Source organism: Micromonospora sp. NPDC049836 (assembly GCF_044465125.1).
Lineage (GTDB): Bacteria > Actinomycetota > Actinomycetes > Mycobacteriales > Micromonosporaceae > Micromonospora.
Window position 1 is genome coordinate 1 of sequence record NZ_JBITLH010000006.1, and the last position, 57,671, is coordinate 57,671.

Consider the following 57,671-nt stretch of genomic DNA (forward strand, 5'->3'; position numbering starts at 1 on the left):
GTGTTCACCAAAGGCACCACCAACGACATCTACGTAGGCCTGTCCACCGGCACCACCTTCACCGCCGGCACCAAATGGCACGACTACTTCGGCCTACCCGGCGAAACCACCCTCTGACCCCTCACGAGCCATGTCCCCGGCCGGCGCGGCGGCGACGGACCGCCGTCCGCCGGCCGGGACCGAGTCCAGGGCGCCTGCCGGTCAGGCGCCCTGACCGGGCGTCACGAACCGGGTCGCCGGCTGGGGGGACGCGCCGCTCACCTGCTTGATGATCTCCGTGGCGACGTCGCGCAGCTTGCGGTTGCGGTGCTGGGACGCCTGCCGGAGCAGGCCGAACGCCTCCGCGGCGGTGCAGCGCTGCTGGCCCATGAGCACCCCGAGCGCCTGGTCGATCACGCTCCGGGAGGCCATCGCGTCGGTGAGCTGCTGGTGCAGCAGGGCCTGATCGGCCTGGCGCAGGATGACGGCCAGCGCCGCGGTGGCCTGATCGGTGAAGGCCACCGCGTGCCGGCGGGCCGGCTCGTCGAAGGCGGCACGGTCGGTGGCGTAGAGGTTCAACGCCCCCACCGTCTCGCCGTCGATCGTCATCGGCAGCGAGAGCGAGCTGAGGATGCCGAGCCGGAGCGCGTGCTCCCGATAACCGCGCCAGCGTTCGTCCTCGCGCAGGTCGACGACCTCGACGACGGTGCCACTGCGCAGGGCGTGCAGGCAGGGGCCCTCGTCCGCGCCGTACTGGATCTCGTCCGCCTGGGCCGCGAGGTCGCCGCTGGCGGAGACCGTGCCGGCGCCACCGTCGCGGCTTACCGTCAGGCCGCAGGCCGCGGCGGGGGCGACGACCTCCACCGCGACGCGGACGACCTGGTCGAGGAAGACGTCGACGTGGGGCGAGTCGGCGAGCAGGGTCAGCAACTGGCCGTACGCCGAGGCCAGGTGTGCCGCGGGAGTGTCGGACACCACCGTTACCTCCTGAAGATCGAGTGTCCGTTCGTGCCAATCACGTCGTTCTGACCGGGCCGGGCGGTCCTCAACGGAGGTCCGGCCGGTGCGTCGAGGGGCCGTCGCCGGGCCCGGACAACCGGGCCCGGACCGGCAGGGGGTGCGGATCGGGCGCAACGGCGCTAGGGTCGGGGTGGGTTCGGACATGAGCCCAGGACCTGTGCGGCCCACCGATGGTGGGGGCGGCACACCCCGGTCCGGTCCTCCTCGGCGAGGAGTTGTCTCATGTCGGTTCATCCGGTGCCGTATCCGGCGCCGCCGGAAACCTCCGGCCCGCCCGTGCTGTCCCTCGTGGTCACTGCCGAGGGCCCGGCGCTGGTGGTGGCGGTGCGCGGGCCGCTCGACCTCGACACGGTGGACGTGCTGTCCAGCGCCGTCGACCGGGCGATGGCGGGTCAGCCGCCCCCGGTGCTGGTCCTCGACCTGAGCGGGGTGAGCTTCTTCGGCGCCGCCGGGGTCACCGTGCTGCTGCGGGTGCGTCGGCGGGTGGTCGCGGCGGGCCGCACGCTGGTGCTGCGTGAGCCGTCCCGCATCTGCGGCGCCGTGCTGAACATGGTCGGCCTCAGGGACGAGTTCATCACTGAATGACCTGCCTTCCACTCCGGGTCCGTGCTCGTGCTCCGGAGTCGTACCGACCGGTCACCGGGCGCGCTCCGACCCGCGCGGTCGCCCGTCACCCGCGACGCCGGCTGACGGCGTCGCGGCGTCGGCGCGGGCGACAACGCTCGGAGGCGACCCGGCTGCCAGTCGAACCGCCTGCCGGTAGGACACAGATACCCCGCCGTTTGATCACTCCAAACGTGTCGTGGCCCCCGCCCGGGATACGGCGGCCGGCGGCGGTCGCTCCCCGGAGCCGCGAGCCAGCAGGCTGGTCGGGATGACCACGTGCCGGGCCGGCCCGCGCTCGCCGTCGATCCGGTCGAGCAGCAGTTGGGCGGCCCATCGCCCCATGTCCCGCGGGTCGTGCGCGACCACGCTCACCCCCAGCACGTCGCCGAGATCCACGTCGTCGAAGCCGATCAGGGCGGGCGGCGCGGGGTGCCCGCGCAGTGCCCGCAGGGCGCCGAGGGTGATCCGGTTGTTCATGGTGAACAGGGCGGTCGGCGCGGGGGTCCGGCTCAACAACTCGCGTACGGCCTGCTCGGCGGCGGCCACGTCGTGCGCGTTCTCGACCAGGTAGTCGGCCCAGTTGGACACCCCGACCGCGTGCATGGCCGCCGCGAACCCGTCGAGACGCTCCCGGTGGGTGCTGAGCCGGGAGAAGTCGCCCACCACGCCGATCCGCCGGTGGCCGAGCGCGGTCAGGTGGGCCCCGGCCCGCCGGGCGCCGGTGTGGTTGTCCAGCAGGACGGTGTCGGCGGCCAGCTCGACCGGGGGCCGGTCCACGAACACGAACGGGATCCCGTGGCGGCCCTCGGCGGCGAGGTGCGCGTGCTCGGTCGCCGTCGAGGCGATCACCAGGCCGCGGACCCGCCGCTCCAGCAACGCGTCGGCGAGCCGGCGTTCCCAGTCCGGATCCTCGTCCGTGCTGGCGGTGATCAGTTGCAGGCCGCGCATCCGCAGCTCGCGTTCCAGACCCCCGGCCAGCCGGGAGTAGAACGGGTTGGCCAGGTCGCCGATGAGCAGACCGACCAGGGTGGAGGTGTCGGCACCGCGGCGCAGCTCGCGCGCCACCCCGTTGAGCCGGTAGCCGAGCTGGTCGGCGGCGTCGCGTACCCGGGACCGGGTGTCCGCCGCCACCCGGGGCTCACCGCCCAGCGCCCGGGAGGCCGTCTTGACCGACACCCCGGACAGCGCCGCGACCTGCGCCAGGCTGGGCCGAGCGACCTTCGGGTCAGTGGTCATGTCCGCGATTATGCCCGCCGCACCCGGTCGCGCCGCCGACCGGCGGTCCGCCGGCGGCGCGCCCCGGCACCCGCCGGCCGCCAAGCCCGCCGGCGGGCGCGGAGCGGGCCGGTCAGGGCACAGCCCGGGACGGCAGACCGGGGCTGTGCTGGACCGGGGGAGGCGGAGAGCGGACCGGTCAGGGCGCGGCCCGGGACGACAGACCGGGGGCTTCGCTGGGCCGGGGGAGGCGCGGAGCGGGCCGGCCGGAAGATCGGTATACGATGTGTCAACGATGTCATAAGTTGATCTTCGGCGCCCGGCGCGGGCGGCGGCGGGTCTTCCGGCGGGCGGCTGGTGAGGCGGTTCCCGGGCCCGGCGCCCCGCTCCGTCGGGGGCCGCCGGCTCGGTAACGGAGGCGACCCGTTTCGTGGCCGCACATCCCCTTCGGGCGCATTCCCCCGGGGGGTGTCGGGAAAGTCACTCGTGACAGATGGGGATATTACCGATTTGTTACACAATTCATGACTTGACCACTTGCGGAACGGCCCCCGGCGAGGTTGGGTTGCCCGGCAGCACCAAACGTGAGCGAAGGTCATGAACCATCGCGGAGGCAACGATGACGTTGGCAAGGTGGCGGGACGATGAGTGAATTGCCTGTCCTGCTGGAGATGCGCTCCATCACCAAGGAGTTTCCTGGCGTCAAGGCCCTTGCCGACGTCAACCTGGTGGTGCGGGCCGGCGAGATCCACGCGATCTGCGGCGAGAACGGTGCGGGCAAGTCCACGCTGATGAAGGTGCTCAGCGGGGTCTACCCGTACGGCAGTTACGACGGCCAGATCATCTATCAGGGCGCGGAGACCCGGTTCTCCGACATCCGGGCCAGCGAGCAGGCCGGCATCGTGATCATCCACCAGGAGCTCGCGCTCATCCCGCACATGTCGATCACCGAGAACATCTTCCTCGGCAACGAGCCGCGGAAGCACGGTGCGATCGACTGGAAGGCCGCGAACCGGCTGGCCCTCGACCTGATGGCCCGGGTCGGCCTGCGGGAGGACCCGGACACCCTGGTCAAGGACATCGGTGTCGGCAAGCAGCAGCTGGTGGAGATCGCCAAGGCGTTCGCCAAGGACGTCAAGCTGCTCATCCTGGACGAGCCCACCGCGGCGCTCAACGAGGCCGACTCCCGGCACCTGCTCGACCTGCTGCGCGGCTTCCGGTCGCGCGGCATCACCTCGATCATGATCTCGCACAAGCTGAACGAGATCGAGGCGATCGCCGACCAGATCACCATCCTCCGGGACGGCCGGACCGTCGAGACGCTGGACGTCAAGGCCGACGGCGTCGACGAGGACCGGATCGTGCGGGGCATGGTGGGGCGGGAGCTGCACAGCCGGTTCCCAGACCACACCCCGAAGATCGGCGAGGTCTTCTTCGAGGTCCGCGACTGGAACGTCCGGCACCCGATCTCCGCCGACCGGCAGGTCTGCAAGAACGAGAGCTTCGTCGTCCGGCGCGGCGAGATCGTCGGCTTCGCCGGCCTGATGGGCGCCGGCCGCACCGAGCTGGCGATGAGCGTCTTCGGCCGCTCCTACGGGGTGTACGAGTCCGGCACGATCATCAAGGACGGCAAGGAGATCGTCCTGAAGACCGTCGCCGACGCGATCGCCCACGGGCTCGCGTACGTCAGCGAGGACCGCAAGGCGATCGGCCTGAACCTGCTCGACGACATCAAGGCGTCCACGGTGTCGGCGAAGCTGTCGAAGATCTCGCGGCACGGCGTGCTCGACGAGGTCGCGGAGTACCAGGCGGCCGAGTCCTACCGGCGCGAGCTGCGCACCAAGGCGCCGTCGGTCGACGAGAGCGTCTCCAAGCTCTCCGGCGGCAACCAGCAGAAGGTCGTCCTGGCGAAGTGGATGTTCACCGACCCGGACCTGCTGATCCTCGACGAGCCGACCCGCGGCATCGACGTGGGCGCCAAGTACGAGATCTACGGCATCATCCAGCGGCTCGCCGACCAGGGGAAGGGCGTCGTCGTCATCTCCTCGGAGCTCCCGGAGCTGATCGGGCTCTGCGACCGCATCTACACCGTGTTCGAAGGCGCCATCACCGGCGAGATCGCCCGGCGGGACGCGGACCCGGAAACCCTCATGAAGCAGATGACCTCGACGAAGAAGATGCAGACACGATGAGCCGAATCAAGGACCTGCAGAAGAACCTCTTCGGAGGGACCACGTCCAACGCCCGCCAGTTCGGGATGATCTTCACCCTGGTGGCGATCGTCGTCCTGTTCCAGATCCTCACGGACGGCCTGACGCTGCGATCGGACAACCTGATCGCACTGTTCAACCAGAACTCGTACATCCTCATCCTGGCCATCGGCATGCTGATGGTGATCGTCGCCGGGCACATCGACCTCTCGGTCGGCTCGATCGCCGCCTTCACCGGCATCCTGGTGGCCAAGTCGATGGCCGAGTGGTCGCTGCCCTGGCCGGTGGCCATCCTGTTCGGCCTGGCCATCGGCGCGATCATCGGTGCCTGGCAGGGCTTCTGGGTGGCCTACGTCGGGGTGCCGGCGTTCATCGTCACCCTGGCCGGCATGCTGCTCTTCCGGGGCGGCAACCAGTTCATCGGCAACGCGAACACGATCGCCGTGCCGGAGGGCTTCCGGGTGATCGGCTCCGGCTTCCTGCCCGAGGTCGGTCCGAACACCGGCTACAACAACCTGACGCTGCTGCTCGGCCTCGCCGCGTGTGTGGCCGTGGTGTGGCGGGAGTTCCAGGCCCGCAAGACCCGCCGGGACATGGACGCCGAGCCGGCCCCGATGTGGATCTCGGTGCTCCGGATGGCCGTCATGGTCGGCGTGATCGTCTTCGCGTCGCTCCGCTTCGCCAGCGGCCGCGTCGGCACCAGCTTCCCGGTCTCCGGCATCATCCTGCTGGCGCTGGTGCTGGCCTACTCCTTCTACACCCGCAACACCGCCGGCGGCCGGCACATCTACGCCGTCGGTGGCAACTCCCGCGCCGCCGAGCTCTCCGGAGTGAAGCTCAAGCGGGTCAACTTCTTCGTCATGATGAACATGGCCGTCCTGGCCGCCCTGGCCGGCATGATCTTCGTGGCCCGTTCGGCGGCCTCCGGCCCGCAGGACGGGAACGGCTGGGAACTCGACGCCATCGCGGCCGTCTTCATCGGCGGCGCGGCCGTCTCCGGCGGCATCGGCACCATCAGCGGCTCCATCGTCGGCGGTCTGGTCATGGCCGTGCTGAACAACGGCCTGCAACTGCTCGGCGTCGGCACCGACCGGGTCCAGATCATCAAGGGCCTGGTGCTGCTGCTGGCCGTCGCGCTCGATGTCTACAACAAGAAGCAGGGCAAGTTCTCCGTGATCGGCAGCCTCACCCGCTCGTTCCACCGCGAGACTCCCGCCCCGCCCACGGCACCACCGGACGCGGACCGGGAAACCGCCCGCACGGCCGTGCCGAGCTGACGTTCCACCCCGCCTCACACCCCGTATCACCTCTCCAGAAGGGCACCATCCAGCCATGCGTAATCTGATCGGCAAATCGGTGGCCATCGGCGCCATCGCCGCGCTGGCCCTGACCGCCACCGCCTGCGGCTCCGGCCGCGACGGCGACACCGGCGGCTCGGCCGGCGACACCAAGGGCTTCGCGGCCGACTCCCTGATCGGCGTCGCCCTGCCGTCCAAGACCTCGGAGAACTGGGTCCTCGCCGGCGACCTGTTCACCAACGGCCTCAAGGAGGCCGGCTTCAAGAGCGACGTGCAGTACGCCGGCGCGTCGACCACCGTCGCGGACCAGCAGGCCCAGATCACCGCCATGGTGACCAAGGGCGCCAAGGTCATCGTCATCGGCGCGACCGACGCCGCGCAGCTGTCGACCCAGGTCGCCGCGGCCCACGCCGCCGGCGCGAAGGTCATCGCCTACGACCGGCTGATCACCAACACGCCGGACCTCGACTACTACGTCGCGTTCGACAACTTCAAGGTCGGCCAGCTCCAGGGCCAGGCCCTGCTGGACGGCATGAAGGCCAAGAAGCCGAACGGCCCGTACAACATCGAGCTCTTCTCCGGCTCGCCGGACGACAACAACGCCGGTGTCTTCTTCGACGGCGCGATGAGCGTGCTCAAGCCGGAGATCGACAAGGGCAACGTGGTCGTCGCCTCGAAGCAGGCCGACGTCAAGCAGACCGCCATCCAGGGCTGGAAGGCCGAGGGCGCGCAGGCCCGGATGGACCAGCTGCTCACCTCGACCTACGGCAGCAAGACGCTGGACGGCGTGCTCTCCCCGAACGACACCCTGGCCCGCGCCATCATCACCTCGATCAAGGGTGCTGGTAAGCCGATCCCGGTCGTGACCGGCCAGGACTCCGAGGTCGAGTCGGTCAAGTCGATCATGGCTGGCGAGCAGTACATGACCATCAACAAGGACACCCGGAACCTGGTGAAGCAGACCATCGCCATGGTGAAGGCCCTGCAGGAGGGCAACGCGCCCGAGGTCAACGACACCAAGTCGTACAACAACGGCTCCAAGGTCGTCGACACCTACCTGCTGCCGCCGGTGGCGGTCACCAAGGCCAACGCGGCCGAGGCGTACGCCAACGACCCGAAGCTCGCGCCGCTCACCAAGTGAGCATCGTCGAGTAGGTAGTCGCCAGGAGGGGCCCGGGACATGTTCCGGGCCCCTCCGCCGTGCCTGGGTGCGCGAGAGCGGAGTGCCCGTCGCTCGCCGTGGCGACTCGCCGTGACAAAAGGTCAAGCTCCTGTCACTGTCAGCAACCATGCCCAGCCAGTGACTTCCCGTGCCCGCCCCAACACACTGCGAAGCGACCGGTCACTCAAGTTCCCCCGACCCAGGAGGTCACGACCGATGATCGATTCGCAGCACACCCGCCGGCGCACGCTGTTGCGCGGCGCCCTGGCCCTGACCGGAGCAGCCGTACTGGCCGTCTCCTCGCTGGCCGGCGTCGCGTCCGCCAGCGAGCAGACCAAACCCGCGGCGCCCGGCGCCGGCCCAGCCGGCCCGGTGCCCGCCGGGTTCGCCAGCTGGACGGAACTCATCTCCGTCCAGGAGAGACTCAACCAGGCCGCCACCCGCGTCGCGGCGGTCAAGGGCGCCGGCTTCGCGGGCATCGTCGCCGCGCCCGAGAACCGCGAGCTGCGGGTCTACTGGAAGGGCGACGCCGGCGCCCGGGTGCGCGCGCTGGTCCGCGACCTGAACCGCACCGTGCCGGTCCGGCTGGTGCCGGCCCGCTACTCCGAGGCCGACCTGGCCGCGACCGCCCGGAAGCTGGCCACCGTGCCGGACGTCGCCTCGGTGGTGCCCCGGGTGGACGGCAGCGGCGTGCAGGTCGTCGCCCGGGCCCCCAAGCTGGCCAAGGTCCGGGCCACCCGGGCGGTCCGCGACTCCGCGGCCGTGGTGTCGGTGGTGGCCGGCGACGCGCCGGTGGCCACCTACACCCGGCAGGCCGACATCCCGAACTACTACGGCGGCGGCCGGTTCTGGTCGCCGACCGGCGGGTGCAGCACCGGCTTCGCCATCAACACCGGCGGAACCGTACGGATGCTCACCGCGGGGCACTGCGGGGAGAACGGGCAGTCCGTCACCACCGGCGCCGGGGCGGCCATGGGCACGATCTCCAACAAGATCACCTGCACCGACCTCGAGATCATCAACACCGGCTCGTGGGGCCGGGTCTTCACCGGCGGCCCGTACTCCGGCACCAGCGTCGCGATCGGCGGCACGGCGAGCAGCTTCGTCGGCAATTACATCGTGACCACCGGCGCCACCAGCGGGGAGCACAGCAACATCCAGGTCACCGCGGTCAACCTGTACCTCGGCATCAACGGCATCCCGTGCGGCACGGTCGGCCCGCTGGTGCAGGCCCGCCAGCTCAACGGCACCTGCGCCGTCGCCCCCGGGGACAGCGGCGGCCCGGTGATCGCCTACCGCACCGACGGCAGGGCGAACGCCCTCGGCACCATGACCGCCGGCGCCGCGGCCGTGGCCAACAACCTCTGCCCCGGCACGATCTACACGCCCGGCTACAACTACGTCTACTACATCCCGATCGGCACGTCCCTCGCCGCGTACGGCGCCAGCATCGTGACCAGCTGACCCGCACCGCCCGACGCGGGCGTCCCGGCTTCCCGGCCGGGGCGCCCGTCCCGGCCGAGGAACCGGCGGCGGGTCAGCCGACGGCGGTGGGGGAGGGCGGGGCGCTGCCGCCCTGCGGCGCCTCGGCGGTCATCAGCCGGATGATCTCGGACTGGTCGGCGGCGGACGGCAGCCCCCAGCCGGGGCGGTACCCGTACACCTGGGCCAGCGGCGTGGAGGCGGTACGGCCGTCGAGGATCTCGATCGCGTCGGTGTCGATCAGCGCGGGGTGCTCGACGCCGCACGCCTCGGCCACCTTGACCAGGTCGCGCCGGAGGGTACGGAGGTAGTTGGCGGCCCGCACCGACTTGCGCCCGGGGTCGACGCCGCGCGCCAGCCACGGGTTCTGCGTCGCGACCCCGGTGGGGCAGGTGTCGGTGTGGCACTTCTGGGCCTGGATGCAACCGATCGCCAGCATCGCCTCCCGCCCGACGTTGACCAGGTCGGCGCCGAGGGCGAACGCGACCACCGCGTTGTCCGGCAGACCGAGCTTGCCGGCGCCGACGAACACCACCTGCTCGTGCAGGTCCCGCTCGGCGAAGATCCGGTAGACCCGCGAGAAGGCCTGCTGGAACGGCAGCGACACCGAGTCGGTGAAGATCAGCGGCGCGGCGCCCGTGCCGCCCTCGCCGCCGTCGACGGTCACGAAGTCCACCCCGCGACCGGTGTCGCGCATCAGGGTGGCCAGTTCGGTCCAGAAGCCCAGGTCGCCGACGGCGGACTTGATGCCCACCGGCAGGCCGGTCTCGGCGGCGAGCAGCTCCACCCAGTCCAGCAGGCTGTCACAGTCGGAGAACTCGGCGTGCCGGGACGGGCTGACGCAGTCCTCGCCGCGCCGGATGCCCCGGGCGGCGGCGATCTCCGCGGAGACCTTCGCCGCCGGCAGCAGGCCGCCGAGGCTCGGCTTCGCACCCTGACTGAGCTTGATCTCCAAGGCCCGCACCGGCGCGGACGCCACCAGGTCCTTGAGCCGGTCGAGGCTGAACCGGCCGCGCTCGTCGCGGCAGCCGAAGTAGGCGGTGCCGATCTGGAAGACCAGCTCGCCGCCCCTGCGGTGGTACGGCGACAGCCCACCCTCCCCGGTGTTCTGCAGGCAGCCGGCGAGGGCGGCGCCGCGGTTGAGGGCCTCGACCGCGTTGCCGGAGAGCGAGCCGAAACTCATCCCGGAGATGTTGACCACCGACTCCGGGCGGAAGGCCCGGGCCCGCCCCCGGGCCGCGCCGAGCACCTTGGCGCACGGCAGCGTCACGTCGTGCCCGGCGGTGGGGGAGGACGGCGGCACCGCCCGGCCGAACGTGCGGTGCTTGATGATCGGGTAGCCCGGGGTGGACTCGATGTCGTTGTCGGTGCCGAACCCGAAGTAGTTGTTCTCCTGCTTCGCCGACGCGTACACCCACCGCCGCTGGTCCCGGGTGAAGGGCCGCTCCTCGTTGTTGCCCGCCACGATGTACTGGCGTAGCTCCGGCCCGATCGACTCGAGCAGGTAGCGGGCGCGACCCAGCAGAGGGAAGGTGCGCAGCAGTGCGTGGTCGCGTTGTAGCAGGTCGCGCGCGGCGAGCGCCGCGACGGCGGCGACGGCGGCGGGTGCGGCTCGACGGGCCCAGCTCATGCCCGCCACTCTTTCCGGGATCGCCGTCCGCCAAACGAGGACCGGCGGGTCGCGATGGCCGGACCGGCCACCCGGGCAACCGCGGGACGGTACGCCGGCTACCCGGGCGACCGCGGGACGGTACGCCGGCTACCCGGTGCGCGAGCGGTCGGGCGCGGAACCGCCCACCGTCTCCGCGGCCACCCGCTCGCCGGTCCGGTCCGCGTCGCTCGCGGCGGCCGGCCGGTTGTCGTCGGGCGGCTGCGGCGGGGAGACCCAGGTGACCAGCACCACCGAGATGATCATGAGAAGGAACCAGGAGGCGAGTTTCGCCGGCGACACCGGCTGCCAGCCGCCCAGCTGGCTCGGGTAGAGCCAGGCGTGCGACCAGGTGGCGATGTTCTCGGCCAGCCAGATGAAGGCGGCGACGAGCAGGAAGGCCAGCAGCAGCGGCATCCGCCACCGGAGCCGGAACACCCGGAAGTGCATCACGCAGCGCCCGAACACCAGCGCGACGGCGGCGATGAGCAGCCATCGCAGGTCCTGGACGTAGTGGTTGGCGAAGAAGTTGGCGTAGATGGCGACGGCCAGCACGGCGGTCACCCAGCGCCGCGGGTAGCGGGTGAAGCGCAGGTCGAACAGCCGGTTGACCCGGACCAGGTAGGAACCGACCGCGGCGTACATGAAGCCGCTGAACAGCGGCACCCCACCCAGCCGCAGGACACCGTCGGGCTGGTAGGACCACGAGCCGATGTGGGTCTTGAACAGCTCCATGACCGTGCCGACGACGTGGAAGAGGACCACCACCCGCAGCTCGCGCAGGGATTCCAGGCGGCCGGCCACCATCGCGATCTGGATGGCGACCGCGGCGACGGTCAGGAAGTCGTTGCGGGCGAAGCCGGCGTCCGCCGGGTACCAGAGCCGCGCCGCGAAGATGACCGCCAGCATCGCCCCGCCGAACACGCACGCCCAGGCCTGCTTGAGCCCGAAGACCGCGAACTCGGTGAGCCAGCCGGCGGCGCCGCGCCGGGGCAGCCGGGCCAGCAGCGCGCGGAACCGGGCATCGATCGCGCGCTCGGCGGTGGTCAGGGCGGCCGGATCGGCAGGGGTACGCACCGCCCCGACGCTATCGTGCCGCGCCGGCGGCCAGGCAGGTCGGGCCGGGCAGGCCGGCCAGGCCGGGCAGGGCAGGCCGGGCAGGGCAGGCCGGGCAGGGGAGGCCGGGCCGGCAGGTCGGGCAGGCCGGGCAGGGCAGGCCGGGCCGGCAGGTCGGGCAGGTCGGGCAGGTCCGGCCGGGCAGGTCAGGCCGGCGGGGCCAGCCGGCCGGCCGCCGCCAGCCGCCGGACCACCGCCTCCCCGGGTACGGCGTGCCGGGTGCGGCCCGCCACGCCGGTGGTGGTCGTGGCGGTGAACAGCGAGTTGAGTAACGCCTCCTCGACGGAGTCCAGGACGGCCGCGAAGACCGGATCGAGGTCCGCGTCGGGCAGCGGCGCCTGGTCCGGCCGGGCGGTGCTGAACGCGATCGCGTAGTCGCCGCTGCCGTTCTGGTACGCCGCGCCGACCCGGGCCATCGCGAAGATCGCCCGCCGGGCCAGCCGGCCGAGCTGCCGGGCGTCCAGGGGCGCGTCGGTGGCCACCACGATCATGCAGGAGTTGCCGGGTGGCTCGGCCCGGTCGGCCGCCGGGACCAGTTCCTCGACGGGCAGCGGGACCCCCAGCACGGTCAGCACCCCGCCGAAGTTGGACTGGGTGAGGGCGCCCACCGTCACCGCGCCGGCGACCGTTCGCACCGTGCGGGACGAGGTGCCGATGCCGCCCTTGTAGCCGAGCGCGCTGGTGCCGGTGCCGGCACCTACGCAGCCCTCGGCCGGCGGCCCACCGGCGGCTCGCCGGATCGCGTCCAGCACGTGCTCCTCGGTGACCGGGCGGCGGCGGATGTCGGACAGGTGGCCGTCGTTGGTCTCGCCCACCAGCGGATTGAACGACAGGCCGTCGGGCCGGGCCGCCATCAGGTACGTCAGCAGCGCGTCCGCCGCCCGGAACACCGACAGCGTGGCGGTGAGCACGATCGGTGACTCCAGCACGCCGAGCTCGTCCACCTGGGTCGAGCCGACGAGCTTGCCGTAGCCGTTGCCGGTGTGCACGGCGGCCGGCAGGCTCCACCGTCCCGGGCCGAGCTGGCTCGGTACCACCGCGGTGACCCCGGTGTGCAGGTCGCGGCCGTCGTCGACGGTGGTGTGCCCGACCAGCACCCCGGGCACGTCGGTGATCGCGTTGTGCCGCCCGGTGGGCAGTGGCCCGACGACGATGCCGAGGTCGCGGGCCCGGCGGGCCGGCCGCTGCTGACTCTGCTCCACACCGCACCTCCGGGTCACACCGATGAGCCGGCCTGACTCCACCCGCTCCCGGCGACCGCTGTCAAGCGTGCGCCCGCCGGCCCGGGGACCGGCCACGGGCGGGGTTGCCCGGCGGGTGGCGACGCGGCCGGATACGGTGGCAGGCGTGACCGAGGCGGTGCGGGTGTCGACATGGTCGAGCTGACCTGGTACGGGCACAGCACCGTGTGGCTCGAGGACGCGGGAACCCGGCTGCTGACCGATCCGCTGCTGCGCGACCGGCTGGCCCACCTGCGCCGCCGCCGTGGGCCGACCCCACGGCTGCCGGGCGCCCCGGACGCCGTACTCGTGTCGCACCTGCACGCCGACCACCTGGACTTCGCGTCGCTGCGGCGACTGCCCGCGGACACCGCGCTGGTGGTGCCCGCGGGCGCCGCGCGGCTGGTCCGGCAGGCGCTCGGCGCGGCGGCCGCCGGCCGGTGCACCGAGGTCGCGGCCGGCGACCGGCTCACCATCGGCGGGCTCGACGTCACCGCCGTGCCCGCCGCCCACCACGCCGGCCGGGGCGCCTGGTCCCGGCACCGCGCGCCCGCCCTCGGCTACCTCGTCGAAGGCCGGGCGCGGACCTGGTTCGCCGGCGACACCGGGCTCTTCGACGAGATGGCCGGCCTCGGGCCGCTCGACCTGGCGCTGATCCCGGTCGGCGGCTGGGGACCGACGCTCGGCCCCGGCCACCTCGACCCGGCGGGAGCCGCCGAAGCGGTCCGCCGGGCGGCCGCGGCCTGGGCGGTGCCGATCCACTACGGCACCTTCTGGCCGGTCGGGCTCGACCGGGTCCGGCCGGACCGCTTCCACGGACCCGGCGACGACTTCGCCCAGCACGCTGCGCAGGTCTGCCCGGACACCCGGGTACGGGTGCTGCGGCCGGGCGAGTCGTTCGCGGTGTGCCGGCCGTGACGGCCACCCTCGGCGTGCTGGGCTCGCTGCTGCTGGTGGTGCTCTTCGGTTCCGTGGTCCCCGTGGTGCCGACCGGCGCGGCGGTCAGCGGCGCCGCCGCGCTCGCCGCCCACCAGCATCCGGTCACCGTGGTCCTGGTGGTGCTCGCCGGGGCGGTCGGCGCGTACGTCGGCGACCTCGCCACCTTCGTCCTGCTCGGCTGGGGTGGCGAACGGGCGGTCCGGCGGGTGCCCGGGCTGCGTTCCGGCCAGCGGGTCGAGCGGATGCCGGCCCGGGTGCGGGAGGGGCACGTCTCGACGCTGCTGGTCTCCCGGCTGATCCCCGGCGGGCGGGTCCCGGTGCTGCTGGCCGCGGCCGTGGCCGGGCTGGCCTGGCGCCGCTTCGCGGTGGCCAACGCGCCGGCCAGCCTGCTCTGGTCGGTGCTGTACGCCGCGATCGGGGTCCTCGGCCGGGCGGTCTTCCCCGAGCCGTGGGAGAGCGTCGTCGCGGCGGTCGTGCTCGTCGTGCTGATCAGCCAGGTCGTGGGCTGGCTGAACCGGCGCCGGCAGGTGCCGGAGGATCCGCTGCCCACGCGGTAGCCGGCGGACTACCCGGCCGGCTCCGGGCGCCGGTGGCTACCCGACCGGCTCCGGGTGCCGGTGGCTACCCGGCCGGCTCCGGGCGCCGGTGGCTACCCGGCTGGTTCCGGGCGTCCGTCGTGCGCCGGCTCGGCGATCTGCTCGTCGGGCCGACGCAGCCCGAGCCGGCGCAGCCAGCCGAGCAGTTGGCGGTGCACGTCGTCCGGGCCGATCAGCTCGCCGTGCTGCGGCCAGCCCGCGGGATGGACGAGCAGCGCCTGCGTCTGCCAGCCGCCGAGACCGCCGTGGCAGCCGACCAGTTCCTCGAAGGCCGCCACCTCCTCCAGGTCCGGGTCCACCGCGCTGATCACCACGAGGTCGCCCACGTGCTCCATCGCCTGGTGGCGCAGCAGGTCGTGGCGGGCTTGCGGCCCGTACGGGGCCAGCGGGTCCTCGCCGTCGACCCGCCCGTCGCGCAGCCGGTGGCAGCCCCGCGCGCCGATCGCCAGCGGTCCGGCGGCCGAGTCGACCACGACCAGCCCGACGCCGGGGTGCCCGGCCAGACCGTCGATCAGCCCCGGCGCGACCGCGTCGACGCGCTCCCGGGACAGCCGCCCCGGATGGCGGGCCAGGTAGATCATCGCCAGGTTGCCCGAGGCCACCACCACGGTGCCGGCATCGGTGTGGACGGCGGCGTCCTCCCGGTCGGCCGGTCCCAGGCTGACCTCGCCGCCGTCGGCGTGCGAGCGCAACGCCAGCCGGGTCGCCGTGCCGGTCGCCCCGCCGGCCGCGGCGGCCTCGGTGAGCAGGGTGTTCAGCCGTCCCCACTCCTCGACCGGGCCGGCGGCCTCGGCGGCCGGCACCTCCGCGGCCGGGACGCCCGCCGGCGGCCGGCCGTCCGCCTCGACCTGCCGCGCCGGTGGTGCGGCGAGCCGGGCGACCACCTCGGTGAGCGACTCGCCGTACCGCTGGCGGAAGGTGGCGCCCTGGCTCTGCCCGTGGTCGCTCAGCACCACGATGTGGTAGCGCCGGGCCGCCTCGGCGGCCAGCCGCTGGAGCACCCCCAGCGTCTGGTCCAGCTCCTCGAGCACCGCCATCGCCTGCGGGCGGGCCGGGCCGGCGTGGTGGGCGACCTCGTCGTAGTCCAGGAAGTCGCAGAAGATGACCGGCGCCCCGGCGGCCATCTGCTCGGCGATGAGCGACACGTTCAGGTCGCTGAGCAGGCTCGCCATCGGGCGCAACGCCAGGTAGGGGCCGCTGCGCCGGCCCCGGGGCCGGATGTCGCGCAGCCGCTGCCGGCGCGCCTCGTACAGCTCACGGACCACCTGCCCGGCACCGCGTATCACCGCGCGGGCGAAGCCGTACGGGCTGGCCATGAAGGCCGCGTAGCCCCGGATGGAGCGGCCGGGCAGGCCGGCGCGGCTCACCGTGAGCAGGCTGGTGGGGGCGTCGCCGGAGAACGCGGTGCTGATGCTCACCCCGCCGTCGCGGAGCAGCCCCCGCCCGGTGGAGAGCCGCTGCTCGATCTCGGCGGCGTCCCGGGGACGGCTGGTCACCACGAGCCGGCCGGTCGCGCCGTCGCCGCCGGTCGCCTTCTCGTACCAGCGGTAGGCCGGCACCCGCCGGACGTCCCCGTAGAGCAGGCCCGCCTGGGCGGCGGGCGTGGTGGCCGGCAGGCCGGTGTGCCAGCGGGTCATCCGGTGGCTGCCGGTACGCAGCCACCGGCCGATGGTGGGCAGGTTGCCGGCCCGGATCGCCCACTGCACCAGCGGCGCGGCCACCCCGTCGAGCTGCACCACGAGCAGGCCGTCGGGGACCTGCCGCGGCACCAGCGGCGCGGCGCGGCCGAGCCGCAGGCGGTGCCGCCAACCGGGGCGGCGGTGCCGCTCCCGCCGGCGCCGCACCCGGGACATCACCCACCGCATCTCGCTGACGAACGCGTCGTCGGTGCCGGCGTCGGCGAGCCAGTTCACCACCGCCGCGAGCGCCAGGGCGAGCCACGCGGCGGCGAAGGCGTCGGCGAACCCGGCGACGTCCGCCTCCGGGTCCAGCCGCAACGCCACGTACATCACGATGGCCTGGACGGACACGCCGATGGCCAGCGCGCCGAGCCCGCCCAGCACGGTGGCCAGGGCGAACAGCAGCGGGCGCAGCACCGCGCCGATCGCCGCGATCAGGCCGACCAGCCACAGCGTCGCGATCAACCCGCTGGCGGTGACCCCCGGCAGCAGCCAGAGCGTCACGCTGAGCACCACGAACGAGGTGATCACGCTGCGCAGCAGGCTGCGGAGCCGGGCCAGGGTGGGCCGGTAGTCGCGCAACACCTTGAGACCGGCGCGTACGGGCCGGCGCAGCCGCCGGTCCGCGTCGGCGTCCGCGTCCGGCTCCATTCCCATGACAATGCCACACCTGAGCTGGCAAGATCGGCGAGGGCGGGCGGGCGGCGGGTGCGGGGTTCGTCAGCCGGCCGCGACGCCGACGGCGCGCTCGCCCTGCGGCCCGAGCAGGTCGCGGACCTCGGCCGCCTCTGGTGCCCCGAGCGCCTCCAGCAGACCGAGCGCCTCCCGCCAGGCACCGGAGGAGGGTTCCAGGTGGCCCAGGGTGATCAGCGCCCGGGCCCGGATCAGCGGCGTCTCGCCGGCCCGCGCGCGGTGCGCCGCCTCCCCGGCGTACCGGGCCGCCTGCGCGTGCTCGCCCTGCCGCCGGGCGACCTCGGCCAGCGCCACCATCGCGTCGCACTCGACGACCGCCGCGCCGGCCTGCCGGGCCAGCGTGATCGCCCGCTCCACCGAGGAGCGGGCCAGCCGCGGCTCCCGGTCCGCGACGGCCCAGGCGAGCCCGACCAGCGCCTCCGCCTCCGTCGCCGTCATCCGTGCCGACCGGGCCCACTCGGCCGCCCGGGCCTGGCTCGCGGCCGCCCCGACGGGATCACCGGAGTGCAGCAGGAGCCACCCCTCGGCGATGTCGATCGACGCCTGGCAGAGCCGGTCGCCGGTGCGCTCGGCGAGGCGCTGCGCGGTGGCGAACGCGGACCTCGCCGCCGCCGTCGCGCCGAGGCGGGTGTGCAGCTGGCCGATCCCGGTCAGCGCGTTCGCCTCGATCGAGGCCATCCCGACCGCCCGCGCGGTCCGCACCGCCGCGCCCAGGTCCGCCAGGGCGGCCGGGTACTCGCCGAGGCTGATCCGGGCCAGGCCCAGGTTGGTGAGGATGACCGCCTCGTTGGGCTGAGCCCCGTCCTCCCGGTGGATGGTGATGGCGGCGTCGAACCGCTCGACGGCCAGCCGCAGCCGGCCCGCCATGGCGTAGACGGTGCCCAGGTTGCTGGACATCACCGCGATGCCGTAGCGGTGCCCAATCCGCCGGTTGAGCCGCAACGCGTGCTCGAAACAGGCCGCGGCGGTGGCCAACTGGCCGAGGTCGCCGAAGACGGCGCCGAGCGAACCGGCCGCCGCGGCCTCGCCGGCCACGTGCCGGGCCCGGCGGAAGAGGTGGCCGGCCCGCCGGTGGTGGGCGATGGCGACCAGGTGGTTGCCGGTCAGGTGGTGGACGTTGCCCAGGCTCATGTGCGCGGCGGCGCGCAACGCCGGATCCGTGGTGCCGCCCGCGGCGTGCAGCGCCGCCTGGGCCACCAGCAACCAGTGCAACGAGTTGCGGGTGACCCAGAGGTACGTGCGGAGCTGGTCGGCGAGCAGCGCCGCGTCGGCCCGCGACGCCCCGTCCGCGCCGGTGCGGATCAGCGCGACCATGTTCGACTCCTCGGCCTCCAGCCAGGCCAGGGCGGCGTCCCGGTCCGGGAAGCCGGCCGGCTCCGCGGCCAGGCCCGCCGGCAGCTCCAGCCGGACCCGGCCCGGGGCCAGCAGGTCACCGGCGGCCTGGGCGCGGACCAGGTACCAGGCGAACAGCCGGGCGAGGACCTCCCGCGCCTCGCGCGGCCCGCCCTGCCGCTCGCTGTGCTGGGCGGCGTAGCGTCGCAGCAGGTCGTGCAGCACGACCCGGTCGCCGTCGAGGTCGACCAGGTGCGCCGCGGAGAGCCGGGCCAGGCTCCGGCGGGCCGCCTCGGTGCTGGTCTGCGCCAGCCAGGCGACCGCGTCGACCGGCAGCGCCACCCCGGGCACGGTGCCGAGGAGCCGGAACATCCGTTGCGCGTCGGCCGGCAGCCGGGTGTAGGAGAGGTCGAACGCGCTCTGCACCGCGACGCCGGGGTCGTCGTCGATCGCCAGCGCGGCGATGGTCCGCAGCCGCAGCTGCGCCACGTACGCCGACACGGCGAGCTCCGCCTCGTCGAGCAGCAGCGCGGCGGCGATCCGGATGGCCAGCGGGAGGCGACCGCACTCCTGGACCAGGTCCCGGACGGCGTCCCGCTCGGCCGCCCTCGGGTCGTCGCCGAGCAGCACGGTGAGCAGCTCGATCGCGTCCGGCTCCGGGAGCAGCCCGATGGTCAGCCGGTGGGCGTCGTGCTGGGCCACCAGCCCGGTCAGCCGGTCCCGGCTGGTGACCAGCACGAGACTCCGCGCCGAGCCGGGCAGCAGCGGCCGGACCTGGTCCGCGTCGAGGGCGTTGTCCAGCACGATCAGCAGCCGCCGGTCGGCCACGACGGTGCGGTAGAGCGCCGACGCCTCGTCCGGGTCGGCCGGGATGCGGGCCGCCGCGACGCCCAGACCGCGCAGCAGCGCGCCGAGCGCCTCCGCCGGGCGCATCGGCCGGCCGGCCGAGTAGCCCCGCAGGTTGACGAAGAGCTGGCCGTCCGGGAAGCGGTCCCGGATCCGGTGCGCCCAGCGCACGGCGGTCGCGGTCTTGCCGACTCCCGCCGTGCCGACGACCGCGGAGAGGACCAGCACCGGCGGCGCCGCCGCCGCGGCGAGCAGCCGGTCCAGCTCGCGGGTCTCGACGCCCCGGCCGACGAAGTGCGCCGGCGGCGGCGGCAGCTGCGCCGGCCCGCCGGCCAGCCCGGGGGCCGGGCCGGTGTCCGGCGGCGCCGTGGCCTGCGCGAGTTTCCGGTACGTCGCGGTGATCTGTTCCCCGGGCGGGACACCGAGGTCGGCGGCGAGCCGGTCGGCGAGCGCCGCGTACGCCGCGACCGCGTCGGTGCGCCGACCGGTCTCGGCGAGGGCGAGCATCAGCAGCTCCACCGGGCGCTCGCGGGTGGGGTGCTCGCTGATCAGCTCGCGCAGCGGGGTCAGCATCTCCCGGTGCTGCCCGGCCGCGAAGCGCGCCTCGAGCAGCGCCTCCCGCGCCGCCAGCCGGGCCTCGTCCAGCTCCGGGAAGAGCCGCATCCGCTGCGCGTCGTCGAAGACGTCGGCGAGCGCGGCGCCCCGCCACAGGCCGAGTGCCGTGCTGAGCACGGCGATCCGCTGCTCGGGGTCGGTGCTGGCGTGGCCGCGCGCCACCAGCGCGGTGAACCGGTGCAGGTCGACCCGCTCGGTCGCGATCTCCAGGGCGTAGCTGTTGGGGCGGGCGACCAGCGCCGGCTCCGTGGACCCGCCCAGGTCCAGGGTGGCGCGCAGGTGCGAGATCATGGCCTGGAGCCCGGCCCGGGCCCGGGCCGGCGGCCGGCTCTCCCAGAGCAGGTCGATGAGGCGGTCCGCGGAGTGGAACTGGCCCGGGCGCATCGCGAGGAGGGCGAGCAGGCGCCGCTCCTGGCGACGTCGGATCGGCACGGCGCGCCCGTCGCGCAGAGCCTCGACGGGGCCCAGCAAGCGCAGCTCCACGGCCGGAGGCTAACAAGAGTCGATGGCCCCGGGCAGCCGCGTAGGTCAAATCTGGGACGCCGGCCCGGTCGATCCGCGGCGGCCGGACCCGCCGGCCGCAGGTGACCGTCAGGCCGGCGGCGCGGCCAGGCCGACCGGCAGGTGGCCGCGGTGACCGCTAGGCCGGCGGCGCGGCCAGGTCGACCGCAGGTGGCCGTGGTGGCTGTCAGGCCGGCGGGGTGGCCAGGTCGACGGCCGCGGCGCCGACGACCGCCTTGTCGTCGTCGTGCTGCAGGTAGCCGATCACCGAGGCCCGGCGCGGGTCGAGATCCGGCGGCACGTCCAGGCGGACCTGGCCGGCGCCGTCCGGAGCGACCGATGTGAAGGCGCGTACCACGTTGTCCTGGCGCAGCGTCCGCCCGGCGTTCTCGCCCCGCGCGACGTCGGTCGTGAGGTCCCGCTCCACGACCGCCACCTGCAACACCGCCCGGGCCGGCGGCCGTTCGGTCCGGTAGTCCACCACCACGGGGCGCCCGCCGCCCGGTCCCTCGGGGCCGTCGGCGACCGCGAGGGTGAGCGGGGCGGTGGCCGCCACCGCCAGCGCGGACGTGATCTCGTCGGTGGCCCGGCGGCGGTCGGAGCCGACGAATTCGACGGTGCCGTTGACCACCATCTGCGGCGTGTACAACTGCCCGGAGCCGAAGGCCCGCGCGTACGCCTGTTGCCGTGCGCTGTACGCCGCGTCGCCGAACGGGTCGGTCCAGCCCAGGTAGTCCCAGTAGTCGACGTGGAACCCGAGGGCGTAGACGGGTTCGCCGCGCCGCCGGGCGTCGCGCTCGATCTCGCCGAGCACCTCCTCGGCCGGCGGGCAGCTCTCGCAGCCCTGGGAGGTGAACAGCTCCACGACGGCGAAGCCGCTGCCGGACGGCTGAGGGCCGCCGGTGCTGCGCGATGGGTCGGTCATGGCAGGTCTCCTCCCGTCGCGCCGGTTCGCGCCGGTTCGTGCCGCTCCGATTCCCGTTGCGGCCGCGACCATGCCTGCCGGCCGCCCCGACGACGGAGCCGGCGCGGCGGCCGTGGGCCGCCGCGCCGGCCGGTGTCCGGGACCGGTACGGGTCAGCTGGTAATGCAGGAGCATCGGCCAGGTCCAGGTGCCGTTGGTCTGGATGGTGACGCCCCAGTTGTTGCCGCTGCCGTTGGGCTTGGCGACCAGCACCTGCGAGCTGGGGTAGCTGGCGCTGATGTTCCAGCTGGCGATGATCTTCTCGGGGGACGGGACGTTCATCGTCACGGTCCAGTTGCTGGCGCCGGAGACCGAGACGTTGAGGTTGTAGCGGTCGCTCCACTGCTGGCCGGCGGAGAGCGTCGCTGGGCTCGAAAATTTCGGAAGTATTCCGGGATGTTCGGGCGGGCCCGGGTGTCGGCGAAGGATGGGCCGGCCGACCACCGCACCACCGGTCGCGCCGGGGGCCGGTGTGCGGCGGGGCCGTGAATTCCCGGGTGTCCCGGTGCCCTGCCCAACGCATTCCCGGGGCGTGCCGACCGGTGGTGAGCGCGTTCCGGGCCGACATTTCCCGTACGCCGGTCGGCGGTTCTCGCGCGGCCGTGGGGGCGGCCGGGGCGGCGCTGGCGTCGCCCGCCGAGCAGCACCGAGCCGACCGGGATCGGCGCGCGCCGGCGACTGGTTTGTGCTGCTCATTCCCGTCTTCCAGCGGCAATGGGCAGGCCGCAAGTTGCAGTTGGGCAAGGAGTCCATAATGGCGTCCGGGCACAATTCCCAGAGTCATTGAATTGACGATAATAAATCTTGACTTGGTTCCGCCGGAGGCGCACCGTGAAATGTCTCCGGCGGCGATCGGACCGTCCGGAAAGATCCCCGAATGCGAGCCATCGATTCGGGAGCCAGGAGGCGGTCATGCGGTTGAACCCGTTCGCCGGGGCCTACCTCGCCGATCCGGCGCAGGTATGGCGGCGGTTCCTCGACGCCCCGGACGGGGTGCACCACGACGAGGACCTGGGCCTGTGGTTGATCACCCGGCACGCCGACGTGCGCCGGGCGCTCAGCGACACCGGGACCTTCGGCAACGCCCTCACCCTCGCGCCCGTCTACGACGTCTGTCCGGCGGCGCTGGAGATCATCATGTGCATCGACGCGCCACCCACCACCGCCGCCGCCGACCCGCCGGTGCATCCGCGGACCCGCCGGGCGCTGCGCGCCACCTTCGCCAACACCCCGGAGCGGGTCGAGCGGCGGTACGGGCCGATCGTCCGCCGCCGGGTCGACGAACTGGTGTCCCGGCTGGCCGCGGCGCCCGGGCGGCACGTCGACCTCGTCCCGGAGTTCACCACCGAGCTACCCCTGCTGGTGCTGCTGGACATCCTCGGCGTACCGGACCGGGACATCGGGCGGGTCCGCGCCTGGGCGGACGGCCAGATCGCGCTGATCTGGGGGCGGCCCGACCCGGCGGAGCAGGTCCGGCTGGCCCGTGGGCTGCTGGAGTTCTGGCGGTACTGCCAGGAACTGGTCCGGGTCCGGCTCGACGCCGGCGGGTACGGCGAGGACCACGTGGGCCGGTTGCTGGCCTACCGGGACGGCGACGACGAGATCCTGACCGTGGCCGAGGTGGCGAGCATCGTGTTCAACCTCCTGGTCGCCGGCCACGAGACCACCGCGGGGCTGCTCGCCCACGCGCTGGACCAGGCGCTGTCCGAACCGGACCGCTGGCGCGCGATCGTGGCCGAGCCGCACCGGATTCCCGCGTTCCTGGCCGAGACGCTGCGCTTCGCGCCCGCCATCGACGGCTGGCTGCGGGTCACCAACCGGCCGGTGACGCTGAGCGGGGTGACCATCCCGGCCGGCGCGCGCTGCCTGCTGCTGATCGGGGCCGCCAACCGGGACCCGGCGGTGTTCGCCGACCCGCACCGGTTCGACCCGGACCGCCCGGACGTCGGCGACCACCTCTCCTTCGGGCACGGCGCCCACTTCTGCATCGGGGCCGCGCTGGCCCGGCTGGAGGCCGCGACCGCGCTCACCCGGCTCGCCGCGGCCCTGCCCGGGCTGCGCCTGGCTCCCGGGCACGGTCGCGCGTACCAACCGAACGTGGCGTTCCGGGCGCACCGCACGCTGCCGGTGGTCGTCGACCCGGCGGCGTCGCCCGGCCTCCCCGCGGTGCCCCGCGCCGAGCGGCCGGCGGCCTGACCGGTGGCCGCCGCCGGGCCGCTGAGCTGCGCCGGCGGCCGGCCGGCCGGCATGCGACCGGGGCGAACGGCGATCGCGAACGGCCCGGCCGGCCGGGGCGGCCGGCGGCGGTACCGACCCGGCCCGACGATCACGCAGCGGAGTCACGTCTTCACACCCGTCCGTCCCTGGGTTAAGAATTGTCCCCTGCGAACGCCCAGTCATCACCCAACCTCGATCTGATGCCGATGCCGAGCCGGTGTCGCGAAGGTGAACACATGGATCGCACGCCGCCGTCCGGCACCGCCCACTCCGGTGCCAGCCACCGGTTCCGCTCGGAACTGCGCCGCTGGCGTACCCGACAGGGGTTGACGCAGCGGGCGCTGGCGGAACGGGTGCGGTTCAGCCGCGAGACGGTCGCCGCGGTCGAGTCCGGCCGGCGGTTCGGCAGCCACGAGTTCGCCGTGCGCTGCGACGAGGTGCTCGACACCGGCGGCCGGCTGGCGGCGTTGTGGCCCCAGGTCGCGGCGGAGCAGTTGGCCGCGGACGGCCGGCGCGGCCCCCGGTTCGGGGAGGTGGCCCGGCTGGACCCGGCCGCGGCGCCGCCGCCCGCCCGGCGCGACGCGAGCGATCCGGAGGCGGTGGTCGCCGCGATCGACGAGCTGCGGGAGCTGATCGGTCAGGTGCTCGGCCAGCCGGACGCCGACGTCCCGCCGCCGCCCGGGCCGCGCTGACCTCGGCGGGCCGGCCACCGCCCCGGGCCGGGGCGCGGCGCCAGCCAACCTGACTCTGGGTACAGATGCTGGTACGGCCTGTTTGTACCACGGTCAGGTCTGGCCTGCGAGCGCGCTTTCCGGCGCAATGAGACGTGCAATCAGCAAATGCAGATTGACCGTTGTGAATGAGCGCGGGAGTCGGTCTTGGCGTCGAGCACGAGGTCCCACACGGCCCGACCCTATCCGACCCGCCGCCGCGGCTGGAAGATAGCCGCCCGGATGCGCCTCATCGTCGCGGCCCCGCTGGTAGCCGTCATGGGCTTCGCCGGTCTGGCGTTGACCGAGAGCGCGCGCCAGACCGCCCGGGCCAGCGACCTGGGCCTGCTGGCGCACCTGGGCGCCGAGGCCGGCGACCTGGCCCACCGGCTGCAACGCGAGCGCGTCGTCGCCGCCGACCTGCTGACCCGGGGCAGCCCGGAGCAGCAGGACACCTTCGCCGACGCCACCGGCACGACCGACGAGGCGGTCGACCGCTACCGTCGGCAGCGCGCCCGGGTGCCCGCCGGCCCCGCCGTCGACCAGAGCGTGCTGACCCGGATCGACGCGGCGCTGGCCGGCCTGGCGCCGCTGCGCGCACAGGTCCGGACGGCCGAACACGCCTCGGTGTCGGCGATGACCTTCAGCTACCGGATCGCCATCGCCGACCTGCTCACCCTCCGGGAAAGCGTGACGCTCGGCGTGGTCAACGCCCGGATCGCCGACGGCATCCGGGCCTCGGCCGCCCTGTCCAAGGTGGCCGAGGCGGTCGGCCAGCAGCAGGTGGCGGTCCTGCGCGCGGTCGCGGCCGACGAGCTGACCCCGGCCCTGCAGCAGGACATCACCGCCGCCCGCACCGGGGTCACCGAGTCCGGCCTCGCCTTCCTGGCCCTCGCCCGGCCCGACTGGCGGGGCTGGTGGGAGCAGGCCGGCAGCGGCAAGGACGCGCTGCTGCTGCAACGGATGCAGGACGAGGTGTCGCGGACCGGCGCGGGCAGCCGGCTGCGGCTGGACCTGGGCAACTGGATCACCGCGACCGAGCAGTGGTCGGCCCGCCTGGCCGAGCTGCGCAAGCGGGTCGACGCGGCGGTGCTCGACGACATCCGGGCCGCGCACGCCGACCAGCGGTGGCGCACCGTCGTGGAGGCGACGGCGACGCTGGTCGCCCTGCTGCTCACCGCGCTGGTCACCTGGGCGGTGGCCCGGCAGATCACCCGCCGGCTGCACCGGCTGCGGGACGCCGCGAACACCGTCGCGTTCGAGCGGCTGCCGCAGGTGGTGGCCCGCCTCCAGCAGCCCGACAGCTCCTCGGTGGACCCGGACGAGCTGGCCCGGCGGCAGTCCGCGCACGCCATCGAGCCCGCCAGCGACGACGAGATCGGCGAGGTGGGGCAGGCGTTCAACGCCGTGCACCGGGCGGCCGTGCGGACCGCGGCCGAGCAGGCGGTGATGCGGGCCAACACCGCCGACATCTTCGTCCACCTCAGCCGGCGGGAGCAGCGGCTGGTCGACGCGGTGCTCGCCCAGGTCGACCAGGTCGAGCGGGACGAGACCGACCCGGAGCGGCTGCAGCAGCTCTACCGGCTGGACAACCTGGCCACCCGGATGGGCCGGATCAACGCCAGCCTCCTGGTGCTCGGCGGGGTCGGGGTGGGGCGGGTACGCCAGCAGGACGTGCCCCTGCAACAGGTGTTGCAGGCCGCGCAGAGCCAGATCGAGTACTACGCCAGGATCCGCCTCGGCATGGTCGACGGCGACGTCGCGGTCGCCGCCGACGCCGTCGACGAGGTCGTGCACCTGCTGGCCGAGCTGATGGAGAACGCCACCGGATACTCCCCGCCGGACACCGAGGCGTGGGTGACCGGGCGGACCCTGGGCGACCGGGTGATCATCCAGATCGCCGACGAGGGCGTCGGGCTCTCCCCGCAGCGGCGGCAACAGCTCAACGAGTTGCTCGCCCGGCCACCCGCCACCGACGTCGCCGCCGTCCGGGCGATGGGCCTGGTCGTGGTGGGCCAGCTCGCCGCGCGGCTGGGCGTGGCCGTCCAACTGCGGCCCGGTCCGCACCGCGGCACCATCGCCGAGGCGGCGCTGCCGGGCGCGATGCTCCGGTCGCTGCCGCCGGAGGAATTCCTGCTCAGCCCCGCCCGGCCGTCGCGGCGGGTGGCCCGGACCGACCCACCGGCGACCCACCGGGCAGCCTCCGGGCCGTGGGCCGGCCGGGCGGCGCCGGCCGCGACGTCGGCCACCCGTACGCCGGTGGCCGACCGGGCGCTGCCGGTCGCGCCGGTCTTCCGCCCCGCGCCACGCCCGGACCGGGGTGTCGAACCCACCGAGGAGCTCGTCATCTTCGACGAAGTCAACCACTGGTTCCAGGCCGACCGGGCGGACGGCGTCGACGGAACGTCCTGGACCAGCCCCACCGACGACGCCTGGCGCACGGCCGCCCGGGCCGACGCGCCCGAGGTCGCCGGCACCACCACCTCCGGCCTGCCCCGCCGGCAACCGCAGCGGCACCTGGTGCCGGGTGGGGTCACCGCGCCGCAGCAACCGCGCTCCGAGTACCGCGACCCGGCCCGGGTGGCCACCGCGATGGCCGCGTACGCGCGGGGAGTCGCCGGCCGCCGGGCCAACCTGATCAAGAACTGAGCCGACAGGGAGCACACGTGAGCGACCACCAGGATCTCGGCTGGCTGCTGGACGCCTTCGCCGAGCGTGCCACCGAGGTCAGCCATGCCATCGCCATCTCCAGCGACGGCCTCATGGTGGCCGCCACCCGTGGTCTGCCCCCCGACCGGGCCGATCAGCTGGCCGCCACCGGCAGCGGGCTGGTCAGCCTCCTGCGCGGCGCGGCGGCCTTCTTCGACGCCGGCGCGGTGATCTCCAACGTCACCCAGCTCGAGGGCGGCTTCATGTTCTCCATGGCCTTCAACGACGGCGCGTCCCTGCTTGTGCTCGCCGACCCGCAGTGCGACGTCGGCAAGGTCTCCTACGAGATGACCGAGCTGGCGAACCGCATCGGCGAGGCACTGACCCCCGCGGCCCGGGCGGCGTTGAGCCGCAGCCGCTGACCTCCGGCCCCTCGCCGGAGACGCCCACCCCTGGTAGGAGATGAGATGTCCCTGAGCTTCCCCCGGCACCGCCGCGCCCGCACGGCGGCGCTGCTCGCCCTCGTCCTGCTCGCCCCGACCGCCTGCGCCGACGACGAGCGCGGCGCCGCCGCCCCCGGCGCGATCAAGGTCGGTCTGCTGGCCTCGCTCTCCGGCACGTACCAGGCGGTCGGCAAGGAGATGCGCGACGGTTTCGAGCTCTACCTGTCCACCCACGACGGCAAGCTCGGCGGGCGGCCGGTCGAGCTGGTCGTGGCCGACGAGGGCAACGGGGCGGCGACCGCGGTGCCCGCCGCGACGAAACTGCTCAAACAGGATCGGGTGGTCGCGCTGACCGGCGTCGTGGGCGGTGGCTCGGTGGCCGCGGTCTACCCGCTGCTCAACGAGACGAAGGTGCCCTTTGTCGGCTCCAACGGGCGGCCGGCGCTGAAGGACGTGTCCCGGGTCTGGCACACCTCCTACCTCTCCGACGAGCCGGGGGAGGCGATCGCGTCGTACGTGCACGACAACGTCGACGGCAGCGTCTACGCCATCGGCCCCGACTACCAGGGCGGCTGGGACGAGCTGCGCGGCTTCACCGAGGCGTTCGTCAAGGCCGGTGGCCGGCTGGCCAACCCGGACGGCAAGACCACCTTCACGCCGTTCCCGGCGACCACCAACTTCACCCCGTACTTCGCCCGGATCAAGGCCTCCGGCGCGAACGCCGTCTACACCTTCTACGCCGGCAGCGCCGCCGTCGACTTCGTCAAGCAGTACGCCCAGTCGGAGATCAAGGACCTGCCGCTCTACGCCGCCGGCTTCCTGACCGAGGGCGGCGTGCTGGACGCGCAGGGCCCGGCCGCCCGGGACATCTACTCGGTGCTCAACTACTCGCCCGACCTGGACAACGCGGAGAACCGCGCCTTCGTGGCCGCGTGGAAGGCCAAGAAGGACGGCTCCCCGACCACGTACGCGATGGCCTCCTACGACGCCGCGGCGGTGCTGGACCGGGCCGTCGCCGACGCCGGCGACGACCCCACCCCGGAGCGGATCAACGCGGCCATCGGCCGGCTCGGCCAGATCGCCAGCCCCCGTGGCACCTGGCAGTTCTCGCCCACCACCCACGCGCCGGTGCAGAAGTGGTACCTGCGCCAGGTCCGCCCGGACGGCCGGGCGCTGTCCAACACCGTCGTGGGCGACCTCGCCACCGTCGGCGGGTGACCGCGGTGGCGGCCGGCATCCGGATCGACCCGTACCTCGTGCCGGCGCTGGACGGGGTGGCCTACGGGCTGCTGGTGTTCGTCGCCGCGGCCGGGCTGGTGCTCTGCTTCGGCGTCGCCGGCATCCTGAACCTCGCGCACGGCACCCTCTTCGCGATCGGCGGCTACACCGCGGCCGCGCTGCTCGACGGCGGCTGGCCGAGCCTGGCGCTGGCGCTGGTGGCCGGCACCGTCGCCGCCGCCGGAGCCGGCGCGCTGGTCGCCGGGCTGCTCACCCGGAGCGCCGCCCGCAGCCACCTCACCCAGGCCCTGCTCACCTTCGGCGTCGCGCTGGCCGGCGGGAGCCTGCTGGTGGGAGCGTTCGGGCCGGACGACCCGCCGGTGCGCGTCCCGGCCGCGCTGGACGGGTCGGTGGCCGTCGCCGGGCACCGCTACCCGGCGTACCGGCTGGTCTTCATCGCCGTCGCCGCGCTGCTGGCCGGCCTGCTCCACCTGGCGGTGCGCCGCACCCGGGCCGGGATGCTGGTCCGCGCGGCCGTGGACGACGCGGAGATGGTCGCCGCGATGGGGGTGAGCCCGACCCGCATCCGGGTGGGGGTGCTCGCCGTCGCCGGCGGGCTGGCCGGGGCCGCCGGGGTGCTCGGCGCCCCGATCATCGGCCCCGGCACCGACACCGCCGACACGGTGTTGCTGCTCTCCCTGGTGGTCGTCGTCCTGGGCGGCCTCGGGTCGATGGTCGGCACCCTGCTCGCCGCGTTGGCCGTCGGGCAGATCCAGACCCTCGGCGTCGCCCTCGCCCCGTCCACCGCGCCGTTCCTGCTCTTTGCCGCGATGGCGGTGGTGCTCGCGGTGCGGGCCCGGCTGCCGCTGACCCTGCGGAGGGCGACGTGAGCGACGAGGTCGTGCGCGCGCTGCGGCGCGGCGTCGCCGCGCTGGTCCTGGCCGGGCTGGTGCTGGCGCCGTGGGCGGTCGACGACTACACCGCCGCGCTGCTCGCCCGGACCCTGGCGCTCGGCCTGGTGGGGGTGAGCGTGGCCCTGCTCACCGGCGTCGCCGGGCTGCCCACCCTCGGGCAGACCGCGCCCTACGCGGCCGGTGCGTACGCCAGCGCGTTGGTCGCCGGCCGGCTCTCCGACGTCGGCCCGGTGCAGGTGGCCGTGGCGGCCGCGGCCGGGGCGGCGCTGGCCGCGGTGACCGTCCCGCTGGTGGTCTCGGCGCGCGGCGTGGTGGTCCTGATGATCACCCTGGCGGTCGGTGAACTCGTGGTGACCGCCGCCGGGCGGTGGCGCTCGGTGACCGGTGGCACCGACGGCCTCGCCGGCATCGCGCCGGTGCGTCCCCTCTGGGGCATGCCGGTGCTGGCCACCGACCGGGCGCGCTACCTGTACACCCTGGCGGTGGTGGCGGTGCTGCTCGGCGTGGTGCTGCTGGTCCTGCGGACCCGGGTCGGGCTGCTGCTGCGGGCCGGCCGGGACGACGAGGCGCGGCTGCGGGCCAGCGGGCACCGGGTGTCGGCCCAGGTGGCCGGCGTGCACATCGCGGGGGGCGCCGTCGCCGGCAGCGCGGGCGCCCTGCTCGTGGTGGCCCAGCAGTACGTCTCACCGGCCGACTTCGGTTTCGACACCTCCGCCCTGCTGCTGCTCGGCGTGGTCATCGGCGGTGCCGCCTCGGTGGCCGGCGCGCTGGTCGGCACGGTCATCGTCATCGCCGCCCGGGACTGGCTGTTCGGCGTGCTGCCCGGGCAGGCGCCCCTGGTGCTGGGGCTGGCCTTCGTGGTCACCGTCTACCTGCTGCCCGGCGGCGGGCGCCGGCCGGCCGTGCGCGGCCGGCTGCTGCCGGGCGTACCGGCCCGCCGCCGGCCGGCGGACCGACCGACCCCCTCGGAGGTGCGGGCATGACGCCGCTGCTCTGCGCCCGGGGCATCACCGTCCGGTACGGGTCGCTGGCCGCGCTCGACGGCGTCGACCTGCGGATCGCGGACGGCGAGCGGCACGCCCTGATCGGGCCGAACGGCGCCGGCAAGACCACGCTGCTCGACGTGCTCGGCGGCCGCACCCGGTCCGGCGGTGGCCGGGTGTGGCTGGCCGGCCGGGACGTCACCCGGCTGGGCCCGGCCGCCCGGGCCCGGCGGGGTATCGGCCGGATCCACCAGCGCCCCGCCGTCTGGTCGACGCTGACCGCCACGGAGAACGTGCTGGTCGCCGCCCTCCCGCACGCGGTACGTCCCGCCGGCTGGCGTCCCGGCGCCCGACGGCGGGCCGCCGAGCACACGGCGGCGGCGCTGCTGGCACGGGTGGGGCTGGGCGACCTCGGCGCGACTCCCGCCGGGCAGCTCGCCCACGGCCAGCGCCGGCAGTTGGAGATCGCCGTGGCGCTGGCCGGCCGGCCCCGGCTGCTGCTGCTCGACGAGCCGGCCGGCGGGCTGTCCGCCGCCGAGGTCGGCCGGCTCGCCGAGTTCCTGCGGGTGCTGCCCCGGGCGGTCGGGGTGCTGCTGGTCGAGCACCGGCTGGACCTGGTGTACGCGCTCTGCGACACGGTGACCGTGCTGCGCGACGGCCGGACGCTGGCCACCGGCACGCCCGCCGAGATCCGTGCCTCCGGCCCGGTCCGGCAAGCCTACGCGGAAGGGGTGGCCTGATGCTGCGCGTCGAGCGGCTCAGCGCCGGCTACGGCGGGGGCACCGTGCTGCACGAGGTGAGTCTCGACGTGCGGCCGGCCACCGTCCAGGCGGTGGTGGGCCGCAACGGAGCGGGCAAGAGCACCCTGGTGCACACGGTCGCGGGCCTGGTGCGGCCGCACGCCGGGCGGATCGAGATCGGCGGCGTCCAGATGGCCGGCCGGCAGCCGCACCGGATCGCCCGGTCCGGGGTCGGCCTGGTGCCGCAGGGCCGGCGGGTCTTCTCCCGGCTGACCGTGGCCGAGCACCTGGTGCTGGCGGCCGCGCCGTGGCGGGCCGCGACGCCCGGCGGCGAGGGCTGGACGGTTCCCCGGATCCTGGAGCTGCTGCCCCGGCTGGCCGCCCGGCTGCGCCACCGGGGGGACCAGCTCTCCGGCGGCGAGCAGCAGATGCTGGCCATCGCCCGGGCCCTGCTCGGCCAGCCCCGGGTGCTGCTGCTCGACGAGCCGTGCGAAGGCCTCGCCCCCGACCTGGCGGCCCGGGTGCGGGACCTCGTCGGCGCGCTGGCCCGGGGCGGGCTGACCGTCCTCCTCGTCGAGCAGCAGCTCCAGCACGCGATCGAGGTCGCGGACCGGATCGCCGTGCTGGAGTACGGCCGGGTGGTCTACGACCGGCCAGCGGCCGAGGCCCGGGCCGACCCGGGCGTCCTGGCGGCGATGCTCAGCGTCGCCGCCGTCGGGGAGCCGCCGGCCCCCCGACCGGTGCCCGGCCTCTGGCCCGACCCGGGCACCCGACCCGACCACCTGCGACAGGGATGAGCGAGCATGCCCACCGACAACCCCGACACCGAGTACACCTTCGACAACGGCTCCCCGGAGGCCGTGCCCCAGCTGCGTGCCCTGGAGGCGTTCCTCGACCCGATCACCGCGCGCCGGATCGGCCCGCCCCTGCTCGCCCCCGGCGCCGCGTGCTGGGAGATCGGCGCCGGCGGCGGCTCGGTCGCCCGCAGCCTGGCGCGGGCGGTCGGCCCGACCGGCCGGGTGCTGGCCACCGACATCGACGTCACCCACCTCACCCCGACGGGCAACCTCGAGGTACGCCGGCACGACGTGCGCAGCGACCCCGCGCCGGGGGATTCCTTCGACCTGATCCACGCCCGGCTGGTGCTGCTGCACCTGCCCGAGCGGCGGCGCGTACTGGCCTCGCTGGCCGGGGCGCTGGCGCCGGGCGGGTGGCTGGTGGTGGAGGAGTTCGACTGCACCGCGCCGCTGCGCGTGCTGACCGCGCCGAGCGACGACGCGGCGAAGCTGTTCGCCCAGGTCACCGACGCGATGCTCGGCGTCCTGCAGGGGCACGGCGCGGATCTGGCGTGGGCCCAGGACGTGCACGCCGAGCTGATGTCGGCGGGACTGGTCGAGGTGGACACCGTCACCCACTCGCAGAGCTGGCCCGGCGGTTCCTTCGGCGCGTCGCTGTACGGCACGAACTCCCGGCAACTCGAGCCGGAGCTGCTCGACGCGGGGCTGTCGCCGGGACAGCTGGAGGCGTTCCGCAAGCTGCTGCGGGACCCGGCGTTCGCGGTGATGTCCTACCAGTTCGTGTCGACCCGGGGACGGCGGCCGGCGGCGCGGTGAGCGGCGGTACGGCGGTCACGCGGCAACGTGACCGCCGTCCGTCACCGCGGACCCCGGGGGAGCGCCGCCCGCAACGGCAGGCGCACGGGACACCGGATCGGCCCGGTCGACCGTAAGATCCACGGGCCCTGGCGAAACCGCGCCTCCGCCATCCTCGGGAGCCCTCCATGTCCGAGTCGCAGGACACCCCCGACGTACCCGACGTCACCTGGCCCCGGCGGCGCTGGCTGTTGCCGGCGGCCGGGCTCGCCGCGGCCCTCGCGGCGGCGCTCGGCGCCGGTCCGGACCGGCCGGCGGTCGTACCCGCCGCCGCGCCGACCTCGCCGGCGGCGACCATCGGCGGCGGCGCCCCGGCTCCGGTCGGCTCGGCGACTCCCGGCGCCACCGCGATCCCGGCCGGCCCCACCTCCTCGGCTGTCCCCGTGCGCGCCACCACCCCGCAGCGACGGCCCGCGCCGGCCCGGTCGACCACCGCGCCGGCCCGCCGGCCGCCCGCGACCACCGGCACCACCAGGCCGAGCTGCACGCCCGCCGGGGCGGTGGACGTGGTCCAGGTCTTCACCGACGGGGTGGTGAAGGTCGCGGCCCGGACCGACGGCGAGTGGAGCGACCAGCTCTGCCCCGGCGAGCGCATCCGGGTCTTCTGGGCCACCTACACCTTCACCGCCGACGGCGCCGCGAAGCTGTACGGCTCCCAGGTCCGCTACCTCGACCGCGCCGCGCCGACCTGGACGATGCGGCTCTCCCTGCCGGACAGCTGCGGCCCCTGGTACGTGGTGAGCGGCAGTTGGGGCATCCCGCAGACGCTCAAGCCCGGTGCGGTGCCGTTCGGCGGCGGCAAGCTGCACTGGGACACCGGCAACCACTGCTGAGCGCGGCGGCGCGCTCAACCGCCGGCCCGGCGCCCTCGACGTCAGGCCCCGGCCCGGACGTCGGACGACGCCGCCGGGCCCGCTGCCCGGATCGCGCCGCCCCCGGTCGGCGTTGCGCCTAGGCTGGCCGAGAAGCGAGGCGGGAGGGCGGTGCGATGACGCGGGTGACGGTGCTCGGGCTCGGCGGCATGGGGGAGCCGATGGCGGCCAACATCATCCGGGCGGGACTGCCGACCGTGGTGTGGAACCGGCACCCGGAGCCGGCCGACCGGCTGCGCGACCAGGGCGCCGAGGTCGCCGCCACGCCGGCCGACGCGGTACGCGGCGCCGACATCGCCGTCACCATGGTCACCGACGCGGACGCGGTCCGCTCCCTCGCCGTCGACCAGGGCATGCTGGCCGCGCTCCCCGAGGGGGCGGTCTGGGCGCAGATGAGCACCATCGGGGTGACCGAGACCGAGGCGCTGGCCGCGCTGGTCGAGGCGGAACGCCCCGACGTCACGCTGGTGGACGCGCCGGTGGCCGGCAGCCGGGGCCCGGCGCGGGAGGGACGCCTCGTCGTCCTCGCCGCCGGCCCCGACGCGGTGCGGGAGCGGGTGGCGCCGGTCTTCGAGGCGGTCGGTCAGCGGACCGTCTGGGTCGGCCCGGCCGGCGCCGGCTCGCGGCTGAAGCTGGTCAACAACCTGCTGCTCGCCTTCCTGGCCGAAGGGCTCGCCACGGCGGTCGCCCTCGGCGACACCCTCGGCCTGGACCGGGCCACCGTGCGCGACGCCCTGCACGGCAGCCCGCTGCTGTCCGCCTGGGCGGCCGAGAAGCTCGACCGGATCGGCCGGGACGACTACACCCCGCAGTACACCCTGGACCTGGCGCTCAAGGACGTGGACCTGGCGCTGCGGGAGGCGCCGGCCGGCCGGTTCCCGGCCGCGACGGCGCTGGCCGAGGAGTGGCGGCGCGCGGTCGAGGCGGGCCTCGGCCGGGACGACCTCACGGTGGTGACCCGGGCCCTCACCGAGGCCGACACCCGCTAGACCGGATCGACCGGGCCGGCCGCGTGCCGGCGCACGCCGACGGCCCCACCGGGCGGCGTGACCTCGACGCGCCGGGGTGCGGCAGCCGGTCCGGGGGCCGACCCGGCAGGTACTCGAAGTGCCACCATTCGTTGTCGTACACCCGGTGCAGGTGGTGCCGCGCGCCGTGCCGCTCCAGCCAGCGTGCCCCCTCGACCGGCCGCACGTCCAACGCCACCCCCGCGACGTGCCGGGACTCCTGCGGCGGCAGGACCCACCGACGGGCCGCCTCCGGCGAACCGCTGCGCCGGACCGCCGCGGCGAACAGGCGGGCCTGCTCCTCGGCGGGCCGGTGGCCGGAGGTGAGCCCGATCAGCTCGCCGTGCCGCCACAACGCCCGGGTCCGGGCCGCCTCGAACGCGGCCCGGGTCTCCGGGGTGAGACCGGTCAGGTCCTCGGTGGGGAACCGGATCGCCAGCGCCCACCGGCCGGCCAGCCGCCGCGCCCGGCCGGGCGCCACGACCAGGGCCAGGGGCAGCAGCAGCGCCGCCAGCAGCAGCGTGACCACCTGATACACCCGGTCGCGGCGGCGGGCCCGTTCGGCCGCGCTCATCAGCCGCGCCCACCGGGCCACGTGCAGGATCACCGACCGGACCCCGTCGACACCAGTCATGCGGGCAGACTTCCGGACCCCGCGCCCGGTCGCCTGAGTACGCCTGCTCAGCGCCGCTGGTGCCCGGGCACCGGGCAGCGGCGCCGGGCGGCTGGGTGACGGGCGGCGGTGGTGCTTAAGTAGACGCCATGCCCAACCCCGCGATCCTCACCGTCGACGACGACCCCGCCGTCTCCCGGGCGGTCGCCCGCGACATCCGCCGCCGCTACGGCGACCGCTACCGGGTGGTACGGGCGGACTCCGCCGAGGCCGCACTGGAGGCGCTGCGCGAGCTGAAGCTGCGCGGCGAACAGGTGGCCGTGCTGCTCGCCGACTACCGGATGCCCCAGATGAACGGCATCGAGTTCCTCGAGGCCGCCATGGACCTGTTCCCCGCCGCCCGGCGGGTCCTGCTGACCGCGTACGCCGACACGGACGCGGCGATCAACGCCATCAACGTGGTCGACCTGGACCACTACCTGCTCAAGCCGTGGCATCCGCCGGAGGAGAAGCTCTACCCGGTGCTGGACGCGCTGCTCGAGGCGTGGACGGCCAGCGCCGCGACGGCCACCAGCGAGCTGCGGGTGGTCGGCCACCGCTGGTCCGCCCCGTCGTTCGCGGCGCGTGACTTCCTGGCCCGGAACCTGGTGCCGTTCCGCTGGCTGCTGGCCGACGAACCCGAGGGCGCCGAGCTGCTGGCGGCGGCCGGGGTAGGCGCGAACGACGTACCCCTGGTCGTCACGGCCGACGGCAAGTCGCTGGTGCAGCCCACCACGGCGGACCTGGCCGGGCATGTCGGGCTGGCCACCACGCCGGCCGCCGACTTCTACGACCTGGTGGTCGTCGGCGCCGGGCCGGCCGGGCTCGGCGCGGCCGTCTACGGCGCGTCCGAGGGGCTGCGGACCGTGCTCATCGAGCGGCGGGCCACCGGCGGCCAGGCCGGACAGAGCAGCCGGATCGAGAACTACCTCGGCTTCCCGGACGGGGTCTCCGGCGCCCAGCTCACCGACCGGGCCCGCCGGCAGGCGCTGCGCTTCGGCGCCGAGCTGCTCAGCGCCCGCGAGGTGGTGTCCCTGGAGGACGCCGGCGGGGCGCGGCTGCTGCGGTTCACCGACGGCAGCAGCGTCGCCGCTCACACGGTGGTGCTGGCCACCGGTGTGTCGTACCGGATGCTGCCGGCGCCCGGGCTGGCCGAGCTGACCGGCCGGGGCTGCTTCTACGGCTCGGTGGCCAGCGAGGCGCCGAGCTGCTCGGGCGAGGACGTCTACATCGTCGGTGGGGCGAACTCCGCCGGCCAGGCCGCCGTGCACTTCTCCCGGTACGCCCGCCGGGTGCACCTGCTGATCCGCGGGGACGACCTGACCCGCTCGATGTCCAGCTACCTGATCGAGCAGCTCGCCCGGATCGACACCATCGAGGTCCACCCGCACACCGAGGTGGTCGGCGGCGCCGGCCAGGAGCACCTGGAGCAGGTGACCCTGCGCGACACCCGCACCGGCGAGACGCGCCAGGTGGACACCTCCTGGCTGTTCGTGTTCATCGGTGCGGAGCCGCACACCGACTGGCTCGACGGCGCGGTCACCCGGGACAGCCGGGGCTTCGTCCTCACCGGGCCGGACCTGACCCGGGGCGGCCGCCGGCCCGCCGGCTGGGCGCTGCCCCGCGACCCGTACCACCTGGAGTCCAGCATGCCCGGCGTGTTCGCCGCCGGTGACGTGCGGGCCGAGTCGGTGAAGCGGGTCGCCTCCGCCGTTGGCGAGGGCGCCATGGCGGTCTCCCTCGTGCACCGCTACCTGGAGGCTCAGTGAGCGCGAGGAGTGAGCCGGGTTTGCGAGCCCCGCAGTCGCGAACGAAGGGGGGCTCAGTGAGCGCGAGGAGTGAGCCGGGTCTGCGAGCCCCGCAGTCGCGAACGAAGGGGGGCTCAGTGAGCGCGAGGAGTGAGCCGGGTCTGCGAGCCCCGCAGTCGCGAACGAAGGGGGCTCAGTGAGCGCGAGGAGTGAGCCGGGTCTGCGAGCCCCGCAGTCGCGAACAGAGGAGGCCCAGTGAGTGAATCCGATCGGCTGACGCCCGATGAGCTGCGGCGCCTGTTCCTCTTCGAGTCGCTGACCCCGGAGCAGCTCGCGCACCTGACCGAGCACGGCCGGGTGGAGCGGCGCCGGGCCGGCGAGGCCGTCTACGTCGAGGGTGAGCCGGCGAGCTGCTTCTACGTGCTGCTGCACGGCACGGTGACCCTGCGCCGCCGGGTCCAGGGCGACGACATGGAGATCAGCCGCACCAGCCAGCCCGGCGTCTACGGCGGGGCCATGCAGGCGTACGTGGGCGACCTGGCCGAGCAGCGCTATCTCAACAGCATGTTCGCGGTGACCGACTGCGCGGTCTTCGCGCTGCCCGCCAAGATCATCGCCGAGGCGATGCGCGGCTGGTTCCCGATGGCCACCCACCTGCTGGAGGGGCTGTTCATCGGGATGCGCAACTCGCAGACCATCGTCGGCGAGCGGGAACGGCTGCTGGCCCTGGGCGCCCTCTCGGCCGGGCTCACCCACGAGCTCAACAACCCGGCGGCGGCCGCGGTGCGGGCCACCTCGGCGCTGCGCGGCCGGGTCGCCAAGATGCGGCACAAGCTCGCCATGATCGCCGACGGCCGGCTCGACGGCCGGCGCCTGCACGACCTCGTGGCGCTCCAGGAGGAGGCGGTGAAGCGGGCCGCCGCCGCGCCGGCGCTGCCGCCGCTGGCGGCCAGCGACGCCGAGGACGAGCTGGCCGACTGGCTCGACGAGCATGGCGTACGGGGCGCCTGGGAGCTGGCCCCGACGCTGGTGGCCGGCGGCATCGACACCGGCTGGTTGCGCCAGGTCGACGCCGCGGTGGGCGCCGACGACCTGGAGTCGGCGATCCACTGGATCACCTACACCATCGACACCGAGCTGCTGATGGGCGAGATCGACGACGCGGTCGGCCGGATCTCCGGGCTGGTCGGGGCCGCGAAGCAGTACTCCCACCTGGACCGGACGCCGTATCAGAGCGTCGACGTCCACGAGTTGCTGGACGCCACCCTGGTCATGCTCCAGGCCAAGATTCCCGCCGGGGTGCGGGTGGTGAAGGAGTACGACCGGGGCCTGCCGCCCGTGCCCGCGTACGCGGCCGAGCTGAACCAGGTCTGGACCAACCTCATCGACAACGCGCTCGGCGCGATGGCCGGGGACGGCACGCTGACCATCCGGACCGGCCGCAAGGAGGACCGGTTGATCGTGGAGATCCGGGACACCGGCGCCGGTATCCCGCCGGAGATCCGGCCGCGCATCTTCGAGCCGTTCTTCACCACGAAGCCGGTGGGCGAGGGGACCGGCCTCGGGCTGGACATCTCGTACCGGATCGTGGTGAACAAGCACCACGGCGACATCCGGGTGCGGTCGGAGCCGGGCGACACGCGGTTCCTCGTGCTGCTGCCGCTCGACCCGGCGTAGCGCGGCCGGCGTCGACCGGCGACGGCGACCCGGCGACGGCGACCGGCGGCGCCGACCGGCGACGGCGACCGACGGCGGCGACCCGGCGGTGGCGGCGACCGACGGCGGGGCGGAGCGGTCAGAAGAGCGTCAACGGGCCTACCGGCGCCGGTTCGGGCAGCGGCGCGACCTCGGGCAGCCGCGCCCGGACCTCGGCGTGGAACCGGCGGGCCAGCTCCGGCGCGTCGGCGTTGTCCGGGGTGTGCACGAACACCGTCGGGCAGCGGCCCTCGCGCAGCCAGCCGGTCACCACGTCCAGCCACGGCTGCCAGCCCTCGACCGTCCGTGCGGGGTCGTCCCGGCCCAGGTAGCGGACGATCGGCCGGTCGGTCAGCGCGCGGGTACGCAGCGCCGTCCGCGGCTTCCTGGTCCACGCCTCCCGCTCCGCGTCGCTGGTCGGCGGGGTGCGGAAGAACGCGGTGGTGTCGAACGGGATCCACTCCGCGCCGACCGGGCCGAGCGCCTCCTCGACCGTCCGCGCGGCCCGGGGGTCGGTGAAGAAGGCGGGATGGCGCAGCTCGACCGCGTACCGGTGGGCGGTGGGCAGCCCGCGCAGGAACCGGGTGAGCGCGGGCACGTCGCCGGGGCCGAACGAGCCGGGCAACTGGATCCAGAGGGCGTGCGTGCGGGACCCGAGCGGCTCGATGGCCGCCAGGAACTCCCGCAGGTCCTCGCCGGCGCCGGCGAGCCGGCGCTCGTGGGTGACGGTCCGGGGCAGCTTGAGCACGAACCGGAAGTCCGGGTCGGTCTGCCCGGCCCAGGAGGCCACCGTCTCCCGGGTCGGGGTGGCGTAGAAGGTGGTGTTCCCCTCGACCGCGGTGCACCAGCCGGCGTAGGCCCGCAGCCGCTCGTGGGCCGGCAGCGGGTGCGGCAGGAACCGGCCCGACCAGGACCGGTGTGTCCACATGGCACAGCCGACGTGCAGGCGCATCCGATCCCTCCCACCGCTCGACGCACCGGCGCGGTGCCCGCGCCGCGGCTACCGTATCCGCCCGGCCGCGCCGGACGGTCGCACGGTCGCTACCCGCGTGCGCCGCCGTCGGTGAGCAGCGGCCCGGCGGCCCGGCGGCGCTGCTGCTTGACCAGGTAGAGCCGCTGGTCGGCGGTGTGCAGGAGCTGGTCGAGGCGGTCCCCGTCGTACGGTGCGGTGGCCGAGCCGACGCTGACCCCGGCGAAGCCGCGTACCGCCGCTTCGATCCGCGCCGCCGCGGTGCGGGCCGACGCGGCGTCGGCGTCGGTCAGGACCACCACGAACTCGTCCCCGCCGATGCGGGCGATCGCGTCCTCGGCGCGCAGCACGTCCCGGGTCACCGCCACCACCCGGCGGAGCAGGTCGTCCCCGGCGGCGTGCCCGAGGCGGTCGTTCACCCGCTTGAAGTCGTCGAGGTCGAGGCAGAGCAGGGACGGCCCGGGCCGGCAGCCGTTGCGGAACGCCACGGTCGCGAACTCGGCCAGGCCGCGCCGGTTCAGCGCGCCGGTCAGCGGGTCCAGGGAGGCCAGGGCGCGCAGCTGGGACCGTTGCCGGGCCAGCGCCCGGGTCTGCGCGGCGCAGACGGAGATCAGGACCAGCATGCCGGCGAGGTAGACGAAGACGTGGCCGGGCGGGGCCGGCCGGCCGGTGGCGGCGACCGCCAGGTACGACCCGATGGTGAGCACCTCCAGCGCCAGCATCAGCCGCAGCTGGGGGGTGTGGCTGGCGACGAAGACGGCAGTGGTCACGAAGCCCAGGGCGGCGGGCGAGGCCACGCCGCCGTCCCAGTGCGCGCCGAGCGCGGCGATCACCAGGGTGAGCACGAGCAGCGTGAACGAGACCCGGTAGCCGGAGGCCTTGGTGGTGACCCGGGTCGCCGCCCAGCACCCGACCAGCCCGGCGACCAGACCGGACCCGTACCCGGTGAGCATCAGCGCACGGTGCGGCTCGGCGAGCGTGAGCAGGCAGTATCCGACGGCGACCCCGTAGGAGACCGCGTGCAGGGCCGCGCTGAGCACGGTGCGCCGGCGGCGCTCGATCACCCCGGCGTCCACCGGGCCCGGAGCCTTCTGTGCCGCGCCCCGCCACGGGCACGAGGTCGACCGGCCGCGCCGGCCACCGGCGCGGCCACCGGTCGGATGAGGCACCTCACCACGACGGAATTCAATGGCGCGGGTCGGCCGGCCGTCAATAGCGGAACCGGCAACTCTCCATTCCTTTCACGGACCGCGATTTTCGGCTCACCCTCCGCGCGCCGGGCCGCCGCCCGGCGTGGTCGGGCCCGGCACGGCCTCGGGCGGGGCGATCCGGCGCGGCACGGCCCCGGGCGCGGGGTCACCAGCGGCGACGCCGGGCCGGCCGGGGTGCTCGGGAGCGGGCACGCTGCCGGTCGGGGACGCCTCGGCCACCCGGTTGCCCGGACCGGCCGTCCCGGACCCGGCGCGGCGCCCGGCGGGCAAGCCACCGCCCCCGACGACCCAGGCCGGGGTCGCGTGGCCGGTCCAGGTCGGGGAAGCGGGCGGCGATCTGCGCCGGCAGGGCGCGCCGGGGCGCGGTCGGGGAGCCGACGCCGGCACGGACGGGGTACGGCGGGGCCGGCGCCGGGCCGATCAGTGGGCTCGGCGTCGGGCCGATCCGTGCGGTCCTGCCGGGCCATGGTTCCGGCAGGGCGACGGTGTGCCACCGGCCGTCGAGTGCGGCCGGCAACGGGCGTCCGAACACGGCCTCGAGCCGGTTGCCGGTAGGGGCGAGACCGGCGAGGGCGGCTTCGATCCGGTTGCCGGTCGGGGTGAGATCGGCGAGGGCGGCCTCGATCCGGTTGCCGACGGGGGTGGACGTGGACCGGGACTGCCGCCCGGTGCGGGGTACGGACATGGACGCTCGTTTCTCGGGACGGAGGCAGGGTCGCGCCGCGCCGGTCAGGGGCGCGGCGGCCGGCGGGCAACGGGGTGCGCGGCCGGCGGGCAACGAGGCGCGGCGACAGCCCCAGCAACGGGGCACGGCGGCCGGCGGGCAACGGGGTGCGTCCGTCAGAACGTCATGGCCCCACCTTCGCGGAGCCGGCGGGGCCCGGCAACCGGGTTTTGTGCGCGGGCATCGCCGCGATCCGGAGCCCGCGAAGTATGAGGCCAACTAAGCGTTTTGTCGAATATAGGCGTTATGTCTACTTCGGCTCACTAAGCTCCACGGTGTCAGCCAGCCGTCGACCGGGGCCTGTGGCGTCGCCCGGGGCGAGCTGGGCGCTGTCGGCCGAGCCCACGAAGATGCGTGAGTCACGATGAAGGACGCGGACACCATGGTCCTGCCCCGGCTCGGCCCGGGGGAGACCGGCGTCGAGGACCCCTGGGACGAGGACGTCGTCCTCCGGGGCGGCCCCGCCCCCGGTCCGTCGGGCAGTGGCCGACGCCGCCGGCGGGTCGCCGCCTGGCTGGTGCCGGCGCTGCTGATGGGCGTGCTCGGCGCCGTCCGGCTCGGCGGCACCGGCCGGGGGGCCGACGAGCTGCCGGCCTGGCGGGCCGCCCGCGCGCCCTGGCCGGACGACTGGACGGTGCTGTACCGGGACGTCGACGCGGTCACGCCGTACCACCTGCTGATCCGCGCCTGGGCCGGCCTGGTCGGCACCTCGGAGCCGGCCCTGCGCGTACCGTCGCTGCTGGCCATGATCGTCGCGGCGGCGCTCGTCGGCGCGGTGGCGGCCCGGGTGTTCACACCGGGCGCCGGCATCCTCGCCGGTGCGCTGCTCGCCCTGCTGCCGACCGCCTCGCGCGCCGCGGGCGAGGCGCAACCGTACCCGCTGGTCCTGCTCGCCGCGGTGCTCGCCACCGGGGCGCTGCTGGCCGCCCTCGACCGGCCGGGCCGGTGGCGCTTCGTCGGGTACGGCGGCGCGGTGCTCGTCCTCGGGCTGAGCCACCCGGTGGCGCTCCTGCTGCTCGCCGCGCACGGCTGGACGGTGCTCGCGCTGCGGCGCCGGGTGGCCGGCCGGTGGCTGGTGGCCGCGTCGCTGGGTGCGCTGCCCGGCGCTGCCCTGCTCTGGCTGGCGGTCCGGGCGGGCGGGCGGATCGGCCCGCTGGCCCGGCCCGGCCCGGACGCGCTCGCGGCCGCCCCGGGGGTGCTCTTCGGGGTCGCCGCGCTCGGCGCGGTGCTGTTCGGGCTCGCGCTGTTCAGCCTCCCGCTGCGCTACCCGGGCGCCGTCTTCACCGCCTGGGCGGTGGTGCCGCCGCTGCTCCTGCTCCTCGTCGCGCAGGCCACCCCGGCCTGGTCCGCGCCGGTCCTGCTCTTCACCCTGCCGGCCTGGGCGACGCTCGCCGCCGCCGCGCTGTCCCGGGTACGCGCCCGCTGGTCGGTGCCGGTGCTGGCGGTGATCGCCCTGATCGGCGCGCCGGCACCGCTCGGCGGCCGGACGGGCGACGGGTCCGCGCGGGCCGTCGGTCACCCCGCCGAGGTCACCGCCGGGTGGCCGCCCGAGGCGGGCCGCCCCGCGCCGCATCCGCCGACCACCGCCCGCTGACCACCCGCCCGCTCCGCGCCGGAGTTCCGCAACCCTTGGAGAGAACGTGGCCGTCGCCGCCGATCCACGCCTGCCCCGCACGGTCTCGCCGGGCACCAGGGACGCGCGCACCCCGGCGATCCTGGTGCCGCCGTCGCCCGACCCGGGCCTGGACCGCCGCCGCCGCAACATCCGGGCCCGGCTGGCGTACGCGGCGTGCGGGGCGACCGCCGGACCCCTGGTCGCGCCGCGGCGGCCGGACGCGGCCGTCGAGTTCCGTCCCGTCGCCTCGCCCGCGGCGCGGCTGGTCCTGACCCTGCTCGTCCTGGTCAACAGCGCCGCCGGGCTGCTCTTCGTCGGCTGGCTGCTGCTGCCGGCGCACGTGCCCGGGGCGGGCGTCACCGGGCCCGGCGGCTGGCAGATCCTCGCGGCCCGGCTCGGCTTCTGCGTCGTCGTCGGGGTGGAGCTGATCCGCCTCGCGCAGAACGTGGTGGTCTGGATGTTCGCCTTCCACGCTCGCGACCCGGTGCCGGTGGACCCGCCGGTCGGCCTGCGGGTCGCCCTGCTCACCACGATCGTGCCCAGCAAGGAGCCGCTGGACGTGGTCGAGCGGACCCTGCGCCGGCTGCGCCAGATCGTGTACTGCGGGCAGGTCGATGTCTGGATCCTCGACGAGGGGGACGATCCCGCCGTCCGCGAGCTGGCCGCCCGGCTCGGCGTACGCCACTTCAGCCGCAAGGGCCGGCCGGAGTACAACCGGCCCAGCGGGGAGTTCCGGGCCTGCACCAAGTCGGGCAACCACAACGCCTGGCGGGCCGAGCACGAGGAGCACTACGACGTGGTGGCCAACGTGGACCCCGACCACGTGCCGCTGCCCAACTTCCTCGAACGCACGCTCGGCTACTTCCGCGACCCGGACGTCGCCTTCGTGGTGACGCCGCAGGTGTACGGCAACATGCACCAGAACTTCGTCGCGCACGGCGCCTCGGTGCAGCAGTACCTCTACAACGGCCTGATCGCCCGGGGCGGCAACGGGCTGGACGCGCCGCTGCTGACCGGCACCGGTCACCTCTACCGGCCGGCCGCGTGGCGGACCATAGGCGGCTACCAGGACTCGATCATCGAGGACCACCTCACCAGCATCCGCGTCCACGCCGCGACCAACCCGCGCACCGGCAACCAGTGGAAGGGCGTCTACACCCCCGACGTGGTCGCCATCGGTGAGGGCCCGACGTCCTGGGCGGACTACTTCAACCAGCAGAAGCGCTGGGCGGCCGGCATCTGCGAGATCATCGTCCGCCCCGAGCTGCGCGCGCCGCGGGAGCTGCCGTCCCGGCGGCGCTGGCAGTACCGGCTGCTGCAGTTCTACTACCCGAGCGTGGCGGTGAGTTTGCTGCTGGGCAACCTGGCCACGGCGATGTACCTGCTCACCGGGGTCAGCGCCGCCCAGCTCGACGTGACCGTGTGGTCGGTGCTGTGGAGCGCGACGATCGGCACCTGGTTCCTGCTCTGGCTCTGGCTGCGCCGGTTCAACATCGCCCCGCACGAACGGGAGGAGATCGGCATGGTCGGGATGGCGTTGGCGCTGTTCGCCGGGCCGGTGTACGTGGCCGCTGGGTGCACCGCCCTGCTGCGCCGGAAGCTGGGCTTCGTGGTGACCGCCAAGGGGAAGCTGCGCACCAGCGAGTCGATCGGCACGTTCCGGCTGCACCTGGGCTGGGCGGCCGTCGCCGCCGCCCTGCTCGTGGCGAGCTTCCCGCTCGGCCACACCGCGCCGCTGCTGCGGGTGTGGCCGGCCCTGACCCTGCTCACCGGGCTCGGCCCACCGCTGATCGCGCTCGCCGGGCGCCTCCGCGCCGGCCGCGAACGCCCCGACGACCGCGCCGAGCCGGCGCCCGACGATCGCCGCGAGCCGGTGCCGCCCGACGGCCGGAGCGAGCCGGTGCCGCCCGGTGATCGCGGCGAACCGGTGCCGCCCGGCGTGGCGGGGGAGCGGCCGGCGCCGGTGGCGCGGGTGGCGGGCGAGGGGGGTGTGCCGTGCTGCGGCTGACCGTTCCCCGGGTGGTGCTGGCGCTGGTCGGCCTGCTGCTGCTGACGTACGCCTTCGCGGTGGCGCCGGCCACGGTGGCCGGCGGCCGGTCGGACCAGGCCGCCGACCGGCTCGCCCGGCCGACCCCCGGTGTGGTCGCGCCGGTCGAGTCGAGCCCGTCGCCCGCACCGCCGCCGCCGGTCTTCCCGCCGGCCGGCCGGACCTTCATCGGGGTGATGACCGACAAGGGCCCGCACGACTTCCGGCCGCTGGACCGGTTCACCACGGCCGCGAAGCACCGGCCGCAGGTCATGCTCTTCAGCGAGGGGTGGGCGACCGCCACCTTCGACCGGGCGCTCTTCGACCGGATCAAGGCGCGCGGCATGATGCCGATGCTCGGCTGGGAGCCGTGGAACTACCGGATCGACCAGACGGCCCGGAAGCAGAAGCTCACCGCCCGGCAGATCGACCGGCTCCGGGCCAACCAGCCGCGCTACCGGCTGGCCCGCATCGCCGACGGGCACTTCGACAGCTACCTGCGCTCCTGGGCGGTCGGCATCCGGTCGCTGGGCTACCCGGTGGCGATCCGCTTCGCCCACGAGATGAACGGCGACTGGTACCCGTGGTGCGAGCTGACCAACGGCAACCGTTCCGGCGACTACGTGAAGGCCTGGCGCCACGTGCACGACGTGTTCCGCCGGGCCGGCGCCACCAACGTCACCTGGGTGTGGAGCGCGAACGTGCGGTGGAGCGACACCACCCCGCGGCTGGCCACGTACTACCCGGGCGACGCCTACGTGGACTGGGTCGGTATCACCGGCTACTACGGCACCGGCGCGTTCTCCCGGTACCTCTCCTTCGACGCGATCTTCAAGCGGACCCACGCCGAGATCCGTACCTTCACCCGCAAACCCCTGGTCATCACCGAGACCGGCGCCTCGAACGGCGCGGGCCGCAAGGCCGAGTGGATCAAGCAGGCCTTCCGGACGCTGCCCGCGTACCCGGACATCATCGGGCTGATCTGGTTCGAGGTGAACAAGGAACTGGACTGGCGGATCGTCAGCCCGCCCGCGGCGGCGAAGGCCTTCGCCCAGGGCGTCGCCGCCGCCCGGTACGACGTGCGGTGGTCGCCGGAGATGGTGCCGCGCACCACGACGACCGGGCGCTGACCGGGCCGACGCCCAGTCCACCACCTTGTCCAGGAAGGCGGCCTCGACGCCCCGCTGCGGAACCGGCCCCGCTGAGCCGCCGGCGGGGTCGACGAGCGTCGACATCGGGCCGCCGGGTCCATAGACTCCGGTCTTTCTGGTACCACGAGTCCAGGGAGGACCCAGGTGTCGAGCACAACCCGGCCGCACGCCGTCCCGCCGCTGCTGTCCCGCCTCGCCGGCGTGGCGGTGGTCTCCGCCGCGCTGGTGGCCACCGGCGGCGCCGCGATCGCCGCGCCACCCGCCGAGCCCGCGCCCACCAGGGGCCCGTGCGCGTACACGCCGACCCCGGACGAGCCGGCCGCGCGGCCGGTGCCGCTGCCGCCGGACCCCCGGCACACCCCCGACCGGGGCACCGTCCGGGTCACCCTGCGCACCAACCAGGGCCCGATCGGGCTGACCCTCGACCGCGAGCAGGCCCCCTGCACCGTGCAGAGCTTCCTGCACCTGGCCCGGCACGCGTTCTACGACCGGACGCCCTGCCACCGGCTCACCGCGTACCCGACGCTGACGGTGTTGCAGTGCGGCGACCCGTCCGGCACCGGCGAGGGCGGGCCGGGCTACCGGTACGCCGACGAACTCCCCACCGACCTGCCGCCGGCCCCGACCGACCCGACCGGGGTGCGCCGGCTCTACGCCCGGGGCACCCTGGCCATGGCCAACGCCGGCCCGGACACCAACGGCAGCCAGTTCTTCCTGGTCCATTCCGACTCGGCGCTGCGCCCCAACTACACCGTCTTCGGCACCATCGACGCGGCCGGACTGGCCACCCTGGACCGGATCGCGGCCGGCGGCATCGCCGCCACCCCCGAGGACCCGGCGCCGGTCGACGGCGCGCCGGCCCACCCGGTCGAGATCTACCGCGCCAAGCGGGGCCGCTGACCCGGACGGACCACCGGCCGGGGCGGCCCTCGCCCCGGCCGGCCGTGGATCCTGATTCCCGGTGCCGAGTCCCCGTCCCCGCTGACCTGACCGTCCGGCGCGCCCGACCGTCGGCGTGCCTGCCCGGCCGGCGCGCCCGACCGGCCGGCCGGCCGGCCGTGGACAGCGGACGGGGCCGTCCCCGCCGTGGCGGGAACGGCCCCGGGCGTCGGGCACCGCGCGGGTCAGCCGACCGAGGCGGGGAAGCGCTGCCAGACCCGGTGCGCCGCCATCAGCGACTGCACGTCGGCGAGGACGTCGCCGCCGGAGTCGCCGGACACCACGCCCGGCGTGCCGGCCACGCCGGCCTGGCGCAGCACCTCGGCCCCGGCGCCCCAGGCGCCGATCGCCTTGGCGTGCCGCCAGGCCTCCTCGACCAGCAGGAGCACCCGCGGATCCACCGTCTCCGAGCCCGCCGCGCCGGCCTTGGCGTCCCGGGCCGGCAGCGCGTCCGGGGCCGGCGCCGGGGCGCCGGCCAGCAGGATCGCGTCGAACTCGACCGACCGGGCGGTGGCGAAGCTGCGCTGCACCGGGGTGCCGCGTACGGCGCCGCCGTGCGGGCCGATCAGCAGCGGGACCATGCCGGCGCTGAAGACCGCCATCCGGACCTGGGCGACGTCCTCCAGGTCGCCGTCCGGGTCCACCACGATGCCGACCATCCGGCCGTCGGCCGGCCACTCCCGGCCCAGCTGGGACAGCGCCGGGCTGGGCTGGACGTCGGCGAGCGGCACGGTCGGCTCCGGCGCGGGCAGCCCGAGACCGGCGGCGACCTGGGCGCAGAGCACCGGGTCGATGTTGGCCAGGCAGCGCAGCTGCCGCTCCCGGATCTCCTGGCGGTAGCACTTGCCCAGCTCGAAGGTGTAGGCGCGGATGATGTGCTCCCGCTCGACCGGGGACATGCTCAGCCAGAAGAGCCGGACCTGGCTGTAGTGGTCGTCGAAGGAGGCCGGCGCGGCGCGTACCTTGGGCGCCTCGGCGACCGTCACCGGCACGTCGACGAACGCGTTCTCCCGGTCGCCGGCCGGGAACGGGTTGCCCCCGTCGAGCGAGTTCGGCCGGTACGGCGCCACCCCGGCGTGCACGGCGTGCTGGTGGAAGCCGTCGCGCAGCATGTCGTTGACCGGGGCGTGCGGGCGGTTGACCGGGATCTGCGAGAAGTTCGGCCCGCCGAGCCGGGTGAGCTGCGTGTCGACGTACGAGAAGAGCCGGCCCTGCAGCAGCGGGTCGTTGGTGACGTCGATGCCCGGCGGCAGGTGGCCGACGTGGAAGGCGACCTGCTCGGTCTCGGCGAAGAAGTTCGTCGGGGTCCGGTTGAGCACGAGCCGGCCGATCGGCTGCACCGGCGCCAGTTCCTCCGGCACGATCTTCGTGGGGTCGAGCAGGTCGATGCCGGCGAAGGTCTCCTCGGGGGTGTCCGGGAAGACCTGGATGCCCAGCTCCCACTCCGGGTACGCGCCGGCCTCGATGGCGTCGTAGAGGTCGCGGCGGTGGAAGTCCGGGTCCACCCCGTTGATCAGCTGCGCCTCCTCCCAGACCAGGGAGTGCACCCCCAGCTTGGGCTTCCAGTGGAACTTGACCAGCACGGTCTCCCCGGCGTCGTTGACCAGCCGGAAGGTGTGCACGCCGAACCCCTCCATGGTCCGGTACGAGCGGGGGATGCCCCGGTCGGACATGTTCCACATGGTGTGGTGCTGCGCCTCGGTGTGCAGGGAGACGAAGTCCCAGAAGGTGTCGTGCGCGCTCTGCGCCTGCGGGATCTCCCGGTCCGGGTGCGGCTTGCCGGCGTGGATGATGTCCGGGAACTTGATCGCGTCCTGGATGAAGAAGACCGGCATGTTGTTGGCGACCAGGTCGAAGGTGCCCTCGTCGGTGTAGAACTTGGTCGCGAAGCCTCGGGTGTCACGCACGGTGTCGGCGGAGCCGCGCGAGCCGAGGACCGTGGAGAACCGGACGAAGACCTGGGTCTCCCGGCCCTTCTTGAGGAAACCGGCCCGGGTCAGGGTCTCGGCGGTGCCGTAGCCGGTGAACACCCCGTGCGCCCCGGTGCCGCGCGCGTGCACCACCCGCTCGGGGATGCGCTCGTGGTCGAAGTGGGTGATCTTCTCGCGGAAGTGGTGGTCCTGGAGCAGGATCGGCCCCCGCGGGCCGGCCTTCAGCGAGTGGTCGGTGTCGCGCAGCCGGGCCCCCTGGGAGGTGGTCAGGTAGGCGCCCTGCTGCCCCTTCGCGGTCGGCGGCACGCCCGTCTCGGCGCCGGTCGGGGTCCGGGTCTCCGGGGTGCCCTGCTCCTTCTTCGGCGGCAGCGGGTCGTGCGGCGTGGTCGGCTCGTCGACCGTCGGTGGAGCGCTGCCGGGCGCGCCCGGGACGTCCGGGGTGAGGACGTCGGTCACCTTCTCCGCGGCCGTCTCGACGGCGGCCTTGACGGCCTTGGCGGGGTTGTTGCGGTCCATCAGGGCGGGTCCCTCTCGTTGTGCGGATGACCAGGCCCTTGGCCCCCTACCCCCAGCCGGATGGGGCAAACCAGGCGTACCACCCGGTCCGGACGCCGGCGGCCCGGCTCGGCGCGGCCCGGGGGCCGGTCGCCGCGCCGGCCGTCAACCGGCGCACCGGCCGTCAACCGGCGAGCCGGGTGGCGAACGCGTCGGTGGCGCGCAGCAACTCCCGGGCGATGCCCGGTTCCGCCGCCGAGTGGCCGGCGTCCGGCACCATCCGCAGCTCCGCCTCCGGCCAGCGCCGCGCCAGGTCGTACGCGGACACCGGCGGGCAGCAGAGGTCGTAGCGGCCCTGGATCAGCACGGCCGGCAGGTGGCGGATCCGGTCCACCCCGTCGAGCAGGTGGTCGTCGCCGGTGAGGAAGCCGCCGTGCCACGCGTAGTGGGACAGGATCCGGGCCACCGGCAGGGCGTGCTCGTCGGCGGTGAAGTGGGCCAGCAGCCCGGGGTCGGGGCGCAGCGCGGAGTTCACCGCCTCCCACCGTCCCCAGGCCGCGGCGCAGGCCCGGGCCTCGGCGCGGTCCGTCCCGTGCAGCCGCCGGTGGTACGCGGCCAGCACGTCGTACCGCTCGTCGGGCGGGATGGGCGCGACGAATCGGGCCCACTCCTCGGGCTGGAGGTGGTGCAGGCCGTGCTGGTAGAACCAGTCCCGCTCGGCCCGGCGCAGCAGCAGCACGCCCCGCAGGATCAGGCCGGTCACCCGGGTGGGATGGGTCTGCGCGTACGCCAGGCCGAGGGTGACCCCCCACGATCCGCCGAACACCAGCCACGCGTCGATGCCGAGCCGCTCGCGGATCAGCTCCAGGTCGGCCACCAGGTGCCAGGTGGTGTTGGCGTGCACCGACCCGCGCGGCGTGCTGCGGCCCGCGCCGCGCTGGTCGAGCAGCACCACCCGGTACCGGTGCGGGTCGAAGAACCGCCGGGCCGCCGGCACCAGGCCGCCGCCCGGTCCGCCGTGGAGGAAGACCGCCGGTACGCCGTCCGGCCGGCCCACCTCCTCCACGTACAGCTCGTGGCCGTCGCCCACGGCGATCCGGTGCGTGGCGTACGGCTCGATCGGCGGGTACAGGATGGGGTCGGTGGCGTCCATGCCCGGTCATCCTGCCCGCTGCCGGGCCGTCGTGTGGGGGCGGTCAGCAGGCGATGCCGCTGCCCAGGCCGTCCAGCAGGGCGTCGGCGACCCAGCCGGACACCCCGGTCGTGGTGTCCCGGAGGTAGGTCCAGGTGTAGGTGGTGTGGCCGTTCGCGGTGACCCGGTCGCCGCTGCCGTAGCAGTGGAAGTCCACGTTGTGGCTGAGCTGCCCGTAGCCCGCCGACGCGCAGGTGGTGTGCGGTCCGGAGCGGATGTTGACGTTGCTGCCGTTGAAGAGCTGGCCGTACGCCGTGTCGATGTTGCTGTGGGCGTGACTGCAGCTCGCGCTCGCCGGCGCCGCCCCGGTGACCACCGCGACGCCGGTGCACCCGGCGGCCAGTGTGACCGCCGCGGCGATCGAGGAAACCTTCCGCATCTTGATCAACCCCCCGAAGTCGGAAGCACACGAAAAGTGATCAGAATATTTGCATGCTTCAACATGCGGGGGCAAGGGGCCGGGGGCCGGGTGGCTCCTGAGCGGCGTCCGGCCGGCTCCTGACCGGCGTCTCCGGGGACGCCGGCCGGGAGCCGCCGGCTCAGGCGTTGGCCGGAACCCCGGCGTCGGGGTCGGCGGCCGCCGCCCCGGTGGCGTCCGCCTCGGGGGCGCTGCGCGGCGCCGGGGTACGCACCGCGAACGCGTTGAAGCTCGGACCGTCCAGCGCCGGCCGCTCGGCGCGTTCGTCGGCGCCCGACTGCTCGGCCGCCGGCTGGTCCACCGGGGCCGGACCGGCGGGCTCGGCCACCAGGCGGGCGCTCACCTGCGGGTACTCGGCCGTCTCCCCGCCACCCGCGGCCGCCGCCATGACCGCCGCCGCGGCCAGGTCGGCCACCCGCTTCGCCTCCCGCTGCACCCGGGCCCGGGTCTCCTTGGCGTGCTGCTCGGCCAGGTCCGCCGCCCGCCGGGCCTCGTCCAGCCGGCGGGTCTCCACGGCCAGGTCGCGGCGCACCTCGACGAGGCGTTCCTCCAGGTCGGCGCCCTGCTGCTCGACCGCCGTGATCTCCTGCCGGGTCTGCTCCAGCTCCCCGGCGACCGTGTCCAGCTCGGCCCGCAGCTCCGCCAGGGCGTCCTGCCGCTGCTGGAGCTCCTGCTGCACGGCGGCGAGCTGCTCCTGGTGGGCGGCGTTCTCCTCGTCGGCCCGCTCGCGCACCTCGGTGGCGTACTGCTGGGCCTCGGCGACCAGCGCGGCGATGTCCCGCTCGGCGGCGCTGGCCCGGTCGGCCAGCTCCTGCTCCGCGGCGGCCCGCCGTTCGTCCAGCTCGCGGGCCATGGTGGCCTGCCACTGGGCCAGCTCCTGCTGGGCCTTGCTCCGGTTCGCCTGCACCTCCTGCTGGATCTGGGTGCGGGCCGCCTTCACCAGCGCCTCGGACGCCGAGCGGGCCTGCTCCACCTGCTGGGTGGTCTGCTCGGCGATCCGCTTCGCCTCCTGGTGCGCCCGGTCGTGGGCGGCCTGCCCCTCCGACCGCAGCTTCTCCGCCAGCTCCCGGACCGCGGTCAGCTCCGCCTGCGCGACGGCCCGCCGCTCCTCGTCCGCCTTCTCCTGCTCGGCGCGGCGGGTGGTCAGCTCCTCCTCCAGCGCCCGCAGCTCCCGGGCGGCCTCCTCCTCCGCCGCGGCCAGCACCTTCTCCGCCTGGGCCTGGAGGTCGGCGGCCCGCTTCGCGGCGGCCTCGCTGATCTGGCCGGCCTGCTTCTCGGCCAGGTCGAGAATCTGGTCCACCATCGGGCCGAGGTCCCGGAACGACGCCCGGTCCACCGCCGTCGGCCGCTGCCGCAGCTCGGCCGCCTCGGCGTGGGCCCGCTGCACCTGCGTGGCCAGCTCCCGCGCCTGCGCGTACGCCCGGTCCCTATCGGCCGCCAGCCCGGCCAGCTCGCCGTCGAGCCGCTCGACGTACCGGTCGACCTGGCGCTTGTCGTAGCCGCGCAACGTCGTCTCGAACCTGGGCCGCCCGGACCCGTCGTCGTGGGGTGCGAACGGTTCCTCGCCGTTGGACATTCGCCATCCTCCGTGGGTTCGCCAGCGTCAGGCCGGCGGGGCATGATGAGGCGCAACGGTACCGTCGTCGGCGCGCGGGTCCCGCCCCGCCCCGCCCACTCGACGCCGCCGGACCGAGCCGGGAGGGCTGGACATGCGAATCGCCCTGTTCGTCACCTGCCTCGCCGACACGCTGTTCCCCGAAGCGGCCAAGGCGACGGTACGGCTGCTGGAGCGCCTCGGCCACCAGGTGGTCTTCCCCACCGACCAGACCTGCTGCGGGCAGATGCACGTCAACACCGGCTACCCGGACGACGCGGTGCGGCTGGTCCGGCGGCACGTGCGGGTCTTCGCCCCGTACGACGTGGTGGTGGTGCCGTCCGGCTCCTGCGTCGGGTCGGTGCGCCACCAGCACGCGATGGTGGCCCGCCGCGCCGGCGACGACGCGCTGGCCGGCCGGGCGGCGGAGGTCGGGCGGCGCACCTACGAGCTGTCCGAGCTGCTGGTCGACGTGCTCGGGGTGACCGACGTGGGCGCCTACTACCCGCACCGGGTGACGTACCACCCGACCTGCCACTCGCTGCGCCTGCTGCGGGTGGGGGACCGGCCGCTGCGCCTGCTGCGCGCGGTGCGCGGCCTGGACCTGGTGGAGCTGCCGCAGGCCGAGCAGTGCTGCGGCTTCGGCGGCACCTTCGCGGTGAAGAACGCGGACACCTCCACGGCCATGCTGGCCGACAAGATGCGCCACGTGCTGGCCACCCGGGCCGACGTGTGCACCGCCGGGGACGCCTCCTGCCTCATGCACATCGGCGGTGGGCTGTCCCGGCTGCGGGCGGGCGTGCGGACCGTGCACCTGGCGGAGATCCTGGCCGCCACCGAGGCCGACGCCGACCCTCCCGGCGGCGGCCGGGAACGGACCGGCCCGGACCCCGCGGCGGTGGCCCGATGAGCGCCCGCGGCAGAGCCGGCCGGACCACCTTCCTCGGCATGCCGGCCACCGCCCCGCCCGGCGTCGGCAACCTGCGCGGGACGGAGCCCTTCCCGGCCGCCGCCCGCCGGGCGCTCGCCGACGCCCAGCTGCGGCGCAACCTGCGCCACGCCACCGGCACGATCCGCGCCAAGTCGGCGGCGGTCATCGACGAGGTGCCGGACTGGCCGGCGCTGCGGGCGGCCGGCCGGGCGATCAAGGCCGACACCATGGCCCGCCTGCCGGAGCTGCTGGAACAACTCGAGGCGGCGGTCACCGCGGCCGGCGGGACCGTGCACTGGGCCACCGACGCGGTCGAGGCGAACCGGATCGTCACCGAGCTGGTCCAGGCCACCGGCGCCGACCGGGTGATGAAGGTCAAGTCGATGGCCACCCAGGAGATCGGCCTCAACGAGGCCCTGGAAGCGGCCGGCATCGAGCCGGTCGAGACCGACCTGGCCGAGCTGATCGTCCAGCTCGGCGACGACCGGCCCAGTCACATCCTGGTGCCGGCGATCCACCGCAACCGGGCCGAGATCCGGGAGATCTTCCTGCGCGCGATGCCGGGCGTCGACCCGGCGCTCACCGACGAGCCGGCGGTCCTGGCCGCCGCCGCGCGCCGGCACCTGCGGCAGACCTTCCTCGCCACCCGGGTGGCCGTGTCCGGGGCGAACTTCGCCGTCGCCGAGACCGGCACCCTCGCGGTGGTCGAGTCCGAGGGGAACGGCCGGATGTGCCTGACCCTGCCGGAGACCCTGATCACCGTGATGGGCATCGAGAAGGTCATCCCCACCTGGGCCGACCTCGGGGTCTTCCTGCAACTGCTGCCCCGGGCGTCCACCGGGGAGCGGATGAACCCCTACACCTCGCTCTGGACCGGGGTCACCCCCGGCGACGGGCCGCAACAGGTGCACCTGGTGCTGCTCGACAACGGCCGCAGCGCGGTGCTCGCCGACGAGGTCGGGCGGCAGGCGCTGCACTGCATCCGCTGCTCGGCCTGCCTCAACGTCTGCCCCGTGTACGAGCGCACCGGCGGGCACGCCTACGGGTCGGTCTACCCGGGACCGATCGGCGCGGTGCTCTCCCCGCAGCTGACCGGGGTGGCCGACAACGCCTCGCTGCCGTACGCGTCCTCGCTCTGCGGGGCCTGCTACGACGCCTGCCCCGTGATGATCGACATCCCGTCCATCCTGGTGCACCTGCGGGCGCGGGCGCCGCACCCGCGCACCGAGGCGGCGGCGATGGCCGCGGCCGCGTACACGATGGACCACCCGGCGCTGTACGCGGCCGCGCAGCGCGCCGCGGGGCTGGGCCGGCTCGCCGGCCGCGCGCTGCCCCCACCGCTGAACGGCTGGACCGCGAGCCGGGACGTGCCGGCGGCACCCCCGCAGACCTTCCGGCAATGGTGGGCCGAACACCGGAGCGGGTCGTGAACGGGCGCGAGGTGGTCCTCGCCCGGCTCCGCGCGGCGCTGGCCGGGGCACCGCCGACCGTGCCCGAGCCGGGTCCCGCGCCCCGCGAGCGGGGCGACCGGCCGCCGGGGCACCCCGACCTGCTCGACCGGCTCGCCGGCCGGCTCACCGACTACCGGGCCGAGGTGCACCGGGTGGCCGCGGCCGGCGTCGCGGAGGCGGTCACCGGCATCCTCGCCGCCGCCGGGGCGCGGACCGTGGTGGTGCCGGCGGGGCTGCCCGCGCAGTGGCGGCCCGGGACGGTCGAGGTCCTGGTCGACGAGGGCCTGCCCGCCACCCGGCTGGCCGGGCTGGACGCGGTGGTCACCGCCGCGGCGATCGCCGTCGCCGAAACCGGCACGATCATCCTCGACGCCGGCGCCGACCAGGGCCGGCGGGCCATCAGCCTCCTGCCCGACCTGCACGTCTGCGTGGTCCGCCCCGAGCAGGTCGTCGCCGGCGTGCCCGAGGCGCTGGCCCGGCTCACCCCGGACCGGCCGCTCACCTGGATCAGCGGACCCTCGGCCACCAGCGACATCGAGCTGAACCGGGTGGAGGGCGTGCACGGGCCGCGCCGGCTGCACGTCGTGCTCACCAACGGCTGACCCGGTCAGACCGCGACGTGCGGGTTCCCGGCGGTCAACCGGACCGTGAAGCCGTCGGTGTCGCGGTGCAGCGTCACGTGGTCGCAGGCCTGGTGGCTGATCCACAACCCGAGACCGCCGGCGCTGCCGTCGCCGGCCGGCAGCAGGCCCGCGTACGGGTCCTTGGGGCCCTCGCCCCGGTCGTGCACGGTCACCACGATCCGGTCCGGTGCGCTCCACAACCGCAGCCGCGCCGGGGCGGCGCCGTGCCGCAGCGCGTTGGTCACCATCTCGCTGACCGCCACCAGCAGGTCCTCGACGACCTCCGGCCGCAGCTGGCCCCGGTCGGCGGCCTGCACGGCGGCGCGGGCCTGCGCCGGGCTCGGGTCGGTCAGCTCGACCAGCGGAGCCGTCCGCTGCACCGGGTCGACCGGCATCGGCCGCGGCTCGGTCAGGTAGCTCTCCGGCGGGGTGTAGGTGGGAGACGGCGGGTGGCTGCCGTCCGGCCGGGCCACCCGGGGATGGGTGCGTGCCACGTCCGAGAGCACCGGCGGCGGCGTGCGACGGGTGTCGTACGCGCACATGCTCCAGAGCGGGAAGTCGTCGTAGGCGTGGTTGATGGCCGACTCGTAGCGGGCCCACCAGTCCCAGGTGGCGCCGAACACGACCGGCGGCAGCTCGCCGACGATGCGGATCTGTCCCACGCCCTGCGCCACGTACCCGGCCAGCAGCTTGCGGTAGGAGCGGATCGCGCTGGTCGGGCGGGCGTAGACGTCCCCGCCCGGCAGGAAGGTGACCTCGGTGCCGGCGGGCAGCGCCCGGCGGACCAGGTCGGCGTTGCGCTCGCCGAAACCCACGATGGCCGGCTCGCCGGCCGCGACGCCGCCCAGCAGGAACGGCAGCACCACGGCGAGCAGATGCTCGTCGGAGTCGTAGAGCACGGCCTCGTGGAAGTAGCCGACGTGGCCCGCGGCGGCACCGGTCCTCATCGCGCGACCCCGACCCCGACCTCGACCTCGATCTCCGCGAGCTCCAACAGCTTCACCAGCCGGGCGGTGCCCGCCCGGGAGGTACGCAGCACGGCCGTTGCGCCGTGCCGGCGAGCGTGGTCGCGCAGGTGCAGCAGGCTCCGGTGGTCGACGAACCGCAGGCCGGTCGCGTCCAGCAGGAGCCGCCCGTCGACCGGGCGGGGGTCGACCCGGTCCAGCGCGGCGGCGAACTGCTCATGGTTGGACGGGTCCAGCTCACCGCGCAGCGCCACCGGCTCCTTGCCGGCCAAGGCGTGCAGGTGGAACAGCACCCCGGTGTTGCTTTCCGGGTGCAGGCAGGCCAGCTCGTCGATCGCCGCGTCGCCCAGCACCCGCCGGTCGTACGCGCAGATCGCCGACATCGGCCGGTGCCGCATGAAACGGTCGATGAGGTGCTCGTAGCGGGCGAAGGCGACCCGCTGCGCGGCGGTGCGGACCAGCGGCGTCGCGTCGGCCACCACCCGCAGCCCGGTGTGACCCGCGGCCAGCGCCTCATCCGTGGCCGCCGCGTACGCCCGGACCTGGGCGTCCGGGTCGACGATCGCGTCGGAACGGTACATCTCCTGCACCGACATGAGCTGGACGGCACCCCGGCGCAGCCCGTCGTCGAGGCCGGGCAGGGCCGTCAGCCGGCGGGCCAGCTCGTCGCGGCTGCCGGCGGCGATCAGCCCGACCCGTTCGCCGGCGGCCAGCCCGGCGGCGAGGAACGGCACCGCACGGGCGTCGAGCGCCGCCGGGTCGTGGAAGGCCAGGCAGACATGACCGTACGCCGTGGTCGGCGCGCCCGCGCCGG

At 74.9% G+C, this 57,671-nt stretch carries 46 protein-coding genes (1 of these 46 running past the window's edge); 28 read left to right on the forward strand and 18 right to left on the reverse strand.

Going from position 1 to position 57,671, the window contains the following annotated elements; all coding sequences use genetic code 11:
• Positions 1-201 precede the first annotated feature (201 nt).
• Positions 202-954, reverse strand: coding sequence for a GAF and ANTAR domain-containing protein (locus ACIBPB_RS17450; protein ID WP_396840608.1), 753 nt, complete (start codon positions 952-954; stop codon positions 202-204).
• 267 nt (positions 955-1,221) lie between these two features.
• On the opposite strand from ACIBPB_RS17450, the gene ACIBPB_RS17455 reads away from it, so the two are divergent.
• A complete protein-coding gene (locus tag ACIBPB_RS17455; protein ID WP_396840609.1) occupies positions 1,222-1,584 on the forward strand; it encodes an STAS domain-containing protein in 363 nt (120 codons plus the stop codon).
• Between the two features lie 201 nt (positions 1,585-1,785).
• Here ACIBPB_RS17455 and ACIBPB_RS17460 read toward each other — a convergent pair whose 3' ends face one another.
• Positions 1,786-2,841 carry a LacI family DNA-binding transcriptional regulator gene (locus ACIBPB_RS17460; protein WP_396840610.1) on the reverse strand — a complete coding sequence of 352 codons (1,056 nt, stop codon included), beginning with the start codon at positions 2,839-2,841 and terminating at the stop codon, positions 1,786-1,788.
• Between the two features lie 623 nt (positions 2,842-3,464).
• Between ACIBPB_RS17460 and mmsA the strand changes: the two genes are divergently transcribed.
• The 4 genes from mmsA to ACIBPB_RS17480 all read left to right on the forward strand — a co-directional run bounded on the left by mmsA (position 3,465) and on the right by ACIBPB_RS17480 (position 8,954).
• On the forward strand, positions 3,465-5,012 hold the full coding sequence (gene mmsA, locus ACIBPB_RS17465) for a multiple monosaccharide ABC transporter ATP-binding protein (protein WP_396840611.1): 1,548 nt from the start codon (positions 3,465-3,467) through the stop codon (positions 5,010-5,012).
• Positions 5,009-6,307, forward strand: coding sequence for a multiple monosaccharide ABC transporter permease (gene mmsB, locus ACIBPB_RS17470; RefSeq protein ID WP_396840612.1), 1,299 nt, complete (start codon positions 5,009-5,011; stop codon positions 6,305-6,307). The genes mmsA and mmsB overlap by 4 nt, the downstream gene beginning before the upstream one ends.
• A gap of 55 nt (positions 6,308-6,362) precedes the next feature.
• Positions 6,363-7,469, forward strand: a complete 1,107-nt coding sequence (locus tag ACIBPB_RS17475) for a substrate-binding domain-containing protein (protein ID WP_396840613.1) — start codon at positions 6,363-6,365, stop codon at positions 7,467-7,469.
• A 237-nt stretch (positions 7,470-7,706) separates the two neighbouring features.
• Positions 7,707-8,954, forward strand: coding sequence for a hypothetical protein (locus tag ACIBPB_RS17480; RefSeq protein ID WP_396840614.1), 1,248 nt, complete (start codon positions 7,707-7,709; stop codon positions 8,952-8,954).
• Positions 8,955-9,027: 73 nt separating this feature from the next.
• Here the strand turns inward: ACIBPB_RS17480 and ACIBPB_RS17485 are convergent, their stop codons facing one another.
• From ACIBPB_RS17485 to ACIBPB_RS17495, 3 genes are all read right to left on the reverse strand, one after another.
• Positions 9,028-10,602 (reverse strand): glutamate synthase-related protein, encoded by a 1,575-nt coding sequence (locus ACIBPB_RS17485; RefSeq protein WP_396840615.1) that lies wholly within the window; start codon positions 10,600-10,602, stop codon positions 9,028-9,030.
• A gap of 129 nt (positions 10,603-10,731) precedes the next feature.
• Entirely contained in the window at positions 10,732-11,697 is a 966-nt protein-coding gene (locus tag ACIBPB_RS17490; protein WP_396840616.1) for a DUF817 domain-containing protein, read from the reverse strand.
• A 185-nt stretch (positions 11,698-11,882) separates the two neighbouring features.
• Positions 11,883-12,938, reverse strand: a complete 1,056-nt coding sequence (locus ACIBPB_RS17495; RefSeq protein ID WP_396840617.1) for a P1 family peptidase — start codon at positions 12,936-12,938, stop codon at positions 11,883-11,885.
• 171 nt (positions 12,939-13,109) lie between these two features.
• Here ACIBPB_RS17495 and ACIBPB_RS17500 point away from each other — a divergent pair, with 171 nt between their 5' ends.
• The gene (locus tag ACIBPB_RS17500) at positions 13,110-13,874 is read left to right on the forward strand and encodes an MBL fold metallo-hydrolase (RefSeq protein WP_396840618.1); all 765 of its coding nucleotides are present in this window, start codon (positions 13,110-13,112) and stop codon (positions 13,872-13,874) included.
• A complete protein-coding gene (locus ACIBPB_RS17505; RefSeq protein WP_396840619.1) occupies positions 13,871-14,452 on the forward strand; it encodes a VTT domain-containing protein in 582 nt (193 codons plus the stop codon). Before ACIBPB_RS17500 ends, ACIBPB_RS17505 begins: the two co-directional genes overlap by 4 nt.
• Positions 14,453-14,544: 92 nt before the next feature.
• Here ACIBPB_RS17505 and ACIBPB_RS17510 read toward each other — a convergent pair whose 3' ends face one another.
• The 3 genes from ACIBPB_RS17510 to ACIBPB_RS17520 all read right to left on the reverse strand — a co-directional run bounded on the left by ACIBPB_RS17510 (position 14,545) and on the right by ACIBPB_RS17520 (position 21,403).
• Positions 14,545-16,827 (reverse strand): alkaline phosphatase family protein, encoded by a 2,283-nt coding sequence (locus tag ACIBPB_RS17510; RefSeq protein ID WP_396840620.1) that lies wholly within the window; start codon positions 16,825-16,827, stop codon positions 14,545-14,547.
• Between the two features lie 63 nt (positions 16,828-16,890).
• The gene (locus tag ACIBPB_RS17515; protein ID WP_396840621.1) at positions 16,891-20,139 is read right to left on the reverse strand and encodes a BTAD domain-containing putative transcriptional regulator; all 3,249 of its coding nucleotides are present in this window, start codon (positions 20,137-20,139) and stop codon (positions 16,891-16,893) included.
• Positions 20,140-20,344: 205 nt separating this feature from the next.
• Entirely contained in the window at positions 20,345-21,403 is a 1,059-nt protein-coding gene (locus ACIBPB_RS17520; protein ID WP_396840961.1) for a DUF1223 domain-containing protein, read from the reverse strand.
• 630 nt (positions 21,404-22,033) lie between these two features.
• On the opposite strand from ACIBPB_RS17520, the gene ACIBPB_RS17525 reads away from it, so the two are divergent.
• The 12 genes from ACIBPB_RS17525 to ACIBPB_RS17580 all read left to right on the forward strand — a co-directional run bounded on the left by ACIBPB_RS17525 (position 22,034) and on the right by ACIBPB_RS17580 (position 34,508).
• Entirely contained in the window at positions 22,034-23,317 is a 1,284-nt protein-coding gene (locus tag ACIBPB_RS17525; RefSeq protein ID WP_396840622.1) for a cytochrome P450, read from the forward strand.
• A gap of 257 nt (positions 23,318-23,574) precedes the next feature.
• Complete coding sequence (locus tag ACIBPB_RS17530) at positions 23,575-24,030, forward strand: helix-turn-helix transcriptional regulator (protein WP_396840623.1); 456 nt, start codon at positions 23,575-23,577, stop codon at positions 24,028-24,030.
• A gap of 261 nt (positions 24,031-24,291) precedes the next feature.
• Complete coding sequence (locus ACIBPB_RS17535) at positions 24,292-26,697, forward strand: nitrate- and nitrite sensing domain-containing protein (RefSeq protein ID WP_396840624.1); 2,406 nt, start codon at positions 24,292-24,294, stop codon at positions 26,695-26,697.
• Between the two features lie 17 nt (positions 26,698-26,714).
• Positions 26,715-27,119: a roadblock/LC7 domain-containing protein gene (locus ACIBPB_RS17540; protein ID WP_357317857.1), complete on the forward strand. Its 405-nt coding sequence runs from the start codon at positions 26,715-26,717 to the stop codon at positions 27,117-27,119.
• Positions 27,120-27,164: 45 nt separating this feature from the next.
• A complete protein-coding gene (locus ACIBPB_RS17545) occupies positions 27,165-28,358 on the forward strand; it encodes an ABC transporter substrate-binding protein (RefSeq protein WP_396840625.1) in 1,194 nt (397 codons plus the stop codon).
• Entirely contained in the window at positions 28,355-29,248 is an 894-nt protein-coding gene (locus tag ACIBPB_RS17550) for a branched-chain amino acid ABC transporter permease (protein WP_396840626.1), read from the forward strand. Before ACIBPB_RS17545 ends, ACIBPB_RS17550 begins: the two co-directional genes overlap by 4 nt.
• A complete protein-coding gene (locus ACIBPB_RS17555; protein WP_396840627.1) occupies positions 29,245-30,255 on the forward strand; it encodes a branched-chain amino acid ABC transporter permease in 1,011 nt (336 codons plus the stop codon). Before ACIBPB_RS17550 ends, ACIBPB_RS17555 begins: the two co-directional genes overlap by 4 nt.
• Positions 30,252-30,995 carry an ABC transporter ATP-binding protein gene (locus tag ACIBPB_RS17560; protein ID WP_396840628.1) on the forward strand — a complete coding sequence of 248 codons (744 nt, stop codon included), beginning with the start codon at positions 30,252-30,254 and terminating at the stop codon, positions 30,993-30,995. Before ACIBPB_RS17555 ends, ACIBPB_RS17560 begins: the two co-directional genes overlap by 4 nt.
• Positions 30,995-31,792 (forward strand): ABC transporter ATP-binding protein, encoded by a 798-nt coding sequence (locus ACIBPB_RS17565; RefSeq protein ID WP_396840629.1) that lies wholly within the window; start codon positions 30,995-30,997, stop codon positions 31,790-31,792. The genes ACIBPB_RS17560 and ACIBPB_RS17565 overlap by 1 nt, the downstream gene beginning before the upstream one ends.
• Before the next feature lie 6 nt (positions 31,793-31,798).
• Complete coding sequence (locus tag ACIBPB_RS17570) at positions 31,799-32,608, forward strand: methyltransferase (RefSeq protein ID WP_396840630.1); 810 nt, start codon at positions 31,799-31,801, stop codon at positions 32,606-32,608.
• A 167-nt stretch (positions 32,609-32,775) separates the two neighbouring features.
• Positions 32,776-33,480 (forward strand): hypothetical protein, encoded by a 705-nt coding sequence (locus tag ACIBPB_RS17575; protein ID WP_396840631.1) that lies wholly within the window; start codon positions 32,776-32,778, stop codon positions 33,478-33,480.
• A 155-nt stretch (positions 33,481-33,635) separates the two neighbouring features.
• On the forward strand, positions 33,636-34,508 hold the full coding sequence (locus ACIBPB_RS17580; protein WP_396840632.1) for an NAD(P)-dependent oxidoreductase: 873 nt from the start codon (positions 33,636-33,638) through the stop codon (positions 34,506-34,508).
• Here the strand turns inward: ACIBPB_RS17580 and ACIBPB_RS17585 are convergent.
• Positions 34,486-35,160: a M15 family metallopeptidase gene (locus ACIBPB_RS17585; protein ID WP_396840633.1), complete on the reverse strand. Its 675-nt coding sequence runs from the start codon at positions 35,158-35,160 to the stop codon at positions 34,486-34,488. The genes ACIBPB_RS17580 and ACIBPB_RS17585 overlap by 23 nt on opposite strands.
• 128 nt (positions 35,161-35,288) lie before the next feature.
• On the opposite strand from ACIBPB_RS17585, the gene ACIBPB_RS17590 reads away from it, so the two are divergent.
• Together ACIBPB_RS17590 and ACIBPB_RS17595 are read left to right on the forward strand one after the other, a co-directional pair.
• The gene (locus ACIBPB_RS17590) at positions 35,289-36,947 is read left to right on the forward strand and encodes an FAD-dependent oxidoreductase (protein ID WP_396840634.1); all 1,659 of its coding nucleotides are present in this window, start codon (positions 35,289-35,291) and stop codon (positions 36,945-36,947) included.
• Positions 36,948-37,181: 234 nt separating this feature from the next.
• The gene (locus tag ACIBPB_RS17595; protein WP_396840635.1) at positions 37,182-38,603 is read left to right on the forward strand and encodes an ATP-binding protein; all 1,422 of its coding nucleotides are present in this window, start codon (positions 37,182-37,184) and stop codon (positions 38,601-38,603) included.
• A gap of 118 nt (positions 38,604-38,721) precedes the next feature.
• Here ACIBPB_RS17595 and ACIBPB_RS17600 read toward each other — a convergent pair whose 3' ends face one another.
• From ACIBPB_RS17600 to ACIBPB_RS17610, 3 genes are all read right to left on the reverse strand, one after another.
• A complete protein-coding gene (locus ACIBPB_RS17600) occupies positions 38,722-39,549 on the reverse strand; it encodes a DUF72 domain-containing protein (RefSeq protein WP_396840962.1) in 828 nt (275 codons plus the stop codon).
• A 113-nt stretch (positions 39,550-39,662) separates the two neighbouring features.
• Positions 39,663-40,667: a GGDEF domain-containing protein gene (locus ACIBPB_RS17605; RefSeq protein WP_396840636.1), complete on the reverse strand. Its 1,005-nt coding sequence runs from the start codon at positions 40,665-40,667 to the stop codon at positions 39,663-39,665.
• Between the two features lie 280 nt (positions 40,668-40,947).
• On the reverse strand, positions 40,948-41,487 hold the full coding sequence (locus ACIBPB_RS17610) for a hypothetical protein (protein WP_396840637.1): 540 nt from the start codon (positions 41,485-41,487) through the stop codon (positions 40,948-40,950).
• Between the two features lie 403 nt (positions 41,488-41,890).
• On the opposite strand from ACIBPB_RS17610, the gene ACIBPB_RS17615 reads away from it, so the two are divergent.
• From ACIBPB_RS17615 to ACIBPB_RS17630, 4 genes are all read left to right on the forward strand, one after another.
• Positions 41,891-43,120, forward strand: a complete 1,230-nt coding sequence (locus ACIBPB_RS17615; RefSeq protein ID WP_396840638.1) for a glycosyltransferase family 39 protein — start codon at positions 41,891-41,893, stop codon at positions 43,118-43,120.
• Between the two features lie 46 nt (positions 43,121-43,166).
• Positions 43,167-45,149 carry a glycosyltransferase family 2 protein gene (locus ACIBPB_RS17620; RefSeq protein WP_396840639.1) on the forward strand — a complete coding sequence of 661 codons (1,983 nt, stop codon included), beginning with the start codon at positions 43,167-43,169 and terminating at the stop codon, positions 45,147-45,149.
• The gene (locus tag ACIBPB_RS17625; protein ID WP_396840640.1) at positions 45,137-46,297 is read left to right on the forward strand and encodes a glycoside hydrolase family 26 protein; all 1,161 of its coding nucleotides are present in this window, start codon (positions 45,137-45,139) and stop codon (positions 46,295-46,297) included. The genes ACIBPB_RS17620 and ACIBPB_RS17625 overlap by 13 nt, the downstream gene beginning before the upstream one ends.
• A 165-nt stretch (positions 46,298-46,462) precedes the next feature.
• Complete coding sequence (locus ACIBPB_RS17630; RefSeq protein ID WP_396840641.1) at positions 46,463-47,218, forward strand: peptidylprolyl isomerase; 756 nt, start codon at positions 46,463-46,465, stop codon at positions 47,216-47,218.
• Positions 47,219-47,442: 224 nt separating this feature from the next.
• On the opposite strand, the gene ACIBPB_RS17635 is transcribed toward ACIBPB_RS17630, so the two are convergent.
• The 4 genes from ACIBPB_RS17635 to ACIBPB_RS17650 all read right to left on the reverse strand — a co-directional run bounded on the left by ACIBPB_RS17635 (position 47,443) and on the right by ACIBPB_RS17650 (position 52,869).
• Positions 47,443-49,704 carry a catalase gene (locus ACIBPB_RS17635; RefSeq protein WP_396840642.1) on the reverse strand — a complete coding sequence of 754 codons (2,262 nt, stop codon included), beginning with the start codon at positions 49,702-49,704 and terminating at the stop codon, positions 47,443-47,445.
• 163 nt (positions 49,705-49,867) lie between these two features.
• Positions 49,868-50,836: a prolyl aminopeptidase gene (pip, locus tag ACIBPB_RS17640; protein WP_396840643.1), complete on the reverse strand. Its 969-nt coding sequence runs from the start codon at positions 50,834-50,836 to the stop codon at positions 49,868-49,870.
• A 43-nt stretch (positions 50,837-50,879) separates the two neighbouring features.
• A complete protein-coding gene (locus ACIBPB_RS17645; protein WP_396840644.1) occupies positions 50,880-51,254 on the reverse strand; it encodes a hypothetical protein in 375 nt (124 codons plus the stop codon).
• Between the two features lie 160 nt (positions 51,255-51,414).
• Positions 51,415-52,869: a hypothetical protein gene (locus ACIBPB_RS17650; RefSeq protein ID WP_396840645.1), complete on the reverse strand. Its 1,455-nt coding sequence runs from the start codon at positions 52,867-52,869 to the stop codon at positions 51,415-51,417.
• Positions 52,870-53,002: 133 nt separating this feature from the next.
• Between ACIBPB_RS17650 and ACIBPB_RS17655 the strand changes: the two genes are divergently transcribed.
• From ACIBPB_RS17655 to ACIBPB_RS17665, 3 genes are read left to right on the forward strand one after another with little or no spacing between them, the layout of a single operon-like run.
• Entirely contained in the window at positions 53,003-53,797 is a 795-nt protein-coding gene (locus tag ACIBPB_RS17655; RefSeq protein WP_396840646.1) for a (Fe-S)-binding protein, read from the forward strand.
• Complete coding sequence (locus ACIBPB_RS17660; RefSeq protein ID WP_396840647.1) at positions 53,794-55,248, forward strand: lactate utilization protein B; 1,455 nt, start codon at positions 53,794-53,796, stop codon at positions 55,246-55,248. Before ACIBPB_RS17655 ends, ACIBPB_RS17660 begins: the two co-directional genes overlap by 4 nt.
• Positions 55,245-55,871, forward strand: coding sequence for a lactate utilization protein C (locus ACIBPB_RS17665; RefSeq protein ID WP_396840648.1), 627 nt, complete (start codon positions 55,245-55,247; stop codon positions 55,869-55,871). The genes ACIBPB_RS17660 and ACIBPB_RS17665 overlap by 4 nt, the downstream gene beginning before the upstream one ends.
• Positions 55,872-55,876: 5 nt before the next feature.
• On the opposite strand, the gene ACIBPB_RS17670 is transcribed toward ACIBPB_RS17665, so the two are convergent.
• Positions 55,877-56,839: an anti-sigma factor RsbA family regulatory protein gene (locus tag ACIBPB_RS17670; protein ID WP_396840649.1), complete on the reverse strand. Its 963-nt coding sequence runs from the start codon at positions 56,837-56,839 to the stop codon at positions 55,877-55,879.
• A protein-coding gene (locus tag ACIBPB_RS17675; protein WP_396840650.1) for an MEDS domain-containing protein crosses the window boundary here: on the reverse strand, positions 56,836-57,671 show its 3' portion. It continues 4 nt past the right edge of the window; only the last 836 of its 840 coding nucleotides appear in the window; its start codon lies beyond the right edge, outside the window; its stop codon occupies positions 56,836-56,838. Before ACIBPB_RS17675 ends, ACIBPB_RS17670 begins: the two co-directional genes overlap by 4 nt.

Coding starts and splice junctions, on each gene's coding strand:
- ACIBPB_RS17455 (WP_396840609.1), top strand. CDS start 1,222: ATGTCGGTTCATCCGGTGCCGTATCCGGCGCCGCCGGAAACCTCCGGC.
- ACIBPB_RS17460 (WP_396840610.1), bottom strand. CDS start 2,841: ATGACCACTGACCCGAAGGTCGCTCGGCCCAGCCTGGCGCAGGTCGCG.
- mmsA (WP_396840611.1), top strand. CDS start 3,465: ATGAGTGAATTGCCTGTCCTGCTGGAGATGCGCTCCATCACCAAGGAG.
- mmsB (WP_396840612.1), top strand. CDS start 5,009: ATGAGCCGAATCAAGGACCTGCAGAAGAACCTCTTCGGAGGGACCACG.
- ACIBPB_RS17475 (WP_396840613.1), top strand. CDS start 6,363: ATGCGTAATCTGATCGGCAAATCGGTGGCCATCGGCGCCATCGCCGCG.
- ACIBPB_RS17480 (WP_396840614.1), top strand. CDS start 7,707: ATGATCGATTCGCAGCACACCCGCCGGCGCACGCTGTTGCGCGGCGCC.
- ACIBPB_RS17485 (WP_396840615.1), bottom strand. CDS start 10,602: ATGAGCTGGGCCCGTCGAGCCGCACCCGCCGCCGTCGCCGCCGTCGCG.
- ACIBPB_RS17500 (WP_396840618.1), top strand. CDS start 13,110: ATGGTCGAGCTGACCTGGTACGGGCACAGCACCGTGTGGCTCGAGGAC.
- ACIBPB_RS17510 (WP_396840620.1), bottom strand. CDS start 16,827: ATGGGAATGGAGCCGGACGCGGACGCCGACGCGGACCGGCGGCTGCGC.
- ACIBPB_RS17520 (WP_396840961.1), bottom strand. CDS start 21,403: ATGAACGTCCCGTCCCCCGAGAAGATCATCGCCAGCTGGAACATCAGC.
- ACIBPB_RS17525 (WP_396840622.1), top strand. CDS start 22,034: ATGCGGTTGAACCCGTTCGCCGGGGCCTACCTCGCCGATCCGGCGCAG.
- ACIBPB_RS17530 (WP_396840623.1), top strand. CDS start 23,575: ATGGATCGCACGCCGCCGTCCGGCACCGCCCACTCCGGTGCCAGCCAC.
- ACIBPB_RS17535 (WP_396840624.1), top strand. CDS start 24,292: ATGCGCCTCATCGTCGCGGCCCCGCTGGTAGCCGTCATGGGCTTCGCC.
- ACIBPB_RS17545 (WP_396840625.1), top strand. CDS start 27,165: ATGTCCCTGAGCTTCCCCCGGCACCGCCGCGCCCGCACGGCGGCGCTG.
- ACIBPB_RS17560 (WP_396840628.1), top strand. CDS start 30,252: ATGACGCCGCTGCTCTGCGCCCGGGGCATCACCGTCCGGTACGGGTCG.
- ACIBPB_RS17565 (WP_396840629.1), top strand. CDS start 30,995: ATGCTGCGCGTCGAGCGGCTCAGCGCCGGCTACGGCGGGGGCACCGTG.
- ACIBPB_RS17570 (WP_396840630.1), top strand. CDS start 31,799: ATGCCCACCGACAACCCCGACACCGAGTACACCTTCGACAACGGCTCC.
- ACIBPB_RS17575 (WP_396840631.1), top strand. CDS start 32,776: ATGTCCGAGTCGCAGGACACCCCCGACGTACCCGACGTCACCTGGCCC.
- ACIBPB_RS17580 (WP_396840632.1), top strand. CDS start 33,636: ATGACGCGGGTGACGGTGCTCGGGCTCGGCGGCATGGGGGAGCCGATG.
- ACIBPB_RS17585 (WP_396840633.1), bottom strand. CDS start 35,160: ATGACTGGTGTCGACGGGGTCCGGTCGGTGATCCTGCACGTGGCCCGG.
- ACIBPB_RS17590 (WP_396840634.1), top strand. CDS start 35,289: ATGCCCAACCCCGCGATCCTCACCGTCGACGACGACCCCGCCGTCTCC.
- ACIBPB_RS17600 (WP_396840962.1), bottom strand. CDS start 39,549: ATGTGGACACACCGGTCCTGGTCGGGCCGGTTCCTGCCGCACCCGCTG.
- ACIBPB_RS17610 (WP_396840637.1), bottom strand. CDS start 41,487: ATGTCCGTACCCCGCACCGGGCGGCAGTCCCGGTCCACGTCCACCCCC.
- ACIBPB_RS17615 (WP_396840638.1), top strand. CDS start 41,891: ATGAAGGACGCGGACACCATGGTCCTGCCCCGGCTCGGCCCGGGGGAG.
- ACIBPB_RS17635 (WP_396840642.1), bottom strand. CDS start 49,704: ATGGACCGCAACAACCCCGCCAAGGCCGTCAAGGCCGCCGTCGAGACG.
- pip (WP_396840643.1), bottom strand. CDS start 50,836: ATGGACGCCACCGACCCCATCCTGTACCCGCCGATCGAGCCGTACGCC.
- ACIBPB_RS17645 (WP_396840644.1), bottom strand. CDS start 51,254: ATGCGGAAGGTTTCCTCGATCGCCGCGGCGGTCACACTGGCCGCCGGG.
- ACIBPB_RS17650 (WP_396840645.1), bottom strand. CDS start 52,869: ATGTCCAACGGCGAGGAACCGTTCGCACCCCACGACGACGGGTCCGGG.
- ACIBPB_RS17655 (WP_396840646.1), top strand. CDS start 53,003: ATGCGAATCGCCCTGTTCGTCACCTGCCTCGCCGACACGCTGTTCCCC.
- ACIBPB_RS17660 (WP_396840647.1), top strand. CDS start 53,794: ATGAGCGCCCGCGGCAGAGCCGGCCGGACCACCTTCCTCGGCATGCCG.
- ACIBPB_RS17670 (WP_396840649.1), bottom strand. CDS start 56,839: ATGAGGACCGGTGCCGCCGCGGGCCACGTCGGCTACTTCCACGAGGCC.